Here is a 57,671-nt window from a genome sequence, read left to right as displayed (position 1 = left end):
CGTCAGAAATCTTTTAGATTGTTTCTAAATAATGGATTATGCTTTATAAAGCCGAAACCATTTATATGTTTTGGCTTTTAATAAATACTTTTGCCTAAATAAATCTGAATCAATAATGAGCGAATTCAAACAAACCTTTAACTCATCACTGGGAAAGAAGCTGATTATGGCTTTAACTGGCTTGTTTTTGTGTACTTTTTTAATTGTTCACCTTGGCGGTAACTTATTGTTATTTAAAAACGACCAGGGCTTTGCATTTAACAGCTACGCAAATTTCTTAACACATTTTCCACCGATAGAGGTTATCGCCTACATCCTGTACATCAGCATAGTAGTGCATGCCGTATATGCACTAGTGCTCACCTTAAAAAACCGTAAGGCACGCCCGGTGGGTTATGCGGTGCAGCCTAAGAGCAAAGCATCATGGTCGTCAAAAAACATGGGGCTGCTGGGTTCAATCCTGTTGCTGTTCATCGTAATACACATGAGCGATTTTTGGTACAGTTACAAATACCAGGACGTACTTAAGTTTAAAGAGTACAAAACTGATCTGGCAACAAACGTTACAACGGTTACGCCATATGATGCCCAACCAGGCTTCGAAAGGTCTATCTCTACCGAAGGCAATGTAGAAATCGTAAGGGTGAAAGATATCCACGCACGAGTAGAAACCAGCTTCAGCAACCCCATCTATGTAGCATTCTACGTAATTGCAATGGTGGCAGTAGCGTTCCACCTGTTACATGGTTTCCAAAGTGCTTTCCAAACCCTGGGGTGGGTGCATAAAAAGTACCAGCCGATAGTTTATTTCTTCGGCACCTGGTTCTTCGGCGTTATTATCCCCTTAGGGTTTGCGCTGATGCCGGTTGTGTATTATTTCCAGAGTCTATCAAAATAGTAAAAGAGAATCAAGAGGTAAGAATCAAGATTCAAGACATTAATAAACGCACAAGGCAGAGAAAAGAATCGCAGCCATTTATCCTGGTTCTTGATTCTTGTCTCTTTAATCTCAAATAAGAATATGGGTTTAGATGCTAAAATTCCGCAGGGGCCGCTGGCCGAAAAATGGAGCAAGCATAAATTTAACTTAAAGCTGGTTAACCCCGCTAACAAGCGTAAATACGATATCATTATCGTAGGTACCGGTTTGGCAGGCGCATCGGCGGCGGCATCGTTGGCCGAGCTTGGTTACAACGTTAAGTCGTTTTGTTTCCAGGATAGCCCGCGCCGTGCGCACTCTATTGCGGCACAGGGCGGTATCAACGCAGCAAAAAACTATCAGAACGACGGCGACAGCGTTTACCGTTTGTTTTACGATACCATTAAAGGTGGTGACTACCGCGCCCGCGAAGGCAACGTTTACCGCCTTGCAGAGGTATCGGTAAATATTATCGACCAGTGCGTTGCACAGGGCGTACCCTTTGCCCGCGAATACGGTGGCTTGTTGGATAACCGTTCGTTCGGTGGGTCGCAGGTATCACGTACTTTTTACGCACGCGGCCAAACAGGGCAGCAGTTGTTGTTAGGTGCTTATTCGGCCCTAAACCGCCAGATACATTTAGGCAAGGTAAAAATGTACACCCGCACCGAAATGTTGGATGTTGTTTTGGTTGATGGCCAGGCTAAAGGTATTGTTACCCGTAACCTAAAGACCGGCGAGATTGAAACACACGCAGGCCATGCGGTATTATTGGCCACCGGTGGTTACGGTAACGTATTCTACCTGTCTACAAACGCAATCGGCTCTAACGTAACAGCAGCATGGCGCGCACACAAACGCGGTGCTTTTTTTGCCAACCCTTGCTATACCCAAATCCACCCAACCTGTATCCCCGTAACCGGCGACCACCAGAGCAAGCTTACGCTGATGTCGGAGTCCTTACGTAACGATGGTCGTGTTTGGGCACCTAAAACGGTTGAGGTTGCTAAGAAACTACAAACAAAAGAAATTACAGCTTCGCAGGTAAAAGAGGATGAAAGAGATTACTTCCTCGAACGTAAATACCCATCATTCGGTAACCTGGTTCCGCGCGACGTTGCGTCGCGTAACGCGAAAGAAATGAGCGATGAGGGCCGTGGCGTTGGTACAACCGGCTTAGCCGTTTACCTTGATTTTGCGGAAGCGATACAACGCCTTGGCGAAGATACCGTGCGTGCCAAATACGGTAACCTGTTTGATATGTACTATCAAATTACCGACGAGAACCCGTACAAACAACCTATGCGCATTTATCCCGCCGTACACTATACCATGGGCGGCCTTTGGGTTGATTATAACTTAAGCACGAACGTACCGGGCCTTTACGCTATGGGCGAATGTAACTTTAGCGATCACGGTGCAAACCGCCTGGGTGCTTCGGCATTGATGCAAGGTTTATCTGATGGTTACTTTGTTATCCCGTACACTTTAGGGGATTACTTAGCCACTATCGGCCCGAAAAAGGTTGATACCAGCCACCCCGCTTTCGAAAAAACCAAACAGGACGTTATTGCCTATAACAACAAACTGCTTGCCCTTAAAGGCACCAAAACAGTTGTTGAATACCACCGCGAGCTTGGCCACATTATGTGGGAATATTGCGGAATGGCACGTACCGAAGAAGGACTGACCCATGCAAAAGGCCTGATAAAAGCTTTGAAAGCGGATTTCTGGAAAAACGCCATCGTAACCGGCGAGAATGACGAAGTAAACGCTGCTCTTGAAAGAGCCGGCCGCGTAGCTGATTTCATCGAGCTGGGCGAACTGATGGTAACCGATGCTTTAGCGCGTCGCGAATCATGCGGTGGCCACTTCCGTTTAGAGTCGCAAACGCCGGAAGGCGAAGCGCTGAGGGATGACGACAATTTCGCGTTCGTATCGGCATGGGAGTTCAAAGGCGAAAACGAGGAAGAGGTGCTTCACAAAGAAGAACTGATCTTCGAAAATGTTAAGTTATCACAACGTAGTTATAAGTAAAGAAGAAGCAGGAAGCAGGAAGCAAGACACAAGAGATTTTTCGTCTTGATTCTTGGCTCTTGATTCTATAATCTAACAACAATGAGCGGAAACATGAATCTGACGCTGAAAGTATGGCGCCAAAAAAATTCAGACACAGCAGGTAAATTCGTAACCTACAAAGCAGAAAGTATTTCTGAGGATATGTCGTTCCTGGAGATGCTGGATGTGGTGAACGAAAGCCTTACTAAAAAGAAAGAAGAGCCAATTTATTTCGACCACGATTGCCGCGAAGGTATCTGCGGGTCGTGCTCGCTATATATCAACGGCCACCCACACGGGCCAAAGCAGGCTATTACTACCTGCCAGCTGCATATGCGTACCTTCCACGATGGCGAAACCATTACCATAGAGCCATGGCGTTCGGCTGCTTTCCCCGTTATCAAGGATTTGGGTACAGACCGCTCCGCGTTCGACAGGATACAGCAGGCCGGTGGCTTCATTTCGGTAAATACCGGCGGTGCCCAGGATGCTAACGCTATCCTGATTCCTAAGGTTGTTGCCGACGAAGCTTTCAACTCGGCTACCTGCATTGGTTGCGGTGCCTGCGTTGCAGCATGTAAAAATGCATCGGCCATGCTGTTCGTATCGGCAAAGATTACCCAGTTAGGCTTATTGCCGCAGGGCCAACCAGAGCGTTACAGCCGGGTACAAGCCATGGTTGCCCAAATGGACGAAGAAGGCTTTGGCAACTGTACCAACACCGGCGCCTGCGAAGCAGAATGCCCTAAAGAAATTAAACTAACCAACATTGCCCGCATGAACAACGACTACTTCAGTGCGAAACTATTCCGCGAAGAAGGCGTGCATGATCATGTAGGCGGAGAGTAATTTATCTAAGATATCCCAGTAACAAAAATCCCCGGCTGCATTGCAGTTGGGGATTTGTTTTTTTATAAAGCTTTGTCATTTCGAACGAGCGATAGCGAGGAGAAATCTTGTTGTTGATGCAAGATCGCCACTTTGCATATCGGCTTTACTTGAGTAACAAGATTTCTCGTCGCTCCGCTTCCCTCGAAACGACAGGGTTTGTTAATGAAGCGTCTATTTCTTTACACCTTCTTCACAGCCGCAACCAACTCCGGTATTGGCGGCACTTTCTCAAATGCCTGCACCAAGTGGCCATCTTTGGCATAAATGGCTATGTATGGCGTGGTTTTTAGCTGATAGTATTTTTGCACAGCGTACGTATAGCCTTCGGTGCCCAGGGTAAAGTTTTTGTAGGCCGATAGGCCAAAATCTTCGTTAAAAACCTTCACCATCTTAATATCGGTAAAGGTTATCATCACTACCTGGACATCCTTAAAACTTTTCATCACCGGTTTCATATCGTAAATAAGTTTTTGGCAATGGCTACAATCCGGCGCGAAGTAGATCAGCATTACCGGCTTGTCCTTTTTCAGGTCGGCGGGGGTGGTCCAGGTGTTATCCAGTTTCAGCATTTTGTAAGGCGCAATTACTGGTGGCTGGGCCTTTGAGCATCCTGCCGCTATTAGCAGGGTTATAGCAAATAATAATTTCTTCATTTTTATATGTTGGGGGGCAATCAACAATTTTAATTTCTAATCTAAGCTTCCAGCAGCTCTAACTGCCAGGCAATGTGTTCTTCTGTTACAGGGAATAACGCGTTATTGCGTATTGTATGATAAACGGCATCAAATATTTGCATGTAATCGCCTTTATCTGACGCAATTTTCTCTACGATTTTCTTGTTATCGGCATCAACGGTTACCAACTTGCCTTCGCTACCTGCAGGTTCCAGGCCATAGCCCTCGTCTGTCGGCATCATGCCTTTGTCCAATTGAGCTTCCTGCACATCGGTACGCGCTTTTACGAAACTGCCCAAAGTGCCGTTGACGATAAAGCCCGGCTGCTCATCGGCTATCAGCAGGCCCGAGGTCAAGAATACGTTCAGTTGGTTGGGGTAAAGCAGGTGGAAGTGGAAATAATCGGGCACTTCAGAACCTTCGCGGTAAATACCTATGGTTTTGTTGAAAGATAACGGTTTGCCGAATAAGGCGATGGTATTATCTACCAGATGCGCGCCAAGATCGTAAACCAGGCCGTTGGCCGGGGTCTCCTTGGTTTCTTTAAATGCTTTCGCATTTATCTGCATTTTGTAGCGATCCAGGCGGAAAATCACCTCCTGCAAAGTACCCAGCCGGCCGCTTTCAATTATCTTTTTAGTAGATATAAAACCACTATCGTACCGGCGGTTTTGGTATATCATTACATGCTTGCCGGTTTCGCGGCCAACGTCAAAAAGTTCTTTTACCTGGGCTTCGGTAGCGGCGGCAGGTTTTTCTACCAGTACATGCTTGCCTGCGCGCATGGCTGCAATGGCATGCTCCAGGTGGAAGTTGTTGGGGGTGTTTACGATGATAAGCTCCACTTCCGCATCGGTAAGCAGTTCGTCCACGCTATCGTAGCTGATGATATCGGGATATACAGCAGCGGCCTTTTTCTGGCTGCGCTCTACTATGCCTTTTAGGGTAAAGCCCGGGTTGCTATGGATGAAGGGCGCGTGGAATATACGGCCCGACATGCCGTAGGCCATTAAGCCGGTTACGATTGGTGCTGCCATGTTTGTTAGTTTTAGCGTTGCAAGATAAGGGCTTTTGCGTAATTATTAATAAATAAGGTCTTCGTCTGCCCCAATCGGCGAGCCATCGGGCATACTGAGCGGTTTTGCCGGCTGGAATTTATCCGGCGTTTTCTCAAACTGGCTTATCTGCGACAGACCAAAAAGCAGGTTAGCTTTGCGGTTGCCTATTGCGGTTGGCAAAGCGCTTTGCATCCATTTCTTCAAATCATCTACTTGCAGCAAAGCTATGCCACGCACGCTTTCGGCGGCATTGGTATTGGCGGCCAGTTGCAACAGCTGTTTAAGCGTTAGGTTGTTTACCAGCCTTTGCAGCTCGCCTTTGTAGCCTGCGGCTTCGGGGGCTTTCCAGGTTTGGGCGATTAGTTTATTCAAAACAGGCAACAGGCCGGGCTGCGCGGCATCGCGCGATTGGTATTCTACCAGCCTTGCGGCGCGGTCGGGTTGCAGCATAAATGCCAGTGTGGTACCCGCGGCAGATTCCGCAGCAGCCAATGGGTCGAAAGTAAGCCCCGTGCGGGCTTTGAAGGTTTCCCTGGTGCGCGGGTAGCCGGGCGGGCGTGGCGGTATCATGGCAATCAGTTTTTCGGGCATGGCCAGGGCATCCGGTTTCAGGGTAGCCATCAGGGCGTCGAAGGCTTTCCATTGCCCGGCAGGTGGTATAAATCTGGTAATGGTTTGCCCATCATTTTTTAGTGCGTAGGTATAATATAAACCACCCAGCATTTTTGCGGCTGCTTCGGTTTGGTAGCGGTGTATCAGGTACATGGGCACCAAAACTTCTTCCAGCGTAGCCATCGGCGCGTTTTGCCTTATGGCGCGGACCGAAAAATTATCCAGCACCTGCCTGCGGAGCAACATCAGGCGGTTAAGTTCATCGGCGGCATCGTTACCGCTGTCCCAAAGGTGCGCCTGCGGGTGCGCGCTTCCTGCGGGCCGCGCATCTTCATCGGTAATAAAGAGGAAGCCTTGTTTTATGGTTTCGCCGATAATCCCCTTCAGGGCCTCGTCCTCGTTTGTACCCGGGGTAAAATCCTGGTAGCCATATAATATGGCGCGTTTATCATAATCGCCGATGCTGGTTTTATAGGCTTTGCTTACATCTATGGTGCCATCGGCTTTTAAAAGGCTTACCACCGGTGGTGGGTAATCCATTACCGATGCCCTGTCGTTTACGCTGGCCGTGAAATTATGCTGCAGGCCAAGCGTATGTCCAACTTCGTGGGCGGCTAACTGGCGTAGCCTTGCCAAAGCCAATTGCAGCATTTTGTCGCTTACGGGCTTGCCATCCTCATAGGGTTGTAAAAGGCCCTCGGCAATCAGGAAATCCTGCCTGTCGCGCAGGGAGCCTAAGGAAACCTGTCCCTTGATAATTTCGCCCGTGCGCGGGTCGTTGATGGATGCCCCGTATGACCAGCCCCTGGTTGAACGGTGCACCCATTGGATGATGTTGTAGCGGATGTCCATCGGGTCGGCATCCTCGGGCAGTAGTTTTACAATGAAGGCGTTTTTGTATCCCGCCGCTTCAAAGGCCTGGTTCCACCAACCGGCGCCCTCTATTAATGCGCTTCGTACAGGCTCGGGTGCGCCACGGTCAACATAATAAATTATGGGTTTTACCGGCTCGCTCAGGGCGGCGGTTGGGTCTTTCTTTTGCAAACGGTGCCTGCTCAGCAAGCGTTGTACTATAGGGTCGCCTATGGGCGTGGCAAAATCCATGTATTCTACGTCGAAATACCCCGAGCGCGGGTCGAACTTGCGGGGCTTGTAACCGGCATCGGGTAGTTTGATAAAGGATTGGTGCATGCGTACCGTTACCGCATTGGCATCGGGCGTAACAGAGCTTATCTCTGCCCCGGTGCCTTTGCCTGCCAGGGTAATCATCGCTTCGAACTCTGTATTATCCGGAAAGCTCTTGGTATTGGGCAGGTACACCGCCGAACGACTATCATCCGCACTGTAGCTTCCCTGGTTGTTGCCGTTGAGGCGGTCGGCCAGGCGATGGCTGTCGCGCAGCAAAAATGGTGTAAGGTCTATCAGTACTTTATCGCCTTCTTCGGCAACAACCGTGGTGCCCCATATGGCCGATTGGGCAAAGGCCTCTTCTACCGATTTACGCTCATCGGCGTTGTTGCTAACTGCCCTAAAGTTGTAGTTTGGCTGTATCAGCATTACTTTTGGGCCTATTTTGATGAATTTTACGATGCGGCTATCGCCTATCTGCCCCCGATCCAGCCCTAAATCATTGGAGCCAACCCCGGCCGGAAGCGAATTCACGTACAAAAACTCCTGGTTGAGCTTATCTATCTCTAAGTAAACCTTACCGGCTTTTTCGTCCCAATAAAAATTGAAGTAGCCGGTGTATTTAGCAAATCCTTTTGTTTTGGTCTGGATTTCCTGGGCTTTCAGGAGAGGGGCGGCAAATAAAAGGGACAAACATATCAGCAGGTATTTTTTCATGGGGCAGCGTAGTTTATCTGCCTAAATTATTCAATAAAGTACGCCTATGCAACCACCGCGCATAAAAAAAGGGAACAGCGCATGCCATTCCCTTTTCAGCAATATTTATCGCTATAATTATTTCATGCTCGCCTTTATGGCTTCTATTTTAGCTAAGTGCCCCTTTACGGTTGGCAATAATTTGGTTGCCAAAGCCATCAAATCAGAATCCTTGCAATTTTTCGATGCATCTTCCAGCAGGTCTACGGTTTTCTTGTGCCCGTCTACCATAGCATCAACATAAGCGGTATCGAAATCCTTGCCGGTTTTTGTGGATAAGTCGTTCAGCTTTTTCTGGTGCTCCTCATCCGGTGCTACAGGCAGGGTAATGTTTTTCGTTTTGGCTATTGCTATCAGTTCCTCGTTGGCTTTGCTGTGGTCCATCACCATCATGCCGGCAAACTCTTTTACTTGCGGGTTGGTGGTTTTGCTTTCGGCCAGTTTGCCCAGGGCTACTTCGGCTAAACCGCCGTTGGCCAGTTTGGTTGCAAACTCGGCATCCATTTTATCAACCGCAATGCCGGTACTGCCATCTGTGGTACTGTCTTTAACGGCGTTCAGGCTGTCGGCGGTGTCTTTACTGTCTTTTGCGGCGTTATTACATGCCTGGAATGATAATGCTGCAAGCACCATCATTGTCACTAAACTAATCTTTTTCATCTTGTAGGTTATTTTTTGTTTTTATAGTTAACAAAACGCACCCAATTTAGTTTTAGGAGACGGGGTTTATTGTTTCTGTAAAATAATACGGCGTGTTGTTATACCTTAAAGTTTTGTTATTTTTGGGGTAAATAATTTAAGCATCATGAATTTTCCGGCCGAACTGAAATACACCAAAGACCACGAATGGGTACGCGTTGAGGGCGATACCGCAACCATCGGAATTACCGAATTTGCACAAGGCGAACTGGGCGACATTGTTTACATAGATATAAACACCGTTGGGCAGGAAGTTGCCAAAGAAGCAATTTTTGGCACTGTAGAAGCTGTAAAAACCGTTTCAGATTTATTTATGCCGGTTGCGGGTACCGTTACCGAAATAAACCCATTACTGGATAGCCAACCAGAGCTGGTAAACTCTGACCCATACGGCGATGGCTGGATGGTAAAAGTTACCCTGGCCGATGCTACCGAAGTAGATGATTTATTATCTGCCGAGGAATATGCAAGCCTTATAGGCGCTTAATGAACGCGCGCTTTAAAGCATACCGGCCTGCAATTTTGTGGGCCTTATTTATTTTTGTACTTTGTAGTGTAGATATGGGCGGCGTTAGCAAAGCGCCAATGTTTTTTGCAGGCTTTGATAAGCTTACGCACTGCGGGTTGTTTTTTGTGCTGGCAGTGCTTTATTGCTACGGCAGCATACGCAAATATAAAACCCGCGGCCTGCGCATAGAGATAGCCATGAAGAACACCATAGTTTTGATAAGCTACGGAGCGCTGATAGAGGTATTGCAAATGTATGTTTTTACCTGGCGCAGCGGCGAGCCTGCCGATTTGTTTGCCGATACGGTGGGCGCATGCATGGGGATATTTGGTGTTTTGGTAACTTCTTACGCAATTGAACATGAAAGCATTTAAAGTTGGTTTGATAGCCATTATTGTCGCAGCCGTACTTTCGTCATGCGGCTTATTCAAAAAAGATTGCGGTTGCCCGCATTTTGGGATGAAGAGGCTGCCGGCAAAAGTTGACAGGGCGTAGACGCTTTCTTAAAAAAAACCGCTAATCTTATTTGGATTTAGTATAAATAGCCCTACATTTGCATTCAAACAAATGCAAAATGACACTTTCACAGCTTGAAATTGGAGAAACCGGGATAGTAAAAGAATTTACTGATCTCGAGATGTCTGTTAAGTTGATGGAAATGGGCTGCCTCCCCGGCGAAGAAGTGCGCATATCGCGTATAGCTCCTCTCGGCGATCCTATCGCAATTCATGTATCCGGCTACCAATTGAGCCTGCGCAGGTTTGAAGCATCCACCATTATTTTGCAGTAGTACGTTGTAGCCATTGAAAGCTGATATCAGAGTAGCGCTTGTAGGCAACCCCAATACCGGTAAATCCACGCTTTTTAATGCACTAACCGGGCTCAACCAAAAAATAGGGAATTTTCCTGGTGTTACCGTTGATAAAAAAATCGGCTATTCCCAATTGCCCGATGGCCGCAGCGCCGAAATCATAGACCTTCCCGGAACTTATAGTCTTTATCCTAAAAGCAGAGACGAATCTATCGTGTTCTCGGTATTGGCCGAGAAGGATACTGAACTTACGCCCGATTTAGTGGTAGTTATCCTTGATGCTACTAATCTTAAAAGGAACCTGCTGCTATATACGCAGGTTGCCGACCTGAAGATACCCGTTATCGTTGCCCTTAACATGATTGATCTGGCCAATAAGGGCGGCATCATCATCAATGCCGATTTATTAGCCCAAAAACTGGGTGTGCCCGTGGTGCAGGTATCGGCACGTAAGCTAGAGGGGATAAAAGAATTGAAGGATGCCATATCCTTTGCCAACAAACTTGCCCTGCAGCAAGACAGCATCGACGTGACGACCATTGCCCCGGAATTGATAGCCAGCATTAGCCGGGAAATAAATACCGATAACCCGTACTTTGCCCTGCAGCTGGCCCATCAGCACGAAACGCTTAAATTTTTAACGTCCGAGGAAAGCGAGCGGATAGAGGAGCTGGAAAAGGAGCATGGCTTTCATTCGCAAAAGGCACAGGCGGCCGAAACTATTGCCCGCTACAATTACATCAACGATGTTTTATACGACACTGTTAAAACGCCCGTAACCGCGCAGGACGAAAGCCACAGTAACAAAATAGATAAGATCCTCACCCATAAAATATTCGGCTTCGTTATTTTTATGGGGATACTGCTTTTTATGTTCCAGTCGATATTTGCGTGGTCGCAATACCCGCAGGGGCTTATAGAAGATGCCTTTGTTTGGGTGCAGGGAGCCTTACGCGGCGTACTGCCTGCGGGCCCTTTAACCAGCCTGCTGATAGACGGCGTAGTGGCCGGCCTAAGCGGCGTGCTGGTATTTATACCGCAGATTGCCATACTCTTCGCGTTCATATCCATACTGGAGGATACCGGCTACATGGCCCGCGTTACCTTTATGATGGACAAGATCATGCGTAAGGTAGGGTTGAACGGCAAATCGGTAGTGCCGCTCATCGGTGGTTTTGCCTGTGCGGTACCATCCATCATGAGTACCCGCACCATCGAGAACTGGAAAGACCGCATGATTACCATAATGGTAACGCCATTGGTTGCCTGCTCGGCCCGGCTGCCGGTTTATACTTTACTGATATCCCTGGTAGTACCCAGCCGCAACGTTTGGTGGATTTTTAACCTGCAGGGCCTCGCGCTCACCAGTATGTATGTGCTGAGCCTAATTTCGGCGGTAATAGTAGCCTGGGTAATGAAGTTTATTTTAAAATCCCGCGAACGCGGCTACTTTATTATGGAGCTGCCCGTGTACCGTATGCCCCGTTGGAATAACGTGGCATTCTCCATGTACGAGCGGGCCAAAACCTTCGTTTTGGAGGCCGGCAAAGTAATCATCGCCGTATCGGTTATCCTATGGGTGCTGTCATCCTACGGGCCGGGCGACAGGTTCAAGAATATCGATTCCAAATACAGCCAGCCGCAATACACCAAAAGCATGAAACCCGATAGCCTAACCAGGATTATCTCTACCGAAAAACTGGAGAACTCTTACGCCGGCGTATTGGGCCACACCATAGAGCCCGTGATAAGGCCCCTGGGCTTCGACTGGAAGATAGGCATCGCCCTCATCACGTCCTTTGCCGCACGAGAGGTATTCGTGGGCACCATGGCCACCATTTACAGCGTAAAGGATGTGGATAGGATAGAATCGGTACAGGACAAGATGCGGAACGCCAAAAGGCCCGATGGCAGCCCGGTATTTACGTTAGGTGTAGCATTCTCCTTAATGATGTTTTACGCTTTTGCCATGCAATGCGCCAGCACCATAGCCGTAGTGTACCGCGAAACCAAAGACTGGCGCTGGCCCGCTGCGCAGTTTGCTTACATGACCGTGCTTGCTTATGGGGCGGCTTTTTGGGTGTACCATCTTTTGAAATAGACGCAATGCGCTATGTCATCTCTTCCTAACCTTTTACCTTTCGCCTTTTACCTTTCAGCTCAATAAACTATCTTTGATACAGAGGTAACCATTGGATAAAGTAAAAATATTAGAAAAGTATCTTCCGCCGGATGCGGCACCCTTGATTGGCCGCTGGATAGATTACTTTAAATGCGAGTTCAAGATATCGCGCAACCGCGGCACCAAGTTTGGCGATTACCGCGCCCCGTTCGATGGCAAGGGCCACCGCATCTCCGTTAATTTCGATTTGAATCCCTACGCGTTCCTGGTAACCACGGTTCATGAATTTGCGCACCTGCACACCTGGAACGAACATAAACACAAAGTAAAACCCCATGGTGCCGAGTGGAAGGCTAATTTCAAAAAAATGATGCAGCCTTTCTTCGAAAAAGAAGTTTTTCCGCCGGATATCAAAAAAGCCATTACCGGCTATCTGAATAACCCCGCCGCATCCAGCTGTTCGGATTTAACCCTGTACCGCTCCTTACGCCAATACGATGCGCCGAAGGAATCGGTGCATACAGTAGAGAAACTGCCCATCAAATCGTTGTTCAAGCTAAAAGATGGCCGCATCTTCCGCAAGGAAGAAAAGCTGCGCAAACGTTATAAATGCGTGGAAGTGAGCAGTCGCCGGGTATATTTGTTCAGCCCGGTAGCGGAGGTGGAATTACTGGAGGGATAGATAGTCAGCCTAAACACTCTCTGCACAGGGAAATCGCGTTTAAAATCTGCAACTGTCAAATATTGGCTAAAGCCTCCTAAAGGCCTTTTTATTGACCGTTGGCTGAAGCCAAACGGCAATGAACAGGAATATTTAAAAAGAATTGCAGCCTTAATTCATTGCCGTCCCACTTTAGTGGACGGAAACGAATCAAGAAACACGCGGGCTTTAGCCAAAAACAATCTGCAAGTTTTAAATGCGATAGCCTTGACCCGCGGCATCGCCGCTCAAGTATTTTTTCACTTTCGTTTATGGAATCCAGGTCGGCCTTGCATCCTACCTGCAAAACCAGCCAATTATGAAACGATTTTCCTTACTCACCCTCGCGCTGATATTGTTTTTTACCGCCGCCAATGCGCAATCGCCGCAACTTACGGTCGATGGTAAAAGCAACAACGGCGTTAAGTTGCAAAACCTTAAGATAGATGTGGCCATTTACGGCAACATCAGCCGCACCACCTGGCAAATGACTTTTTATAACTCCACGGCTCAGGTGCTGGAGGGTACACTTACCTTTCCCCTGAAGGATGGTGTAAGCGTAAGCCGCTATGCGCTGGATATGAACGGCAAGATGCGCGAGGCCGTACCGGTAGATCGCGGCAAGGGCACGGTAGTGTTCGAATCGATTGAACGCCGCAGGGTTGACCCGGGATTGCTGGAAAAAGTAGCGGGCAACACCTTCCGCACACGTATTTACCCCATCAACCCCAACAGCACCCGCACCATTATCATCGGGTACGAAGAAGAGATACCCATGGCCGCCAACGGCAGCCTTCAATTTACCCTGCCGCTTAACTTACAGGATACCGTTAAAACATTCGCCCTAACGGCGTCGGTTGTGCAAAGCGCAACAGCGCCGATAACCGATGACACCAGTGCTTATGCGCTCAGGTTCGATAAGCATCAGAATACCTATACCTCCTCCTTCGAAAAAAGCAATTACACCCCGGGCCATACGCTATCGTTTTACATCCCCAAACCGAAAGATGTTGCCGAAGTGATGATACAGGCGCAGGGCAATAAGTATTACTGGTTTGTTAATACGGCCATCCCGGCCAACACCATCAGCAAGCCCCTACCGCATAGTATTGGCCTGTTATGGGATGCATCGCTCAGCGGCGCAGGCAGGGATATTAAAAAAGAAATTGCGCTGCTGGATGCCTACTTCAAAAAAGTCGGCAATGTGCAGGTAAGCGTCGTCACTTTCAGCAATGCCATCATCAAGAATAAAAGTTATACTATTGCCAACGGCAATTGGGACGCGCTGAAAGCCGAACTGGAACAAACCGTTTACGATGGCGCAACCAACTTCGGCAAGCTGGACCTCACCAAAATCTCCGCAGATGAATACCTGCTGATGAGCGATGGTCACCAAACCTTTGGCGAAGGGCAGATAAAACTCGTGCGCAAGCCGGTTTATTGCATCAACTCCTCTGCCGCGGCCGATTATAGCAACCTTAAACAGATAGCGCTTAAAACCGGCGGGGGATTGATAGACCTCATCCGCGACGATGTTGCCAAAGCCCTCAGCGCCCTTACCATCCAACCGCTGCGCTTCTTAGGCATAAAAGCCGGCAGCACGGTTGACGATAGTTACCCATCGCTGCCCGTTAGCGTAAACGGGGCCGTCTCTATCGCCGGCATCACCAAAAACCCCAACCAAACCATTACCCTGCAATATGGCTATGGCAATAAGGTAAGCATAGAAAAACAGGTTGCGCTTGATTTACAGGCCAACCTGGTAGACAATGTGGATGTAGCCAAACTTTGGGCACAAAAGAAAATAAGCGAGCTGGATATCAATTACGACGATAACCGCCAGGAGATAGAATCCTTAGGCAAACGTTTCGGCATCGTAACCCGCAATACTTCACTCATCGTTTTGGAGACGGTTGCCGATTATATACATTACGGCATAGAGCCGCCTGCCGAACTGCGTGCCGAATACGACGCCGTGATGAAACAGCACCGGGGCAACAATAACGACCGCGCGAACCCGGCTACCGCCAACCTGCCTGCCGCAGAAGAGATGCTGAAAAGCCTCACCCAGTGGTGGAGTACCGATTTCACACCGAAACCGCAGCCAAAACCCGTTAAACCGGTAAAACTCAAGCAAGCCGTGGCCGTACAGCCTGTTAGTCCCGGCAACGGCACGAGTGGCAGCACCCGCGTAGTAAGGGGCACGGTAAGGGGACGGATTACCGATTCGGGCACAGGCGTGCCCCTGGCTGGCGCAACAGTAACCGTGCGCCGCAATGGCGCTACAGCAACCACCCAGCAATCAGGCAATTATATTATGGATGTGAGGCCGGGCGACATCATCAAAGTATCCCGCGCAGGGTACAATGCCGAGGAAATGAACATCGGCGATAATGAAGTGCTGAATTTCGCCCTCATTAAAGCAAGCAACAATACTGCGCAAACCGCGCGGACCGACACGGCAAGAACCCAAACAACCAATACACCAACATCGAGGGCTACCGGGCCGGGCATACAAGGCAAAATAACCGACAAAGCTGATGGGCAGGTATTGCCGGGCGTAAATATCAAGATAAAAGGAACAAACACGGGCACCCAAAGCGATATTGCTGGTAATTTTAGCATCGTTGCGCCGACGGGCAGCGTTTTGCAGATATCTTTTATTGGGTATAACAGACAGGAAATAATCGTTGGCAGCAAGCTTGTTTTTGATGTGCGATTAGAGGCATCGTCCCAGGCCCTGAACGAAGTAGTTGTTGTGGGATATGGCGCACAGCGGAGAAAAGACATTACAGGTTCGGTGACTACAGTAAGCCCTATGACTTACGATAGGATGGATGCACCTGCTATAGGCAATGCCCAACCGATAAATGGCCAGTTGCAGGGCCGTGTTGCAGGCGTGGCCGTTGTGCCACAAGGAACGCCGGGTGCCGGCACCAATTTGGCTATAAGGGGCATATCATCAATAAGCGGCTCTAATTCGCCATTGTACGTAATAGATGGTATTATTATTCCACCGGTCGGTGATCCAGGAAGTGGTTCAAATCCATTAAATGCTATCAATCCTGCCGAAATAGAATCGATAAACGTACTTAAAGATGCGGGTGCAACAGCGATTTATGGCTCGCAAGCGACTAACGGCGTTATCGTGGTAACCACCAAAAACGGCGCAGCAGCAAGGCCATTGGCGCAAAGGGCAGATAGTGTTGCCGCCGAGCCGGCACTTGCGCAAGATATCAATATCACCTACAAAGCACCGGATGCCGATTACCTTAAAGCCATACGCAACGCGGGCAAAACTGGCCAATACCAAAAATACCTGGAGCTGCGCGCGGCCAATGTTGGCAACCCTGTCTACTACTTTGATGTGGCCGATTACTTCCTGAAAACCGGTAATACCGAACAGGGCCTGCGCATCCTGAGCAACCTGGCCGAAATGGGCCTCGACAATTACGAACTATACAAAATGCTGGGCTATAAATTAAAGCAGCTGGGCGATTATGAGGGCGAAGTATTTGCCTTTAAGAAAGTGATGGAGCTGCGCCCGCTGGATCCGCAAAGCTTCCGCGACTACGGGCTGGCCCTGGAAGATGCCGGCTATCATCAACAAGCTTTAGATGTGCTTTATAAAGCAATGGTGAGCAGCTATACCGAGGATGCCGAGGATTTGTACAGGGGTATAGAAGAAATCTTCCTGCCGGAGATAAACCGCATCATCGCACTGAACAAAAACAAGCTTAACCTCAAAAGCATCCCTAAAACGGTTATCAGGAACCTGCCTGCCGATATACGCATCGTGATGGACTGGAACATGAACAATACCGATATAGACCTTTGGGTAACCGACCCTAACGGCGAGAAATGCTACTACAGCCATAACCGCACCGCACTAGGCGGCCGCATATCCGATGATATGACGCAGGGCTTCGGCCCGGAGCAATTCCTACTTAAAAAAGCTATAAAGGGTACCTACAAAATAGAGATCAACTACTATGGCGACAGGCAAGCCACCATTGCCGGCCCCACCACGGTAATGGCCGAACTATATACCCACTACGGTACGCCGCAGGAGAAAAAAGAACTCATTGTACTGCAAATGAAAAAAGGCGATAACGGCGGCGTTTACATTGGCGACCTGGATTTTAAGTAAGCGGTTGATTTATCCGGGGCTGTATCATAAACCCATTTTATAAAAACCACTCAAAATAACGTTTGGCTCTGTGCTCTTTGTGTTTCCCTCTTTGTGACCTTTGCGTTTTTCTCTTTGCGGTAAAATCGACCACAATGTCAACGGTTATTTTACCGCAAAGAACTCAAAGATTTGCTGATTGGTGAGCGCAAAGGGCGCAAAGCCTTGTTAATGGCAGATTATTTTCACGCGAGGCGCTAAGATCGAAAAGTTTTAAAACATCCTTTTTTAAGTGAATTAGCTTGTTTTAACGTCGAGCGATAAATATAACCACCTGCAAAGCTTTGTGTCTCTTTGCGTTTTTTCTTTGTGCACTTTGCGGTAAAATAGGCACAACGTATACTAAACACCTACGCCATATTAATTTTACAATCTGTTGTTATTGATTTTTTTGACAGGTGCATTATTTTCGCTTATTTAGCAAGGCTAAACCACACGCATGAAAATACTTTATACAGCAACCGCATCCCTCATATTATTACTGTCTGCCTGCAAAGATACCCCTAAACTAAACCTCACCATAAAAGCCAACGGCATAAACAACGGCGTGGTGATATTAAAACAGGCTAACGAAATAACATTCAACGAACAGCTCAAAAACGGCGAGTTGATTATTAACAAAGGCCTGCAGGCGCCTGGCTATTATACCCTAACGGTTATAGATAGCGACAAGCCCATTACCTCTAAGATAGCTTACGATATATACCTGGAAAACGGCGATTACGTGGTGAATGCCAATACAGCCAAACCGGCTGATTATCCGATGGTTACTACCACATCGGCTACGCAAAAAGAATTATCCGATTATTATAAAATCGCCAATACCTACGCCGGCGATTTGGATGGCAAGATAGACCAGGCCATCCGTTACCTGCAAACCAGTGCCGCCAGGGCACTCCCGGCAGATAAACGCGCGAAAGTTTACGCAGACACCCGCGAACTGCAACGCCAGCGCCGCGACCTGGACCTTAAAATCATCAAAGAATACACAGATAAATACCCCAAGGCCACCATCGGCGCGCACGTTATAGCGCAGGCCTACTTCCCCGAGCACCCGGAAGAGTACAATGCCATTTTTCAGAAACTGCCTGCCGATGTTAAAACGAGCGACGATGGCCTCAAAATAAGCAACAAGCTTGGCCCTGTGCTACAACAAATTGCCGGTGCCGATGCGCCCGAAATTGTAGGCAGCACCCTGGCCGGGAAACCGTTCGATAAAAAGACCATCAACAAGAAAATCATCCTGGTAGAATTTTGGAAACCGGGCAACGGCACCAGCGATATGACGCACGCCAGGCTGGTGCAGGGCATTATATTAACCCCCGCAGATAATGCGAAACTGGCCATTATAAGCGTAGCCATAGCAGATAAAACGAGCGATTGGCTAGCGGCTATTAAGAAAGATAACGCGCCTTTTATCCAGTTAAGCGATGGCAAAGGCGATGCATCGCCAAACGTTACGGCATGGGAAATAAAAAGCCTGCCAACGTACTGCCTGTTAGATAAAAACTGGAAAATGATAAAAGCTAACGTTCCTTTCGGCGAGATAGATACCGAGGTGCACGATTATTTGCGTAAGAAGTGAGTTAAAAAGTCGTAAGTCTGAAGTAAAGAGATAGAATTCTATTGATGTACTTTGGACTTTAGGCTAAAGACTTTCGACTTAAACCTAACCTATAGCGATAACTTTATCCTTCAACACCCCAAATATACTGTCGTTTTTCTGGCTGCGGATGGCCACTTTCCCGGTGAATTTACCAAACGATGGGAGTATAGCCTGGTTTTTTCCGAAAGCGAAACAAGGCAGCGTAATGCTTTGCCTGCCGCGCCCTACCAGGTTTACACCGGGGTGAATATGCCCGCATAAAACGTAGCCGCCCTCGGGGCGTATGTTCGGGTCGGCGAGGGGGTGATGCAGCATCAGGAAGGGACCTACGCTCAATTCTTCTGTCAGTACGACATCCAGATCGAGGTAATGCCGGTCGTGGATAATATCGTGATTCCCTTTCACCAGTATGATCTGCAGTTTGGGGAACTGCCTGCGCCACATCACAAACCAATCCCAATCGGCGTTCAGGTCGCTGTGGAACAGGTCGCCCAGGAAGATGATTTTCTCTGGCCGATGCTCGGCAATCAGGTCTGATAGCATGGCCAGGTCGTCCTGCTCCATGTCCCTCGGTACAGCAATCCCCGCCTTACGGAAGTGCCCCACCTTACCCAAATGCACGTCGGCCGCAATCAGGGCCTTTTCCTGTTGCCAGTAAATAGCCTTTTGTGGCAGCAATAGTAAATCCTGATCCAGGAAATTAAAAGGGGTACCCGCACTCATCATCATAACGGGGCAAATATAAGGCTGGCCATGGCAAACAAGCGCAGGCTGGGGCCAAAAAATCAAATCGCTTTAACGCCGGAGGCAATGATCAACACAGGGCATTAGGATGCTTTTGTCAGCGTAAACAGGCCTGGAAAAAGCTGGAAAGTTATAGCTAAACTCTGCGCAAAAGCTGGAAAAAGCTGGAAATTTTTCTGCGCCCAAAAACGCAGCGATTAGCTATAAACCGCCTTTCCATGCAAATTTAGTCGTTTTTGCTATTTGACGGAAAAAGCCAAAAAAGGGCCAAAAAAGGCAAGCAAAACTCCGAAAAGCTCGGAAAAACTCGGATTTTTTAAGGTTTTTTGGCGAATTTAAGCCTGTGAAAGAGCGAACAAACGGCATGTACACTTGTCCGGGGCCGGCTCAATTTCATCAGATTTGTTCAACATTTCTGTAAAATAAAACTGGACAAAAACCTGCGCAAAAACCTGTGTTTTTTACGGTTGGTTTTCGATGATTTGCTTCAGGTTTTGCAGGCTTTCGTTAAGGTCCTTCCCCAACATTTCGCCCATATCCATAAAAATCAGTATAGCGTTCATGGGGTAAGGCATTTTGCTGGCGAAACCCCATTTTACCACCGTGGTGTTATCTGTGGTAGGTTCGGTTATCATATATGAATCTGAAACCGCTGCAAATGGGCGTATAAAGGTTATCTGCACATCTATCCTTTGAGCATCCTCTATTTTGGTAATTACCTGTTCGCCCTGCCCGGCCTGTTTATCGCCATCCCAGGCGTAGGCAAAGCCTACGGTGCCGTCCTCGCCGCGATAGTCTTTGCGGGCCATGGGGTCGCGCATTACCCATTTATTGTAGTTATCCATGTTTTTAAGGTACTTAACATACCCAAAAACCTGCGATACCGGCTTATTTATGGTAATCTGCCGCTCCACAGCGTAGTCGTTTTTGGTAAAGGCTGCGGCCAACAATACAATAACTATTACCGCTATGATAATAGCTAAGATGATAAGGATAATGCTCATGATTAACAGGGGGCTTTATACGGGGAAAGGTAATTATTTTTCTGAACTAAAAACACCCCAGTTCACCCCAAATTTGTCTGTGAGGTTACCCATAGTGCCTGCAAAAAACTCCATTAAAGGGTGGGTAACTTTGCCGCCTTCGCTTAACTTATCAAAGATATTTTGCATCTCGGCTTTGGTATCGCAACTGACTATCAGCCGGACGTTGCCCGAGCCTATTGCCTGGTTATTGCCGGGCAAATCGGTGCCGTTCAGCGTAAATTCCGGGCTTTCCAGGCTGGCGTGCAGTATCTTATCTTGGTGCGAGGCCGGGAACATCTCTGCCATCGGCGATTCGCCCACTACCTGTAGCGCCAGTTCGCCGCCAATAATATCTTTGTAAAAGGTCATCGCTTCGCGACAGGTATCACTAAACCCGATGTATGCATTAACTTTTGGCATGACTTATAATTTTGGTTAAATAAATATATAGGTTTTAAATAAGTATTTCGCACTGGCAGCCGTTCTGCTTCAATAGTTCGATGACACCGTTGGGGCAGAAGGTATCGCCCTCAACCCGCAGCACGCGGTCGCAGTCTTCCAGGTCGAAGTTTACCCGACAAACTGAAAAACGCGCGGCAATCAAACCCATCAGCATACGCGACCGGCTCCAATCATCCACATCCGTTTTAAAAACTTCTATCATCAGTATGAGCTAACAATACAAAGGTGCAGCGCATCTGCCTAAGCTGCAGGGTGCTATTACGACATTATAAGGGGTTGATTGCGACGATGTTTCCACTTATTTTTGATACCATGAAACACATATCAATCCTTATACCGCAAGGCAATGTAAGCTTAAGCAATATCGAATCGACGTATAAGATGTTTACCGAGGTGAACAATGCCTTCGCCAGGATGAACAAAGCGCCGTTGTTTAAGATACAACTGGTTGGGTTAAGCAAGGAAACCACGCTAAGCAATGGCCTGTTTGTGATAAAGCCCGATTACACGCTGAGCGAAGTTATCAAAACAGATATGATCGTAATCCCTGCGGTACATGGCGATATGGCTAAAGTAGTAAGCGACAACCAGGATTTTATCCCCTGGATAATTAAACAATACAAAGGCGGTGCCGAGGTGGTATCCTTATGCATCGGTGCGTTCATACTGGCCTCGACCGGTTTGCTTAAAGGGCGCAACTGCACCACGCATTGGCTGGCGGCCGCAGAGTTCAGGACCATGTTCCCTGATGTTAACCTGATGCCCTATAAGATCATCACCGATGAGGGCGGCATTTATACCAGCGGTGGTGCATACTCATCACTCAATTTACTGCTTTACCTCATCGAAAAACTCTCGGGCCGCGATATGGCCATCACCTCCTCTAAAATGTTCGAAATCGATATTGAGCGCAACAGTCAATCGTTGTTCATCATCTTCCATGGGCAAAAAAGCCATGACGATGATGCCATCAAAAGAGCCCAGGAGTTTATAGAGTTGAATTATCCCGAAAAAATAACGGTTGACCACCTGGCATCAACCCTGGCCATGAGCCGCCGCCACCTGGAACGCCGGTTCAAAAAGGCAACATCAAATACCGTTGTTGAATACCTGCAGCGTGTGCGCATCGAAGCTGCCAAGATGAGCCTGGAAACTCTGCGGGAGAACGTGAACGAGGTAATGTACAACGTGGGCTATACCGATACCAAGGCCTTCCGCGAAACCTTCAAGAAGATAACCGGTGTTTCGCCCGTGGAGTATCGAAACAAATACAGTAAAAACGCAGCGGCGACTGCGTAATAAATGTTAACCCCTTCTGCGTATTTCTATTTCATATTGAATAAATAACCTGTAATATTATCGGAAATTATATTTCCTGATAAATGCTGAAATTCTCGTTTAAAGGAGAGGCGCGGGCTGTAGTCATCGCGCTGGGATTCCTTTTTGTGCCTGTTTTTGGATATCCGCAGAATGCTGCGCAACCGAAGCCCTTGCCGCAGCTATTAGCCGAGCTGAAAAACCAGCCCGATAACCTTGCCCTTAAAATGGATGCCGCCAAGGCTTACCTAAAAAAAGGCGTTGCCGATACCGCCGAAACATTGTTGAACGAGGTTGCGCAGGCCGCCACACAAACCCACAACGACAAAGCTTACGTAAATTCGCAAATTACGCTGGGCCGCATGTATGCCGATAAGGGCGCAAACGTGCGTTCGCTGCAGATATACCAAAAGGCCCTTAAAAAAGCCGATGAAGTTGGCGACAAAAGCGCCACAGCACATATCTACAAAGGCATAGGCGCCTTATACATCAGCTGGAAAAAGTTCAACGATGCGTTGAGTTATTATAATAATGCTGAAAAAATAGCCCTGGATATTAATGAGGCCGAATTGGTGGCCGACTGCCAGAACAACAAGGGCATTGTGTATGAACAGCAACTAAAGTATAACGAAGCCATTGCTGCTTACAAAAACGCGCTCGATGTTTACACCAAACAAAACATCCCGGCAAAAATAGCCATGGCGCTAAGCAATGTGGCCATCGTTTATAAATTTCAGAAGAACTACGCCGCATCGCTCGATTATAATTTCAAGGCTATAGCCCTATCCTCAAAAACCGGCGACGAATGGATGATGGCCGCCACTTACAACAACATCGGCAGCCTTTACACCCAAATGGGCAACCAGCAAAAAGCACTGGAGTACTGCGATAAGAGCCTGCAGCTTGCCAAAAAGATAAACGCGCTCGAGATAATAGAAACCGCTTATGAAAGCATGGCCGATGCCTACGACAAAAACGGCGACTATCAAAATGCCCTGAAATACCACCGCTTATTCGCTACTGCTAAAGACCAGTTCATCAACCTGGATAATACCCGCCAGCTATCAGAGCTGAATATAAAATTCGAAACCGAACGGAAACAAAAGCTGATACAGCAGCAGCAGTTTGAAATTACACGCAAAAACTATTGGCTGTACGGCTCGGTATTGTTACTGGTGCTGGGCGCATTTGTGGCTTACCTCATCATACGCAATAACAAGCACAAGCAGGAAAAACGGTTGCAGGCAGAGGTATTTAAACAGCAGGAGATTGCCACAAAATCGCTTTTTGAGGGCGAGCAGAAGGAACGCATACGCATTGCCCGCGATTTGCACGATAGCATAGGCCAGATGTTATCGGTAGTAAAAATGAACATATCGGTGTTGCAATACCAGCATCCGGAAGAACCCGCAGCCAATAACGCGCTGGACCTGGTTGATAAAACCATAGCCGAAGTACGCCACATATCGCATAACCTGATACCCGAGGGTCTTAATTTTGGCCTGTTTGCCGCCTTGCAGGAGCTTTGCGACAAGGTAAACCTTGCCGGCGAAACCGAAGTTGCGCTTACCTTGCCCGATGAGGTACGCACCTACCAGTTTGCCCAGCCCAACCAGCTATCCATATACCGTATTGTGCAGGAGGTGCTGAATAATATGATAAAGCATGCAGGAGCGACGCTTATCGATATCGACATCGTAAAGAACCAGGACAACCTTACCCTGGCCATACGCGATAACGGGCAGGGCTTCGATACCGAAAAGATAAATCAATCAAAAGGCATCGGATGGAAGAACATTGCGGCCCGCGTAAACCTGTTAGATGGCAAGATGCAGGTGCATAGCGAACGCTTAAAAGGCACCCAAATAGAGATATTCATCCCCGGCGTGTAAAACTATGGCTATTTGTAAACATTAAACCTAAGATTAACATTAGCTTAATATCCATTTTTGTACGTTTGCTCAAATTCCACAATATATGGTTTCAGCGTTCCGTAAGTTATTCGTGCCCAAAGAAAAAGCTTTCTTCGATTTGTTCGACCAATCTTGCTCAATCAATGTGCAAATGGCAGAGTTGCTGTTCAAGATGGTAAGCAGCGAAGTTGCGGATCACCATCTGGAACTTAGTCAGATAAGCCGCCTTAAGCAAAACGGCAACGAAACCAAACATAAGGTCTACCTTGCTTCAGCAAAGGCTTTCGTATCGCCATTCGCACGCAGCGATATGTATGCGCTGGCTTCGTCCATCAATAACATTTGCGATTATATCCACATCTCATCCCGCAGGTTCAATTTGTTCCAGTCGGAATTAGCTACCCCTGCTATCAAAGAGCTATCCGGTATCATCATCGAAAGCTGCAAGGAGCTGCAAGCCGCCGTAACAGGCCTTAGCAATTTGAACAACTCGGATGAGATAAAAGAGAACTGCAATAAAATAAAACAATTGGAGCACTATGCCGACGTAGTTTCGGCGAAGGCGGTTAGCGCGGTAATGTCTACCGAAAAGAACTCCGTAGAACTTATTAAATACACCGAGATACTGGCCGCGCTGGAGCGTACTACCGACAAGTGCGAGCACGCTACCGTGGTGATAGAGAGCATCATCATCAAAAATAAATAGTTGTATATCAGGCCATAAAACCACCCAATGTTAACAACCCCGTGCGCGGTTAACATAATGATAACATGGAATTAACCTATTCTTCATCTATCTTTGCGGCATAATTTGCAGCTATGAAAAAAGATAAACTGAAATCACTGGTTAAATCAGCCAAAAAAAGCACAACCAAAACCATCCAGGCCTCTCTTACCGCTCAATTGAAAGATGCGGCCGAAAAACTGGGCGTAACATCTAAAAAAATCACCAAAGAGATAGAAAAAAGCGCTAAGACATTAGCCAAAAAACTTTCTGCCGAAATTAAGGTAGATAAAGTTGCTATTGCGGCCACCGCCGAAACCGCGACTGTTGCAGCACCGGCACCCGAGCCTGCAAAACCGGCAGCGCCGAAAGTGGCAAAAGCCGCACCAGCTAAGCCCAAAGCCGAAAAAGCAACCGTTTAAGTTTACTTACCTGATTATGGTAACCGCACCGGAGATAACTTTACCGGCCGCCAGGTTCACCAGGTAATAATATACCCCGCCGGGGCATGCCACGCCGCTATCATCTGCACCGGCCCACGCCCCGGCGTTCCCCATTGTATGGAACACCATTTGCCCGTTACGGTTGTAAATCTTTAGCCTTGCATCGGGATATGCCTGTTGCCCCGGGAAGGCCCAGGTATCGTTTACGCCATCGCCATTGGGTGTAAATACATTTGGGCTTGATGCCACCACCGGAACATTTATCTGCACCGCAACCGCTGCGGAGGTAACTGTATTTGATGCCGTGCAATCGGCATTGCTTATCAGCGTGCAGGTTGCCTGGTCGCCGTTTTTAAAGGCCGAGCTGGTGAATACCGCATTGCCCAAACCCGCTTCCGCTCCATTCACTTTCCACAGATACTGCGGGTTGGTTCCCCCATTTTTTATACTTGCTGTAAAGGTTATCGCCGTACCTATTGTGGCCACTGTAGTATTTGCTGCTATGCTTACCTCCGGCATAACCAGCGGGATGTGTTGCACCACAAAGGGCTGGCTTATGCCCACAGGCGACACCTGGCATATTTTGGCATTGCTTACCACGCTGCAGGTTACCATGTCGCCGTCTTTCAAAGTGGCGGAAGTAAACGTACTTGCCAAAGCCCCGGTAACAGCAGTATTGTTTACATACCATTGATAGGCGGGTGCATCGCCTGCGTTTACGGGTGTAGCGGTGAACCTTAGCGGCGTGCCTTCGCAGGGCTTGGCCGTGTTTAGCGCAAGGGTGACCTCGGGATTTTCTACCGGTATATCGTCTATAATAATCGGGGTGCTTTCTACTACTGGCGTGGTGATGCAGTTATCGCTGCTGGTCATTTCGCAGGTTACCCTATCCCCTTTTTTTAAGCCTGTGGGCGAAAATGGTGCGAGCGTTGTGCGGGGCGGGCCGGAGTTTAGGCCGTTCACTTTCCATTGATAACTCGGAAACTCGCCATTATAAGTTGGTGCCGCGTTAAAAACAGGGTCGGGATAGTCAGCACAAACAACATTGGAACGGGTAGAGATAACGATAAGCGGCACCTTAAGGTTAGTTATAGTTACCGAATTGGAGTTTACCACGCAACCGCCAACTGTAATTATCTTCACGTAATAGGTGCCGGCAACATCCCCGGTGTAGGTAAACGGTGCTGTTGTTTGTTTGGCCAGCGAGGTACCGTTTTCGAATATCCACTCTACCGAAGCTATGGGTTCGGTTGCCGTGGCGGTAAGCGTGCTGCCAATGCAGGTAGTGCCGGTTAAGTTGCCAATAACAGTGCAGCCGTTTATTTTTTTAGGTTTGTCTTTTTTTGTGGTATCGGTTAAGGTTAGAGCCGATGGAAATTTTGAGGCAAGAGGGCACCCCTTACCAGCGCTGCCCAACGCAGCATCGGCATAAAAAATCACTAAAAATAAAATAGCAGCAATGCCGTGCCTCACGTATCGGGTTAATTGGTATTGCTAAAAATAAGAATGTTTTTGAGATTTTAAGCCCCTTGTATCTGTGTTTTTCGGAGTTATTTCGGTGTTTTTACGCTTTTTTATGGTCTTTTCTCTATAGTCGTAAAAGGGCATCATTTACATGGAATGGCTGTTTTTGCTTAAATTCAGGTGCCCGAACTGATAAAAAATTTCCAGCTTTTTCTAATAAATGGCACCTGTTTAGCTATAAATTTCCAGAAAATTCCAGCTTTGCCAGCCGTGGTAATGGTATCCAAATGCCTTTTGTAAATCAATGCCACCGACGTTTAGCCCCAAGGGCCTTCTTGACTTTAGAGCGGCGTCACCAGCTTTCGCGGCCTTATTGCTTTGTCGTGGTTTTGTTACAATTCCATAGGGCAATATTTCGTTTCAGTAAATATTCTTTTTTTACCTTTACTTAACCGCTTACGGTTTCTTTACCAATTAGTTATAACCAAATGCCTTCAAAACCTAATCCTATGAAAAAGCTTTATTTCCCGGTTAACGCTCAAGTGCCTGCTAAATTATTATTTCGGCAGATGCTGATTTTGTTTGTGATGATTACGATAACTAACGCGCTGTTTGCACAAACGCCAAGCGTAAGTTACGGCAGCGGCGTGCATACATTTACGGTGGGCACACCTGTTACCCTTGCGCCTACCAGCAGCAACGTGTCACCGCAAGGTTACAGTACGCACAAGGATACAATAGCCACACAAGCTTATACAAATTACAGCTTTGTAATAGATGGTAAGGGTTACCTGTACCATGCAGAAGGTAAACTTGTGACAAAAACACCGATAACAGGGGGCAGCAGTATCTTATTGCGCACCAGCCCCCTCAACGTTACCAGGTTGATGCTTGACACAGCGGGGAACATATATACGGCTTCAGGGTCTGCAGAGAAAATCCCTGTAAGCGGGGGGGCTGTAAAAAACTACAACGTAGCTAGCAATGGTACGGTACCTGATTTAAAGGGGAACGTTTATTTTGAGGGTACGAGTTCTATCTACCGGCATAACGGATCTACCGTGATAAACATACTTAGCAAAGGAGTGGATTATAAACACCTGGTGCTTGATTTGGATGCAAATATGTATCTGGTTAACGCTACTGATGGTAAGCTTTACCAGGTAAAAGCGCAAAAGGCAACGCCTATCCTCATCAAATCGGGCTTTACCAGCCCTAACTGGATAGCCACAGATCCGGGTAACAATTTGTATATCGCCGGCAAAACCGTGGTAAGACAACTGGCACCCGACAGAAGTACGCTGACTACTTTAGTAAGCGGCCTTTCGCCTGGCACCAGTCTTTTACAAAGCGTTACCTTGGACCCCAAAGGAAATATGTACCTGGCCACTTCGGCAAACCCGGGCGTAAGCACTACCGTTTATTTACAGAAAATAGCGCCAACCGGCGGTTACCATATTGATAAAATATTGCCAGATGGCTTGCGTTTTGACAATAACACCGGCATCATCAGCGGTACACCGGTAAGTAGCTTCAAGGGGAATTTTACAGTATATGCTTATAATGCATCGGGCGCGGTAGATTCTGCCCTGATTACTATCAACATCCCTTCATCCAACGCAAATCTTGCAAATTTAGAAGTAAGGAATAATAAGTTGGGGCAAACATTCAATAAGGATTCGTTAAAGTATACCATTACTGTCACTAATAGCGGCGATGTTTATAGCTTTATTTATTTAGTACCAACGGTAAGCGACCCTAATGCCACCATTAAAGTAAATGGCGTACCTGTAGCATCGGGAGGCCTCGCCAGCTCAGTATTAGATGAGGCGGATAATATATTTAAAATTGAAGTAACCGCGCCAGATGGCGTTACAAAAAAAACTTATACGGTAGTTGCCCATCGCGCACAGGCAATGGCGGCAGCCCTGCATGTAACGTTTACACCAAATGTGTTTGCCGAATTTAGCCACAACGGTTCTTCTTATAGCTATACCGGGAATCCAAACTTCGACCAGGATACGATTAATATAAGGCCATCCGTTGGCGATCCGGGCGCTACCATCACCTATAACGGCACACCGATTACTCCATCAGCACCGTATTTTACAGCGCATTTAAGCATAGGCCAAAACATATATCCCATAGAAGTAACCTGGCCAAACGGCGAACACCGCACCTACAACATTTATTTACCGCGCAATCTACCGGAGGAACTCGAACTCACCAGTTTTACAGTAAGCAAGGGTGCACTAAGCCCTGCATTCCAGCAAAATACTTCCACATATGCAGATACCGTGGTGAATTCTGTAACCAATATTAATGTGAGCGCGGTGGCGGCAGATGCAGGTGCTACGCTAACCATTAACGGCACTACCGTTACTTCCGGTTCACCAACTGTTAATGTTGCTTTAGGTGTGGGCAACACATCTATTCCTGTTGTGATCACCAGTGGCTCGCTCAGCTTCACCCGCACCATTGTTGCAACCAGGCTCCCTGGACCAACCAGTAGCAGCCTGCAAAGCCTGTCATTAAACAATGTTGAAATCCCAGACTTTGACGCAGGGATACATCATTACAATGTTGACGTTAATTACAATATTGATACCGCCCGGGTAAAACCCGAATTATTTGACCCGGCAGCTACCGTCACAGTTAACGGGAATTCGGTAACGACCGGCGGTTTTATTGCCGTGCCTTTGGCGCATGGCGCAAATACCATAACCGTGGTAGTTACCACTCCCGGGGGTATCAGTACACAAACTTATGTGGTAACTGTAACCCGTGCTATATCCAGCAACAATTACCTGGAAAACCTAACGCTTAGCGAAGGCACCCCCTTAAACCCTTTGTTTACCACCGGAACGTATGTTTATAACAGCACGGTTGGCCCCAACGTTTCATCTCTGGATATAACGCCGACAGCCGAGGACCCGGAAGCAACTATAAAGGTTTACGCGGACGTGGTTGCCAGTGGCACCCCCCAAAACGTGACTTTAAATTATGGCTTAAACCAGGTGGATATAGAAGTGACCGCACCTAACGGCGATGTCCGCAATTACGCTATCAAAATCACCCGCCTTCCGGCTACTTCAAATAACAAGTTATACAACCTGGCTGTAAGCACCGGCGGCCTGTCGCCATACTTTAACCCCGTGGTGCATGATTACACTGCGCCTGTAGTAAGCAACCTCACCGCATCGTTGAACCTTACCGCTACGTTGGATGATATTGGCGCTTACCTAAAAGTGAACGGCAGCCCCGCAACATCCGGTTCGGCTGTTAGCGTACCGCTGAGCGTTGGCGATAATGCCATCGCGGTGACCGTACTGGCACCGGATAGCTCTGCCACTAATACCTACACCGTAAATGTGAAACGGGCCGCAGCAGGCGATGCAACCCTGGCAACGCAGCGTTTAGATACCAAATCGGTTATTACACCGCTATCCTCCGGCAGTTCGCTTAATACTTACAGTGCTACCGTAAGCGCAGGAACAACCAGCGTAAAATTATCGGCATTTACTACCGACCCATCGGCCACGCTCACCATAAATGGCATAGCAACCGCCAGCGGCGAAGAGTCGGCACCTATAGCCCTTAACCCAACTGGTACAACCACCATAACAACCGTGGTTACCGCGCCAAACAGCGCCACTAAAACCTACCAGGTGGCAATCAGCAAAACCGGCTCCAGCGATGCCAACCTGCTTTCGCAGGAACTGGATACCAAATCGGCGCTTACCAAAGTAGTTACTTCAACCGAGCTGAATACATATACGGCAACGGTAAGCATGGCAACCACCAGCGTTAAGCTAACTTCGGTGGCCAGCGATGCGGCAGCTACCATGACGGTTAACGGCACAACGGTAGCTTCGGGCGCGCAATCGGGCACTATCGCGCTTAACCCTACCGGCACAACGGTAATCACTACCGTGGTAACAGCACCAGATGGCACAACCACAAAAACTTACGAGATCACTATCAGCAAAACGGGCTCAGGAAACGCAAACCTCACTACTTTAAGGCTTAACACTAAGTCGTTGCTGATAAAGGGCATTACAACCGGTGCATTGAATACCTTTACGGCATCGGTAAACCCAACATTTACCAGCGTGGTACAAACGGCTATCGCCGATGATTCCACCTCCACTATTACCGTAAATGGCATGCCTGTTGTATCAGGTGCGCCATCGCCGCAAATTATGCTTAACAGCACCGGCACTACCGATATTACTACTATTGTTACCGCAGCAGGGGGTGCTACCAAAACCTATGTGATCACCATCAGCAAAGGGGGCTCTACCGATGCAAATCTGGTGTCGCAGGTATTAAGCACCAAACCAACGCTGGTTAAAGATAGTACAAGTACTGCGCTGAATACTTACACTACGTCGGTAAGCGCGGGCACTACCAACCTTACTTTAACCGTAATTGCCAGCGACCCGAATGCAAGCATCGAATTGAACGGCACATACACATTGGTTTCGGGCACGCCATCGCCGGCTATAACGCTAAACCCAACGGGCACCACTACTATAACAACCGTGGTAACGGCACCGCTTGGCAATACCAAAACCTATACCATCGTTGTCAGCAAAAACGGCAATAACAACGCCTTCCTGTCAACCATCAGCCTTGATAGGGGGCATTACACCAGCAACCCTGTCGGGACCGACTATTTCTACACGGTAAGCGCCGGCACAACCAGCGTAAGGCAAAAAGCAATTGCCGTAGATACAAACGCAGTGATTAGGGTAGATGGTGTAATAACGCCATCGGGCACTTCGGGCTTCCTGCCGTTAAACAGCAGCGGGCCAACTGTATTTACCACTGTAGTAACTGCCGAGGACGGGGTTACTACGCGCACTTACCACATCACTGTTACCAAAGCATCGTCGCTTATCGCCTCCACCAACAACACCTTTAAAACGGTGGGCATTGTTACTAAGGATGAAACTATAAACACCCACCCAGACATAGTGGTGCGCCAGGCGGTATCGCCAAACGGGGACGGTATAAACGATATGCTTACCATTGATGGCTTAGCGGCCTATCCGGATAATAAGGTAAGCATCATAGATAAAAGCGGTGCAATGGTGTACGAAATGAAGGGTTATGACGGTTCAAGGTCATTCGACGGGCATACCGGCAGTGGCAAAAAAATGCAGCCGGGCACTTATTTCTATTCGGTAGAATATCGGGACGAAAAAGGGCTGCAGCGCAAAACGGGTTATTTAGTGCTGAAGTATTAAAATCATATATCCTGTCATTAAAAACATATTTGCCTACTTTACAGCCAATTAGCAAACAATAAAAAAATACCTAAACTCTAAATCATGGATAAGCGTTACATTACAACTGCTGGTAATAAAATAAAACAGTTTGCATTGGCAATTACTATTTTGATAATGTTGCCGGCGTATTTGATGGCGCAAACGCCAAGCGTAAGCTATGGCAGTGGCGTGCATACCTTTACCGTAGGCACTGCGGCAACATTAACCCCAACCAGCAGCAATGTATCTGCCGCAGGGTATAGCACGCATATAGATACCGTAGACTTTCGCAGCTATAATAACTATAGCTTCGCGGTTGACCGTAAAGGTTATATTTACCATGCATCGCCCGGCGGGGTGTACCGGATACCACCAGGTGGTGGAACGCCCGTGTTGATAACAAGCGGCTCGTTCAGTTCGCAAGCGATAGGCATAGCGCTCGACACGGCCGGCAACATCTTTGTAAATTACAATGGTGCCGTAAAACGGTTGCCGCCTACAGGTGGCAGCACCTCTCAATTCGTTGCTGAGGGCATCGGTCTTTCAAATATGGCCCTGGATGCACAGGGCAATGCGTTTGTAGAAGATAGTTACCGCGACTATCTTGTTAAAGTGCCCTTTGGAACATCCAACTCAACCGTAGTCTTCGACATTCCGGTCACCTATTCCAAGGTAGGCGTTGATGCTGATGGCATTGCTTACATGATCCGGAACTCTGATAAAAAAATATATAAAATCACAGGTTCTTCGTCATCGATAGCAATAGCCTCTGCCTTTACCGCACCAACCTGGCTCGCTACAGACCCCGGCAACAATATTTATGTGGCTGACAAAACGAGCATCAAACAAATCGCTCCGGACAGGATTACAGTTACTACGCTGGTATCGGGGCTTTCAACGGGCACAAGCCTTGCAAAAAGCGTTACTATCGACCCCAAAGGCAACATGTACATTGCCACCGCACAAAACCCGGGCGTAAACACCAATGTTTACCTACAAAAAATTGGCCCGGCCGGAGGTTACCATCTTAACAAACCACTGCCTGCCGGATTGAAATTCGATAACAATACGGGCGTTATCAGCGGCAGCCCAACAGGTGCTTCACCTCTCAATGTTACTACCAATTACACTGTTTATGCATATAACGCATCAGGCAGCGTTGATTCTGTAGTTGTACCTATTAGAACTATCTCCACCAGTTCGAACGCAAGCCTTGCGAGTTTGGCAGTAAGTAATAATAAACTGGGGCAAAAATTTAACAAGGACACCCTTAATTATACTATTACGGTAACCAACTCATATGACGTTTATGATTACATTTATATAACTCCAACTGTTGCCGTGGCTGGTGCCACTATTAAGCTAAATGGCGTACCCGTGACATCCGGAACATTGGCCACTCATGGCGAATTGGACAAGATTGATAATGTTTTCAGGTTTGAGGTAACCGCGCCCGATGGCCTAACAAAAAAAACTTATACGGTAATCGCCCATCGCGCACAGGCTCTGCCGGCAGCCCTGCACGTAACTTTTACACCAGATGTTTATCCGAATTTCACCTACAACAGCGCAAATCACATATATACCTACACCGGCCACCAGAGTTTCAAGCAGGATACGATTAATATAAGGCCTTCAGTTGGCGATCCCGGCGCCACTATAACTTACAATGGCACGCCAATAACCCCATCAGCGCCGTATTTTACAGCGCATTTAAATCTTGGTTCAAATATATATCCTGTAGAAGTAACCTGGCCAAATGGCGAACACCGCACCTACAAAATTTATTTACCACGCAATGTGCCTGAAGATTTGGAACTTAGCAGCTTTACGGTAAACAAAGGCAAATTGAGCCCTGCTTTTAACCAAAATACTTTAATGTACACAGATACGGTGGGCAGTGCTACAACCAGTATCAATGTTACGGCCACCACAGCATCGTCATACGCCGGGTTAACGATTAATGGCACCGCCGTCACCTCTGGTTCGCCAACTGTAAATGTAGCCTTGGGCGTGGGCAACACATCTATCCCGGTTGTCAGTACCTTTGACCCTTATATTATTACCCGCACCATAGTAGTAACCAGGCTTCCGGCCCCAGGCAGTAGCAATCTAAGAAATATTTGGCTAAGCGATATTGCGATTGAGGATTTTGATCCGGATGTATATAAGTATAGTACTACTACAAGCCCGGGATTTAGTACTATCCGTGTCAGAGTAGAAAAAATTGACTCAACATCTATGGTTGCAGTTAATGGCGTCACAATAACATCGGCAGGCTTTGTTACCGTGCCGTTAGCACATGGCGCTAATACGATATCTATAGTAGTTACTGCCTCGGATAGCAGCACCAAAACTTATACCGTAACCGTATTCCGCCCCCTATCTGGCAATAATTACCTGCAAGACCTCACACTTAGTACAGGTACCCCTATCACCCCCGGCCTAAGTTCGGCTATATTTGTTTACCACAGCACAGTTGGCCCGAATGTTTCATCTGTGGATATAACGCCAACGGCAGAACAAGTGGAAGCAACCCTCCGGGTTAACACAGATACAATTGCCAGTGGCACATCAAAAAATGTATCCCTTGTGTATGGCCTAAACTACGTGGATATAAAGGTAACCGCAGCAAACGGAAATATTCGTGTTTATACCCTTGTAATTACCCGCCTTGCACCTACCTCGAACAACAAGTTGTACAACCTGGCGGTAAGCACCGGCAGGCTGTCGCCATACTTTAACCCCCTGGTGCATGATTATACCGCGCCTGCGGTAAGCAACCTTACCACATCGTTAAACCTTACCGCTACGTTAGATGATATTGGCGCTTATTTAAAAGTGAACGGCAGCCCGGCAACATCCGGCTCGGCGGTTAGCGTGCCGCTAAGCGTTGGCGATAATGCCATAGTGGTAACAATATTGGCACCCGATAACTCGGCTACTAATACCTATACAATAAACATAAAACGCGCCGCGGCGGGGGATGCAACCCTGGCAACGCAACGTTTAGATACCAAATCGGTTATTACACAGCTGTCTTCCGGCAGTTCGCTTAATACTTATAGCGCTACGGTAAGCGCAGGAACAACCAGCGTAAAGCTGGCGGCTTTCGTTACCGACCCATCTGCCACACTCACTATCAATGGCGTAGCCACTGCCAGCGGGGAAGAATCGGCACCCATAGCGCTTAATCCAACAGGTACTACTACCATAACCACCGTGGTTACCGCGCCAAACAGCGTTACCAAAACCTACCAGGTAGTTGTCAGTAAAACCGGTTCGAGCGATGCTAACCTGCTTTCGCAGGAACTGGACACCAAATCGGTACTTACCAAGGTGGTTACCTCAACCCCGCTTAATACTTATACGGCAACGGTAAGCATGGCAAGCACCAGCGTTAAGCTAACTTCGGTGGCCAGCGATGCGGCAGCTACCCTAACGGTCAACGGCACAACGGTAGCATCGGGCGCGCAATCGGGCCCTATCGCGCTTAACCCTACCGGCACAACGGTAATTACTACCGTGGTAACAGCGCCCGATGGCATCACTACAAAAACCTACGAAATAACCATCAGTAAAAACGGCTCAGGCGATGCCGATCTTACATCGCTCAGTTTAAGTACACAATCTATACTGGTAAAGGATGTAACTACCGGCGCATTAAACACCTTTACAGCAGCTGTAAGCCCAGGTACCACCACTATAAAACAAACAGCCGTTACCAGCGACCCGGATGCAACCATCACAGTGAATGGCCAACTTGTAGCCTCCGGGGTAGCGTCGCAAGCCATTGCTCTTAACGGTAGCGGCACAACAACCATAACCACCATTGCTACAGCACCGGGCGGCGTTACCAAAACGTATGTGGTAACTATCAGCAAAACCGGCTCTACCAATGCCAACCTCGCATCCATAACATTCAACACAGAATCGAGCCTATTTCCGCAGAGCACCAGCCAAACGCTTAACACTTACAGCACATCGGTAAGCACCGGTACAACCAGCATTACCCAAACGGCTATTACAAGCGATCCCTTTGCAACTATAACCATTAACGGCGCCCCGGTAGCATCTGGCGCAGCATCGGCTGCCATACCGTTAAACCCGAGCGGTACCACTACCATTACTACCGAAGTAACTGCACAGGCGGGTAATGCCAAAACTTATGTAGTAACTGTAAGTAAAAACGGTAATAACAACGCCTTCCTGTCAACCATAAGCCTTACTAAAGGAAGTTATACCAGTAGCCCAATTGGTGGCGATTACTTTTACACGGTTTCGGCGGGTACAACCAGCGTTAGGCAAAAAGCGCTTGCAGTTGATACAAATGCGGTAATAAAAGTAAATGGTGTAATAACACCATCGGGCACATCAGGGCTTTTGCCTTTAAACAGCAGCGGGCCTACCGTGTTTACTACCGTTGTAACCGCAGAAGATGGAGTTACAACCCGCACCTACCATATCACGGTCATCAAAAAAACGTCATCCTTCATCGCCTCTACTAACAGCAATGGTGTTACCCCTATAGGCATTGTTACCAGGGATGAAACTAAAAACACCCATCCTGATGTGGTGGTGCGCCAGGCGGTATCACCAAACGGCGACGGCATAAACGATATCCTTACCATCGACGGCTTAGCGGCCTACCCGGATAATAAGGTAAGCATCATAGATCGTACTGGCAATGTGGTTTACGAACAGAAAGGCTACGACGGCAGCCGCACTTTCGACGGGCATAAATCAAACGGAGCGAAGATGCAGCAGGGTACTTATTTCTACTCGGTAGAATACCGGGACGAAAAAGGGCTGCAGCGCAAAACGGGATACTTAGTGCTTAAGTATTAAACCTGGATTAAGTTACGATCATAAAAAACAAAGGGCTGTGAATTAATTCGTAGCCCTTTGTTTTTATCAACGCTTTTACGTCTATATTTGTCTACTTACCAATCAGTTATATATCAAGTAAATTTGGGCCTACCTAAACAATAACTCATGAATAAACAATACTTTACAACTGCTACCATTAAAGTACAACAGTTTGTCCTCGCAATTATCATTTTGATGATGCTGCCCACGCATTTGATGGCACAAACGCCCAACGCAGATCTAAGCAATCTGGAAGGTTATTCCGGTACACTTAGTCCTGCCTTTAACAGAGATTCGCTTAATTATACCGTAACTGTGCCAAACAATACCTTCAGTTACACGGTAAAGCCTACGGTGCTTAAATTCAGCTCAACCATCAAGGTAAATGGCAAAAGCGTAAATTCCGGGCAAACCTCGGGGTTTGTATCTTTGAACGTAGGGAATACCGTAATAAATACAGTGGTAACTTCTGCCGATGGCACCAGGACAAAGACCTATAAGCTAACAGTAACCCGCCTTCCTTCATCGAACGCCACTCTGACCTCTTTAGGGACATCCAATTTGACAACCCCTTACTTTTCGCAATCAGTTTATAATTATACTTATAAAGCCAGCTATCAAACAACGACGTTAGATATCCAGCCCGTAAAGCAAGATATTACCGCAAGCGTAACGGTTAATGGCACTTTAATTACGCCTACGCAAAAATTTGTGCGCGTAAACTTAAATATGGGTGCCACTGCTACTACTACTATCGTAATAAAATCTACCGCCCAGGATGGAGTTACCGTTAAAACCTATACCGTTGTGGTAAGCCACCTGCTCTCGGCCTTTAATCAGTTAAAAGACCTGACACTTAACCCTGGCGCACTGAACAAGAGGTTTGATTACGATACTTATGAGTACACCACCTCGGTACCTCATGCTGCTTCCACTATGGATATAATCCCGGTTGCCAAAGATACACTGGCCACCGTAACTGTAAATGGAATACTGATCACCACTGCTTCGCCATCGGTTAATGTGCCGCTTAGGGTGGGCAATAACAAGATCATTATTAAAGTGGTGGCCCAAAACGGTGATAACCATCACACGTACACGCTTATGGCCACGCGCAGGCCTGCTAATACAAATAACAAATTGGCCAGCCTGAGCACAGATTTGGGCGCATTTTCGCCTGCATTTAATTCTTTGGTTAATAATTACGATCCGTTGGTAGCCGGTAGTAATATCACCTCTTATCATATCACAGCAACAACAGAAGATGCCCTCGCATCTGTAAAAGTAAATGGCGTACCTGCATTGCGGGGCGTGCCTTTAGCGGTGCCGCTGGCGGATGGTAACAATAAAATGACGGTGGAAGTTACCGCAGAACACGGTGAGGTTAACCTGTACAAGTTTTACGTAAAAAGGGCATTTGCAAACAATGCGAATTTGAGTTCGATAAGTCTGGATACAAAATCATTCCTCACCAGGGTAATAAATAGCGATACGCTGGTAACTTATACAACATCGGTAGCGCCGGGTACAACAACTGTTAAACTGTTGGCCGTAACCAGCGACCCTAATGCAACCATACAAGTTAACGGAGTAACCGTTTCATCGGGTACATATTCCGGCAGCATTTCCCTTAACCCTACCGGTACAACCATCATCAATACAGTTGTAACAGCATATAACGCTGCAACAAAAAAATATCGTATTACTGTTAGTAAAACCGGTTCAAGCAACGCCAATCTCATATCGCTTAACTTAGGGATCCCGGCTATATTAACCAAGGATGCAAACAGCCCAACATTAAACAGGTACACAACCTCTGTTGACCCGGGTATTTCAAGTGTAACTATAGTACCTGTTGCAGATGATGCGACATCAACTGTAAAAGTAAATGGTGTTACAGTGGTATCCGGCTCCGAATCAACCCCTGTCACGTTAAACACAAGTGGTACAACTACCATAACTACTGTTGTTACCGCGCAAGACGGCACAACTACCAAAACTTATGAAATAGCAGTTGCCAAAAACGGATCAAGCGATGCTAACCTCGCTAATTGCTATGTAAGCAGCGGTTTGGCTGCAACTAATGTGCAAAAAATAATTATCAGTAATGAATTGAATACTTACTCTGTACAAGTTTTAACTCTCCGGTCTAATATTCAGTTTACGCCGACAGCCAGCGATACTAATGCGGTAATTCGGGTAAACGGCCAGGTGGTAGCGTCCGGCCACAAATCGCCGTTAATGGCTCCTAATTATGTAGGTACCACTACTTTTGAAATTACCGTGACCGCCCCGGATGGCACCTTAAAACGCTACCAGTTCAACGTTTCAGAACTCCCGTCTAAAGATGCTACCTTGAATCTGCAAAAATTAAATCCCAATTACCCGCTTACCCGTACGTATATATCCAGCATCGAAAACCGGTATTCGGCAACGGTATCAGCGGGCACTAGCAGTATTTACCTATTAGTAGGCACCACCAGTAGCAAAGCCACTGTGCGCGTAAACGGCGTTGCAATACCTTCGAGCGGATATTCCTACAATGTACCGCTTAACCCAACCGGTACCACAACGCTTACAACCATAGTAACGGCCCAGGATACCAACTATAAGAAAAAATACATTATCGTTATTTCTAAAGCTTCCTCGCTTATCGCCACCACCAACAACACCTATAAAACGGTAGGCATTGTTAACGAAGAGGGAACGACAAACACCCACCCTGACGTGATAGTCCGCCAGGCGGTATCACCAAACGAGGACGGTATAAACGATAGGCTTACCATTGATGGCTTAGCGGCCTACCCGGATAACAAGGTGAGCATTATAGACCGTACCGGCAACGTGGTGTACGAACTGAAAGGCTACGATGGCAGCCGGAGTTTCGACGGGCGTACTGCTGCGGGCAAAAGATTGCAGCAGGGCACTTATTTCTACTCGGTAGAGTACCGGACCGATAAAGGGCTGCAGCGCAAAACTGGGTACTTAGTGTTGAAATATTAAAATCATAAATCTTATCATTATAAACACTAAATGGCTGCTAATTAATTGGCAGCCATTTGGTGTTTATAAAAGCAATTACTAATATATTTGTCTACTTTACAATCTGTTAGCAAACAATAAAAAAATTACCTAAACTATAAATCATGGTTAAGCATTACATTACAACTGCTGTTACTAAAGTTAAGTGGTTTGCGCTGGCAATTATTTTAATAATAATATTGCCGGGGCAAATGCTTGCGCAAAGCCCAAGTATAAGTTATGGAAGCGGAGTAAAAAGTTTTTCTGCCGGCAAAAGCACCAGCCTTACGCCAACCAGCAGTAATGTTTCCCCCCAGGGATATAGTACCCATATTGATACCATAAATACCGGCAGTTATAATAATTACAGTTTCGCCGTTGATAAAAATGGCTATATATACCACGCCTCTCCGGGCGGTGTGTACCGTATTGCCCCAAGCGGTGGCGCACCGGTTTTAATAACGAGCGGCACATTTTCTACCGATGCAAGAGGGGTGGCGGTTGACTACGCCGGCAATATTTTTGTGAATTATGATGGCTCCATAAAAAAATTGCCGCCGGGCGGCGGCAGTACCTCTACAACAATATTTACTAAAACAACAACATATGGCGTTATCGGTATGATAGCCGATGCTAATGGAACGTTGTACATTGTTAATAAAATAGAAGAACGCAACGCCAACCCCGCTGTTTGGGACCAGCAACCGTATTGTACAATTTATAAGATCCCGGCCGATGGCAGTGCAAAAACCACGGTCAACGTACAATTGGCCAGTCAAACCGGCTTAGCTAGAGATGTAGATAGCAAATATTATACGATTAACACCACATCGAATAAAATAGATAAATTTGCCCCCCTTTCCGGTTTTTCGTCACTTGCAGCTACACTTACCAATCCCACATCGCTGGTAACAGATGCAGGTAACAACATTTACGTTCTTGAAAAAACTGCTGTAAAACAAATTGCATCAAACCGTACTACAGTTACCACTATGTTGTCGGGCCTATCTACCGGCACGAGCCTGGTAAAAAGCCTGGCAATTGACCCAAAGGGTGTATTGTATATCGCTACCGCGCAAAACCCCGGCGTTAACTCTACCGTTTACCTTCAAAAAATAAAGCCAAGCGGTGGCTATCATTTAGATAGACCCCTGCCGGATGGTTTGCACTTTAACAACGCAACAGGCGTTATCAGCGGCACCCCCTCTGTAGGCGCACCGTTGCAGGATTATAAAGTGTACGCCTACAATGCTGCGGGCACAATGGACTCTACTACGATATCTCTCCGGGTAAAATACACCAATGCCGACCTGGCTGATTTAGAGACTTATGAGCACTCGCCAGGACTACAGCCTTTGTTTAATAAGGATACCCTTAATTATAAACAAGTTACAAAAGGGCAGGATTCTTACGGAAATAACATGTATTATATTAAGCCCACGGTGAGTGACCCATCCTCTACAATTAAAATCAATGGCGTATCGGTAACCTCGGGGCAGCGTTACGGAACCGCTCCTTTGACACTTGGTGATAAAGTATTTAACATTGTTGTAACCACGGCAGATGGACTCACCAGTAAAACCTATAAACTTACAGTTACCTATCCGCCATCCTCGCAGGTTTATATGTCTAATCCAAACATTACCACATCGATACCAAATGGTAGTGTTGGGTTAAACCCGCATTTTTATCAGGAGGTGTACAATTACACGGCATCGTTGGCTTCAGATATTACGTTTGTTAAATTAACTCCAACATTTGCTGCATTGGCTACCGGAACCGTTAACGGGATTGCCATAACGCCATCTTCACCATCGGTTACGGTGCCTACGCCTTACGGTACTACTACTGTAACCGTGGTGGCCACAGCCCAGGATGGCGTGACAAAGAGAACATATACTATGGCTCTCACCCGTCCCGTTTCCGGCGAGTATCGTTTATCTGGCCTTACGCCCAGCGAAGGTGTGCTAAACCCTGGTTTTCGCACTAATGTCTTTTCATACAGAGACACGGTTGCCAATAACATTACTTCAATAAAAATAAGGCTGAAAACACAAGACAACGATGCATCGGCAACGCTAAACGGAATGGCGGTAACAAACAGCGTATTTTCATCGCCCATACCATTAACGGTAGGTAACAACACTATTACCATAGTGGCAACGGCTCCCAATGGTACACAGAAAACCACCACAATTATTGTAACCCGGTTGCCGCCGGCATCAAATGTCAATTTGTTTACGCAACGGCTCGATACAAAATCGTTGATCACCAAAGTATCATCGAGCGATACGCTTGACACCTTTAGCGCATCTGTAAGTGCCGGTACAACAACTGTTAAATTGATGGCTATTGCAGAAGATACCGCCTCAGTAATTAAAATAAATGGTACAATTGTTCCATCTGGCGATGAGTCGGCATCGATAGCGCTTAATACCAGCGGCACTACAACCATTAACACTATAATTACCGCACCAAGCGGGCTAAGTAAAACTTACCGGCTGGTAATCAGTAAAACCGGTTCGAGCAATGCAAATCTCGATAAACAAAAATTAAATACAGGTTCTGCCTTAACCAAGGATGTTACCAGCAGTACCTTTAACAGCTATACGATGGTTGTTAATACTTCCATTTTAAACATTAAATACACTGCTTTTTTAAGCGACCCTGCCGCCACTATGACAGTCAACGGAACCCCAGCGCTGTCGGGTGTACAATCAGACCCAATTCCGGTTAGTCATTCAGGCACCACCACAATTACCACAATTGTAACAGCCCCGGATGGTGTTACTACTAAAACTTATCAAATAAACATTACGAGATCGTCCTCGTTCATCGCCACCACCAACCACACCTATAAAACGGTAGGCATTGTTAACGAAGAGGGAACGACAAACACCCACCCTGACGTGATAGTCCGCCAGGCGGTATCGCCAAACGGCGACGGTATAAACGATGCGCTTACCATTGATGGCTTAGCGGCTTACCCGGATAATAAGGTGAGCATTATAGACCGTACCGGCAACGTGGTGTACGAACTGAAAGGCTACGATGGCAGCCGGAGTTTCGACGGCCATACCGACAGCGGCAAAAAAATGCAGCAGGGCACTTATTTCTACTCGGTAGAATATAAAGACGATAAAAAACTTAAACGCAAAACCGGATATTTGGTATTGAAATATTAAACATCAAGTAAGGCCATACAAGCCAAGCGGCCGCAATCCATTTTCGCGGCCGTTTTTGGTTTTACAAATTGTTTACAATCAGTTATAAATTAAATAATTAGCATTACTCACACCTAAACCAAGCGCCATGAATAAACTATGCATCGCAGCTAATAAAAAAATAAAGCACCTTGTTTTATCATTTATTTTGATGGCCGTACTCCCCGTACATTTGCTGGCGCTAACGCCGGGTGTGAGTTATGGCAGTGGAGCACCTGATTTTGCCACGGGTAACTTAAACGCATCAGCAGCACCCGCCGGCAGATACACATCGGTCGCCAGGCCATTGCCATCAGGCGGCCCATTACATAATCTTGTTCTCAGCGAGGGTGTTTTATCACCACACTTTATGCCATCCATACATGGTTATACCGCTTACGTGCGTCACGGTGCTTCCACTATAACTATTACCCCAACAACGGATGACCCTCATGCTGAAATTATGGTAAACGCAAACCCTGCAAGCAGTGGCTCTCCGATAACTTTACCTTTAAACGAGGGGTTAAACTACATTGATGTAGATGTTACGGCACCCGATGGCGGCTATACTATTGCCATAACACGCCTACCGCTAACATCCAACAATAAACTTTCTGCGCTTTCTGTTAATAATGGTGGCTTGTCGCCATACTTTAACCCGGTAGTGCATAGTTATACCGCCCCGGTAGTAAGCAATGTTACCTCATCTGTAATCCTCAGTGCAACTGCAGATGATTTTGGGGCTTTTATAAAAGTGAACGGAGTTCCTGTAATATCCGGATCTGACGCTAACGTGCCCATTAATGTTGGCGATAATAACATTGTGGTAACGGTATTGGCACCTGATAATTCTGCGCTTAATACCTACACCGTAAGCGTTAAAAGAGCGGCGGCGGGCGATGCTACTCTGGCCATGCAACGTTTAGACAACAAATCGCTTATTACCAAGGTTACTACCAGTAGCGCGCTTAATACCTACACCGCTACGGTAAGCGCAGCTACCACCAGCGTGAAGCTAACGGCTTTCGTTACCGACCCATCAGCCACGCTCACCATAAATGGCGTAGCAACTGCCAGCGGGGAAGAGTCGGCACCGATAGCGCTTAACTCAACAGGCGCAACTGTTGTAACAACCGTGGTAACCGCGCCAAACAGCGCTACCAAAACCTACCGGCTAACTGTCACCAAAACAGGATCCAGCGATGCCAGCTTGCTTTCGCAGAAATTGGACACAAAATCGGCGCTTACCAAAGTAACAACATCCTCCGCAATTAATACTTATACCGCTTCGGTAAGTATGGCTACCACGAGCGTTAGTCTAACGGCGGTTACCAGCGACACATTGGCGACTATGGAAGTGAATGGTACACCACTGGCATCAGGTACGCAATCAGAGCCTATCGCACTTAACCCAACTGGCACAACAACCATAACAACAGTTGTTACAGCGCCGGATGGCACCACTACAAAAACGTATAAAATTACCATTAGCAAAACCGGGGCAGGCAATGCCGAACTTACTTCGCTAAGCCTGGATACGCGATGCACACTGATTAAACAAAGCAGCTCCGGCACGCTCAATACTTATACAACTTCGGTAAATTATAATGCTTATCGTGTAAAATTAAAGCCCGTTGCCAGCGATGCCGGCGCAAATATTACCGTTAACGGTTTAACGGTGGCCTCTGGTTCATTGTCCCCCGCTATATTGGTTAACCCATATGGGCCTACCAAGATAACTACGATTGTAACTGCTGCCGGAGGGGCAACGAAAACATATGTTGTAATAATTAATGATGAAAACGGCTCAAATAATGCCAGCCTCACAAAGCTGACATTAAGCACAAATTCAATACTTTTTAGAGTGGGTGAAACCGACACCTTTACCTCATCTGTAAGTGCGGCTACCACAAGCGTAAGAGTGACCGCCGTTCTTGAAGGTATTATCTTTAATTTGTCCTCAGTTAAGTTTAACGGACAGAGTGGAGCATCGTATCCCGACTGGTATTCTTTGCTTTCAGAAGAAATCCCTTTAAATCCAACTGGTACCACTACCATTACAATAAAAACAACTGCTAACGATAGGATAACCACAAAAACCTACTCGATAATAATTAGCAAAAATGGTTCTAACGATGCTGCTATTACTAAGTTAGTATTGAATCCGGCTGTTTCGCTAACAAGGGTGGCTAAGAGCCAGGCGCAAATCAATTATATAGCCACAGTAAGCAACGCTACTACGAGCATTAAACAAACAGCATATACGCGCAATGCAAATGCAACAATTAAAGTTAATGGTATAACGATTGCGCCTGGTGTTGAATCAGCTCCGATAGCGTTAAATCCCACAGGAACAACCGATATTACCACCGTTGTTACCGCTGAGGATGGCACTACAAAAACTTATGTGATCACTATTACAAAAGCATCATCGTTTATTGCGCGCAATAGCCGTATTAATGATGTAGGCGTAACTGTGAACGATGATAATATTGACACCCACCCCGATGTAGTAGTGCGCCAGGCTATTTCACCAAACGGCGACGGCATAAACGATGCACTTACCATAGACGGCCTAGCGGCCTACCCGGATAATAAGGTAAGCATCATAGATCGTACCGGCAATGTGGTTTACGAACAGAAAGGCTACGATGGCAGCCGAACCTTCGACGGGCATAAATCTAACGGGGCAAAATTGCGGCAGGGTACTTACTTTTATTCGGTAGAGTATAGGGATGACAAAGAACTTAAACGCAAAACTGGATATTTGGTATTGAAATACTAAAAACAAAAGCGGGACGACTGATGGGTGCCCCGCTTTTGTTTTGTTATAGTTTCTTATCCCAATGGGTTTTGCGCCAGGTTCGCTGCGCGGCTTCGCTCAAAAATGTCCAGGCTACTATGCGGCTTGTTTTTTGGCCCTGCGCCATCGTGATGGTTTTTACCTCCTGGGCTTTTGCCTTGTTCAACGCACGGTAAACGGCGTCCAGGCTGTCCTTTTTAGATACCAGGGTAGAGAACCACAGCACCCTATCGGCAAACAGCGTGCTTTGCTCGGCCATGTTGCGGATAAATGCCACCTCGCCGCCGGGGTACCAAAGCTCTGTGTTTTGCCCACCAAAGTTAAGCGTTGGCTGTTGCGGCTTGCCGTTGTTCAGGTTATGGAGTTTCTTCAGCGTGCCTGCCAGCGCCTCCTTTTGCGAGGCATGGAAGGGTGGGTTGCAGATGGTAACGTCATAAATCTCCCCCTGGGTAATGGCACCTTTAAATATGTTGGCCTTATTGCTTTGCGGCCTTATCTTGATAGCAGAGCTGAAAGCCGGGTTAGCGGTGGCTATCTTATTGGCCGAACGGATGGCTTCTGCGTCGGTGTCGGTGCCGGTAAACTGCCAGCCGTACACGCTGTGCCCTATCAGGGGGTACACGCAATTTGCGCCGGTACCTATGTCGAGTACCTTTATCGCTTTGCCCGTTGGGCTTACGCCGTTGTTGCCCTCGGCCAGCAAATCGGCGATGTAATGGATATAATCTGCCCGGCCGGGGATGGGTGGGCAAAGGTAACCCGCGGGAATATCCCATTCCACCCCATAATAAAGTTTCAGCAGGGCCTGGTTAAGGGTTTTCACGGCATCCGGAGCGGCAAAATCTATAGATTCTATCCCATGCGGGTTAAGCGCCACAAAAGATTTGAGGGCCGGTAGTGCTTTTATCAGCTTATCAAAATCATAGCCCGCGCGGTGCAGGTTGCGGGGATGCAGGCTTTCTTTTTCGGCGGGTTTCTGTTTTTCGGGAGCGGGCATGGTGGGCGTATTAAAATGCGAATATCCGCATAATTCCTATGATTGCCATACGGGCAGGTTTATCGCCCATTATCACGCATATTAAGATTTTGCCCTGTGCAACCGTCATACTCCTTGTGGGACGAAATGACGATATTGTTTATCTTATCCCCACCGAAATCTAAGGTGTTGAGCTTTCGACTGCCATAATTTACTTCTAACAAGAATAACCCGAATAAAAACGCCTTCAGATTCCCATCTAAAGGCGTTTGGCTCAGAAGGCGAACCCGCCAGGCCCGATGGCCTGCACCTCATCGCCGATATGGATTCGAAGGTCCCGTCGAGCGCATACCAAAACTCATCTTCGTTCGTGTGAACGTGTGGCGGAGGCCCGCCGCCGAGGCTGGGCTGGCAACCAGATGCGCTCGCCTTCCCCCGCGTTTGTAGCAAAGCCGTTAAAGATGCTTGTGTTGTTGGCATTCATAATATGATCCCTTTATACTTTAATGATGATATTCATCCCGAACCAATTTATTTTTGTACTGCTAATTTTATTTCCCCATATCTCCCCGCATAAAAATCACGGTAGGCATCTGCTATTTCGGCCTGTGAGTTCATCACAAAAGGGCCTTCCGCGATCACCGGTTCTGTATATTCTTCGCCACCAAATAACAGGATATCAATAGCTATCTGAGAGGTGTTTTTTATTTCGATTTCTCCTGCGCTCCTATCAAATTCTACAAACTCCCCCTTTTGAAATTCGGTGTCGTTTAGTATCGCATTTTGTGTGGGCAGAAAAGCAGCAACTTCTATTTCGCTTTCAATTTCTATAGATAGGCTTTTGCCTGCTTTCAATTGAATATGATACAAAAACTACCTGGAATAATTCGGGATCTTCGAACTCAACTCTTCATAGTTCCCAACAATAACCTTTAACCAGCCACTTTCATTGGGCAATTCTTTTTTGGGGACTTCGCCAGCTTGCACAGCGATATGTGCAGGCTTTTCAGCTTTATTTTTGGAAGGTAAATTTATCCAAAATTGAAACCCCTGAATAAATTTGCTCCCTGTTTGGGAGTCGTAATTTAAATTTTCATCGTGGATTATTCCAGTACCTGCTTTCATCCATTGTGCACCTCCCGAACGGATTATCGCCGCATTTCCGGCACTATCAAAATGCTCTACTTCGCCCTGAAGAAGATAGGTTAATGTTGCAATACCCCTGTGTGGATGAGCTCCCATACCGTTCCGGGTAATGGTTTCTTTAATAACGGGGGCCACATAATCCAGAAATACAAAAGGGCCAACCTTGTTAGCATACCGATTAGGTAACATGCGCTGGATAGCCAAAGAGCCTACCGCAGCAATATTGCCTTTTGTTGAGAAACTCGTTTTCTTTTTCATTTTTTAACTGTTTTTACTCAGCCATTCCCGAAGGGTCACAAATTCGCCTGTGGCAATGTCTTTTGCCAATTCAATCCGTAACGCGGAGTCTGGCCCCATGTAAGTATGTTTTTCAAAATACCCAAACATTTCAGCGAGTTCTTTTGCCCCATCAAAAAAAGTGGAGAACAATTCAACCGGCACCTGTGAAAAGCTGTATGCTTTGCCATTGGCTTTATATGCCTCAATGATATCATTGAAACTATTCAACTCCGTGGCAATTGAAAGATAAGTGCCATTTCCAACTTTTTCGGGCTGCAAGAATGCACCGGCAACTACTTTTCCAAGGTCGTTGATGTCTGACATGTGGATGGCTTTTATTGTCGGGTCAATCGGTAATGTCCAACCGGTTGTGCCATCCTGTTTTAGTTGTGGACCCAACATCCCAACAAGATTTTGATAATAAAATGGTGGCTGAACAAATGTTGTGTATTTAAACCCGGCACTTTTCACCAGGTCATCCACCTTTGCTTTTAAAGTAAAATGCGGCACTTCAAATGCTGCTTCACTAATGAGCTCCACATCCGGAAGTGTTGACCAGATAAAATGCTGCACTCCCGTAGCTTTTGCCGCTTCAATGGCATTTTTACCCTGGGTAATTTCGTCTGCACCTTCCCAAAAGTTGGTTACCACAAATACACCATAAGCATTTGTAAAAGCATCTTTTAAAGATTGCAAATCTTGCAGATCTGCATAAACTGCTTCATTTGCCTTGCCTGTATATTTTTCCGGATTACGGGTTATTGCTCTTACATTAAAAGAGCCTTCATCTACAAGGGCATTTACAACACCCTTGCCTTGTGAGCCTGTTGCTCCAACTACTACTATTGTCTTTTTCATTTGCTTCGTTTTATGATGTAAAATTGCAGCAACAACACACCTTAAAACGATGAGAAATGATAAAAAAAACCGTTGATAAATGTCAACGGTTTTTGTAAAAACCAAAATTTGAAATAGAAGTTATTTCAGCGCTTGTTTTCTGATTCTGCTTAATGTTTCTTTGGTTATGCCCAAAAAAGACGCAATGAGGTGTTGGGGAAATCGTTGAATAAATTGTGGATGGTTATCGGCAAATTCTTCATAGCGCTTTTCTGCTGAATTGCTAATGGTAGAATTTAATCTTCGTTGAGAAGCGATGAAGCTTCTTTGATCCATTAATCTTGTCATTTGTCCAAATGAAGGTACGTTTTCTATCAAATCCAGCATGTCTGCTACTGTAGCAACGAGTAGTTCAGTATCTTCCCAGGCATCAATATAATATCTTGATGGAGTAAGCATGACAGCACTTTCACGATCGCTTGCCCAATAATTTTCAATGTATAACTGCACAATATGCTCCACACCTTTGTCATCTACGCTATATTGTCGCATAGCACCTTTTACAATAAAACCAACATATTTACACACATTGCCTTCTTCCAAAAAGTATTGCTTTTTCCTGAACTTTTTAGGTTGGAAAACAGCTACAATTATCGCTTCTTCTTCACTCGTAAGTGGCGAGGTTGCGCGTTGGTTGATATATGCTAATAGGTTTTCGTGCATTGACTTTAATTAATATCAAACTTAACCAAATGCAAAGATATATTTCACTTCGCTAATACCGGTACTCGCTTTAAAAGCAATTGCCGCCCGGGAAAAAAGTAAAATTCATCAAAAAATATATCAATAAGTAGATTAGCCTTTTAAACAGTATTATATGCTTATGGTTGGTAGTGTCACGGCATCATTAAGATACAATCCCGGAAGTAAATTCTCAATCTTTCGACTTGAGGCTTTTTCTTTCATATGTAATCATTGATATTATCAAACAGCTTAATCGCCTCAGGTATGATTGGCTAATATGTTTTGTGCAGACGATTGTAATAAAAATGGCTAAATAAAGCCCTCTAAATGGCCCTACAACTCTAAAAAGACGTTTTTCGTTTAGTGGTCCTTAGACTACAAAACTCGAACTCTTTTATGGCAGATTTGGATTGTACGGCGCAAGTTTAGAGGATAATATCGATTAAAAAGATATATAGCTAATGTGTCTTTAGCGAACAAAAAGCGTAGATTTATTTTGATATGAAATTAAGTAACTCTTTTAGCGGAGCACTGAGAACGTTCGCCTACTTCATGGCAAGCGGCAGTCAATATACTCTTGAGGGAGTAGATTATCTATCTTTATACGGCAATGAACCCAGTGCCATAGAACAAGTTTTCGCAATTTATGCTAATGTGATTGAATTGGATGATACCGGGAACGTATTAAATGCCAAATATGCTGAAAAAAGAGCAACTGATTATTTACGTGCCTACTGTGATTCGTCGTTCAACGTTGATCCTCCATTTGAAGATTGGGAAGTCGCTCTCCATGGACCGCCACCATTGAAAGATAACGGTTGATAAAATATTTTGTCGGCTTTTACGTGAATTGAACTAACATTTATGAGGTTTTACTCTTTCAAATTAATCCTTAGCTGTTTACTGCTATGCTTGTCCTCTTTGGCATGTAATCAATCACAATCGATTGATTCCGCAAAAAAAACAGTTTATATAAAAAATGAAGATGGTAAATATGTATTGTATCGTAACGGTGAACCATTTTTTGTAAAAGGGGCATCTGGCTTTACAAACTTGAAACAATTAAGTGCGGCCGGAGGCAATACGATAAGGGTTTGGGACACATTAAATTTAGGGAGCATTTTAGATTCGGCCCAGGCCAATGGGTTAGCCGTTATAGCCGGTTTACCATTGCCCCCAGCCGAAAGCATGGATGATTTTTACAAAACCTCCAAGGCTAATGCTTACACAGGGAAGATTACTGATATTGTCGAGCGTTTTAAAAACCATCCCGCGCTATTGGCCTGGTGCCTGGGTAATGAGCTCTCATTTCCTAACAGTCCAAAATACAGGCAGTTTTATACCACATTCAATGGTTTGATTGACATGATTCATCAGAAGGATCCGCAGCACCCGGTGACGACAACCATAATGGCCTTTCAAAAGAAAAACATTATGAACATTAAGCTGCGTACAAACGTTGATTTCATATCGTTCAATATTTTTGGCTCCATTCAAACTTTAAAAGAAGACCTCGACAAATTCAAATGGTTTTGGGACGGACCGTTTTTAATTACTGAATGGGGAGTTGAAGGGCCATGGCTTGCGGAAGATCAAAATGCATGGGGCGCTTATGTTGAAAACACAAGCACTAAAAAGGCGGAGCAATATCTTTTCAATTACAAAAAGTATATGCCGGTTAATAACCCCAGGTTTTTAGGATCGATGGTGTTTTACTGGGGACAAAAACAAGAATTAACCCCAACATGGTTCAGCCTTTTTGATGAAAGCGGCGCTGAAACTGAAGCCGTTCAGGTAATGCGATATATATGGACAGGTAAAAAGACAGTTGACAAGGCACCTTCGCTTAAATACATGCTGTTAGCAGGAAAAGGTGCAAACGATAATATTATACTTAAACCTGATATTACAGTTAACAGCAAGGTGTATTTTGAGAATGCTGACACAGTAGGTTTAACATTTAAATGGAAAATATTTGCGGAGGATTGGTTTAAACCCAGCGGTATTTTCAGCGAAAAAAAAACGAGGGAGATCAATAATTTAATTGTTACGCAAAGCGGATCGGGGTTAAGCTTTAAAGTACCTGGTAAAGAGGGCCCTTATCGCATACTGGTATATGTGTATAATAAAAAAGGGGCGTTTGCTACTTCCAATACGCCCTTTTATGTACTAAAGAATCCATGAGTAATAACTTAATTAAAGCACCCACTAAACTGCAGCTGATTTATTTGAGAATGATGATTCTCATCGGTGTGTTTTGCATGCTTTTTTTTATACATAGCCTGCTCAGGAAATCGGTTATCGGTTACCAGCCGCTTTATTGGTTATTAATATCAACCTTTGTTTATACATTTTTTAAGATATTGTATGAGTGGTATCACTACTGGGCAATATCTGTTCCTCCTGATCGGCCGTTAACTAAACAGTATACCGTCGATATTTTTACCACATTCTGCGCCGGTGAACCATACGAAATGATTGTTGAAACGCTTACGGCCATTCAGGCGATAAGTTACCCTCATCAAACCTTTTTATGTGATGAGGCCAACGATCCATACGTGAAATCAGTGTGCGAAAAACTGGGAGTTCATCACGTTACCCGGACTAACAAGATCAATGCAAAGGCAGGTAATATCAATAATGCATTAGCCCGGTCATCGGGAGAATTATGTGTGATTCTCGACCCTGATCATGTACCGGTACCTGGGTTTCTTGATCCGATAATTGCTCATTTCGACAATCCTGAAATTGGCTATGTGCAAATTGTGCAGGCATATTACAATCAGCGAATTGGGTGGATAGCCAAAGGAGCAGCGCAACAAACCTATCAGTTTTACGGCCCGATGATGATGTGCATGAATGCCTATGGAACTGTTCAGGCTATAGGGGCCAACTGCACTTTCAGACGAACGGCCCTGGAATCTATTGGAGGGCATGCCGCAGGACTGGCTGAAGACATGCATACCTCAATGCAGTTACATGCACGCAATTGGAAATCTGTTTATGTGCCTGCGGTATTAACAAGGGGCTTGGTACCGGCAACCTTATCAGCTTATTATAAACAACAATTGAAATGGTCGCGAGGTGTGTTCGAGCTTCTGGTAACTTCTTACGTTAAGCTTTTTACAAAATTCAGCTGGCGGCAAAAACTTCATTATGGCCTTTTGCCCCTGTTTTACTTATCTGGCTTTGTGTTTTTGATAAACTTTTCAATCCCGGTAATTTCCCTGTTTATGGGTGCATTTCCATTAAGAATGGATTTCTCTGAGTTTTTAATTATCAGTATCCCCTTTATAACTTCGGTTATTTTGATCAGGCATTTTGTTCAGCAATGGGTGATGGAGGATAATGAGCGGGGATTTCATTTTGTGGGAGGATTGCTGCTTATTGGTACATGGTGGGTTTTTATATTAGGTTTTATTTATACTGTTATCAGAAAGGATGTTCCTTACATCCCTACGCCCAAGGATGTTAGAGATGAAAAAAATTTAAAATATAATCTACCCAATATTTTTGTGCTGGCGGTGTCTGTTGCGGCAATTGCGTACGGCCTTTATAACGACTGGAGTCCCTTTACTCTTTTCATGGCTGGCATTATTAGCCTGAATTGTATGTTCATGATCTTTATGCTCATGGCAAGTTCTGAGCTTAAATTTCAGGGATACCTGGATAAACACTCTACATTATTTAGTATCGTTTCGCAAGTAAAAAACGTTAAAAAACATTTTTGGCTGTTGCGGAGATGGATATATGGTGGCGTAAGGAAAATAAGTCTGTTACTTACAGTATTGGTGGTTTGCGTTAGCATATATTTCTCGCAGCATTCAGATGACGATACACATTTTGATATCAAATACCATTCCCGGGCTCTTTATCCCTCTACTCAAAAACTGCCCTTATCCGACACCCTGAAAAATACCAGTGACGCAGATATAAATGATGGAAAGCAGGTATTAGTACCCTCGTCATTTTTTTCGTCGGTTAAAGGTGTAATTTATTCTAAAGGAAACTACTGGTATAAAAACATAGTTCCGCTCACAAAAAAAACCATACTCAATGATTTTGACGAAATGAGAAAAGCGGGGATAAATACCATAAAAATATACGGGCCCAATATCTACGATCACTCAACATTTGATGCTGCGGAGCAAAAGAATTTAAAGATCCATTATAGCTTTTGGTTGCCTGACGCACCAAACTTTATGAATGACACCAGTTATTTAAAGAAGCAATCCAGGATTATTCTTGAAGTTGTAAATAAAAATAAATTAAACCATAGCATCAGTGCCTGGAACTTAGGCAACAGTAGTTATCAGCAACTGGCTCAATTTTATCATGGGCAGCAATTGCAGGAGGCTCAACAGCATTATATCAATTTTTTAAAATCGCTGGTAAAAGAAATTAAACTTGCTGACCCATCGAGGCTATTAACGCTTGATTTATCCTCTTCTCCCACACTCGGCCGCACTATACGTTTATTACATGAACAAATACCGGAAATAGATGGGTTTGGACTGGTAGTTAATAACAAGCAGGAATTGAAATTCATTAAACCAGATTTTAATGCTCCCTTCTTTTTTAGTAGTGCTGATCCTTATGCGCTTAAAGACCTGCACCCCCTTGGCGGAATTTTTTATGCCAACTGGCAGGATCAGCAAAGCGGGACCGCCATCACACTCGATGGGTTGAAAGACATATGGGGCCGAAACAAGCCTTACCTTTATAAAATAAGCAAAGGCTGGCATGGTTCAATCGCCAGCCATAACCTGCCTCATATAAAAATATTAAAACCTGCTTTAACCACAACTCCGGGTGCATTGCTGCCTTACAATGCTTTGGTGTATTCATCCAACAAGTGGAACATCGCAGCTTATTCAAAAACCGGGTTGGAATTTGAATGGTATCTTGTTAAAACAGATAACTGGGGTAATGCTATCGACATGATAAAAGCAGGAAACGGGCCGAAGGTATATATCACTATTCCGCAAAACAATGAAAGATACAGGGTTTACCTTGTAGCAGTAAAAGGCAACAATGAAACCGAAGATTATACTACTTTAAATATACCGCTTCAAAATTAATTGTCAGTGAAAAAGACCTCAAGAATTTATATATCAATAGGTTTAGGCATTTTATTTTTACTTGCGTCACTGTTTGGTATTAAGCTTTTATTGAAGCGTTATTTATTGAATACCTATTACCAAACCAATGAGCAGGTGTTAGGCATCTTCGATCATGACAATTTAAGCAGGGCACTGCCTGCCAGCCCCATTGTTTGCTACACGGCAATATTTCAGAACACAGCACTATGGTCGAGCAAGGGTAACTTAGAAACAGCATTAACTAACCAGGATGTATTAATCACGGTAGAAACCTGGCTTAAGGGAATAGATTATAAAAATAACGTTTTAAAGGAGGTGATAGATGGTCGCTTTGATACACAGATCAAAGAATTAGCCGTTCTGGTTGCCAAAAGCCACCACCTGGTATTTATTCGCTGGAACCCGGATATGGAAGTGCCAACCGATGTGTATCCCTGGCAATTCAAATCGCCTAAAGATTACATTAATTCATTCCATTATTTTTCAAAAAAAATAAAACTGTACGCCCCGGGCGCTCAGGTCATCTGGGGGCCTTCAGGTTATCCTGGCGATACAGAATATTGGCCGGGAAATAACGCCGTTGATTATGTAAGCATAACGCTCGGAAGCAAGTCTGAGCGTAGTGCTAACTTTTATCTGCAAGACCACTCAATTGCTGATATGTTAAAACATAAACTCCACCGTTTGAGGTTTATTGATAAGCCCATATTGATTATGAGTGGAGATATTGGAAAAACACGACTGAAGGACAGTTGGCTTAACGGCTCAAAAATTTACTACAATCAATATCTTAATACCATTTACACTAAAAATAATTATACAGACAGCGCTAATAACAAACCGGTAAGAAGCCGGCTAAAGGTCGGAGTATTTGATCCAAACAAAAAATTGCTCAATCAGCAAAGCATTAGCGTAGAGCATCTTTTTACAGATTGGGGCGAGGTTGAGCGGGGTGATTTTGAGAAGAAATTTTGGGAAGTTATTAATCGCCGCCATGAAGTTATTGTGACGATGGAACCCTGGCGCGATACAAGCGGAAAGGCAGATACCGCTGTTTTGAAAAATATATTAAAGGGTCGCTATGATGAACAGATCAAAAAATTATTCAGCGTAATTTCTTCCACAAAAACAACTGTTTATCTCAGGTGGATGCACGAAATGGAAATCCCGATCCATAGGTATGCGTGGCAGAGTCAGGACCCTGTCACTTATATCAATGCATTCAGATATTTTATGCAGTTTGATGGAGGACCGGGGGAAAATGTTAAAAAAGTTTGGGGCCCTGCAGGCGACAGAGGTTCTGTAGATTTTTGGCCGGGAAGCGATGTGGTTGATTTTATAAGTATAGCAATTTATGGCTTGCCTGATAAAAATATTACTGATCCGGAGAAGCAGGAAGCCTTTAGCACTATATTTAATCGAAAATACTTCCGCATGCGGTTCCTTGATAAGCCCTTATTCATAACCGAGTTTGGCGTAAAAGGATCGGAGAGCTTTCAAAATAAATGGCTTGCCGATGCTGCCAAAACAATAAATACCAATCCTCATATTTTTGGCATTTGTTACTTTAATTTGTATGATAACCCTAAAGCCTGGGGTAATATCAAAGCTCCCGACTGGAGTATCACGGCAAACTCTATGGCTAAATTTAGCAGTCTTTTGAAAGAGTAAGTATAGGTTTATATTGGATCGTGCGGCGAGTTTGGAGGATAATTTGCAATGATTAATTCCGGACGATGGTTTTGTTTACTCCATTGCTTTTAAATAGCTTTAGTCGTAAAATTAATCCTAAACAGATAGTATGTATGAAATTGAAGAAACCGGAGGTGCAAACATTGGATTTGGTCGGGCTACATGGCCATTTGCTAAATTACTAGTAAATAAAAATGAATTGCGATTAAATGCATCCATCATAGGCAACCTGTATTTCAGGCCTTCTGATATTATCTCTATCGAACCATCTTCATTATTTTCTGGAGCCGGTATAAAAATCAATCACAGGGTTAACGGATATAGCGCAAAGGTTGTCTTTTTAACATCAGGTAGCCGCGACTTGATAAAACGAATAGAAAGTACAGGTTTTTTAAGTAACCCCGGACCTATACCATCTGAAGTTGAAGCCGAGATAATAAAATTTCAATCAAGCGGGAGTTTTCCAATGAAATGGCCTGCGGTGATTGTTTTTGTTGTCACTTGGAATTTACTATTCCTTGGCGATCAATTGGGTTATTTTGGCAAGACCAATAATCGTATCCCTATTGGGATGGGCGCACAATTGGCTTTAGCATTTGCTTTTTTGTTTGCCCTAACAATATTATTGTCGAAACCTTTTAGCCGACTTGTATTAAAAGACGGCCGTGAAGCGAAAGATATTAGATCATTCTTGTTTTTTTTAATGGCGATAACTGGATTTATGTTTACGGTGGTTTCACTCATACCACGTTAGCCATCGAGTAGGAAAGTAGGGATTAGTTCCCTACTTGTCCTCTCACACCACCGTACGTGCCGTTCGGCATACGGCGGTTCATTAAACAGTAACAGTCTTAAGTGGGGTTGAGATGTCTTTGAGACTTACAAAGCCCATTTTCTTTATGA

General features: G+C 45.9%; 39 protein-coding genes. 25 read left to right on the top strand and 14 right to left on the bottom strand.

Annotated elements, in window-relative coordinates; genetic code table 11:
- The first annotated feature begins 115 nt into the window (after window positions 1-115).
- The 3 genes from AC1DYT_RS25420 to AC1DYT_RS25410 all read left to right on the top strand — a co-directional run bounded on the left by AC1DYT_RS25420 (window position 116) and on the right by AC1DYT_RS25410 (window position 3,826).
- A complete protein-coding gene (locus AC1DYT_RS25420) occupies window positions 116-898 on the top strand; it encodes a succinate dehydrogenase cytochrome b subunit (RefSeq protein WP_477472299.1) in 783 nt (260 codons plus the stop codon).
- A gap of 123 nt (window positions 899-1,021) precedes the next feature.
- Window positions 1,022-2,956 (top strand): fumarate reductase/succinate dehydrogenase flavoprotein subunit, encoded by a 1,935-nt coding sequence (locus tag AC1DYT_RS25415; RefSeq protein WP_477472298.1) that lies wholly within the window; start codon window positions 1,022-1,024, stop codon window positions 2,954-2,956.
- 81 nt (window positions 2,957-3,037) lie between these two features.
- Window positions 3,038-3,826 carry a succinate dehydrogenase/fumarate reductase iron-sulfur subunit gene (locus tag AC1DYT_RS25410; protein ID WP_477457667.1) on the top strand — a complete coding sequence of 263 codons (789 nt, stop codon included), beginning with the start codon at window positions 3,038-3,040 and terminating at the stop codon, window positions 3,824-3,826.
- A 221-nt stretch (window positions 3,827-4,047) separates the two neighbouring features.
- On the opposite strand, the gene AC1DYT_RS25405 is transcribed toward AC1DYT_RS25410, so the two are convergent.
- From AC1DYT_RS25405 to AC1DYT_RS25390, 4 genes are all read right to left on the bottom strand, one after another.
- Complete coding sequence (locus AC1DYT_RS25405) at window positions 4,048-4,521, bottom strand: TlpA family protein disulfide reductase (protein ID WP_477472297.1); 474 nt, start codon at window positions 4,519-4,521, stop codon at window positions 4,048-4,050.
- 41 nt (window positions 4,522-4,562) lie between these two features.
- Window positions 4,563-5,579 carry a Gfo/Idh/MocA family oxidoreductase gene (locus AC1DYT_RS25400; protein WP_477472296.1) on the bottom strand — a complete coding sequence of 339 codons (1,017 nt, stop codon included), beginning with the start codon at window positions 5,577-5,579 and terminating at the stop codon, window positions 4,563-4,565.
- Window positions 5,580-5,624: 45 nt separating this feature from the next.
- On the bottom strand, window positions 5,625-8,057 hold the full coding sequence (locus AC1DYT_RS25395) for a zinc-dependent metalloprotease (protein WP_477472295.1): 2,433 nt from the start codon (window positions 8,055-8,057) through the stop codon (window positions 5,625-5,627).
- 117 nt (window positions 8,058-8,174) lie between these two features.
- A complete protein-coding gene (locus AC1DYT_RS25390; RefSeq protein WP_477472294.1) occupies window positions 8,175-8,756 on the bottom strand; it encodes a DUF4142 domain-containing protein in 582 nt (193 codons plus the stop codon).
- A gap of 145 nt (window positions 8,757-8,901) precedes the next feature.
- Here AC1DYT_RS25390 and gcvH point away from each other — a divergent pair, with 145 nt between their 5' ends.
- The 8 genes from gcvH to AC1DYT_RS25350 all read left to right on the top strand — a co-directional run bounded on the left by gcvH (window position 8,902) and on the right by AC1DYT_RS25350 (window position 18,710).
- Window positions 8,902-9,282: a glycine cleavage system protein GcvH gene (gcvH, locus tag AC1DYT_RS25385; protein WP_477472293.1), complete on the top strand. Its 381-nt coding sequence runs from the start codon at window positions 8,902-8,904 to the stop codon at window positions 9,280-9,282.
- Entirely contained in the window at window positions 9,282-9,677 is a 396-nt protein-coding gene (locus AC1DYT_RS25380) for a VanZ family protein (protein WP_477472292.1), read from the top strand. The genes gcvH and AC1DYT_RS25380 overlap by 1 nt, the downstream gene beginning before the upstream one ends.
- Complete coding sequence (locus tag AC1DYT_RS25375; protein WP_477472291.1) at window positions 9,664-9,798, top strand: hypothetical protein; 135 nt, start codon at window positions 9,664-9,666, stop codon at window positions 9,796-9,798. The genes AC1DYT_RS25380 and AC1DYT_RS25375 overlap by 14 nt, the downstream gene beginning before the upstream one ends.
- A 79-nt stretch (window positions 9,799-9,877) precedes the next feature.
- Entirely contained in the window at window positions 9,878-10,093 is a 216-nt protein-coding gene (locus AC1DYT_RS25370) for a FeoA family protein (RefSeq protein WP_133226705.1), read from the top strand.
- A 13-nt stretch (window positions 10,094-10,106) separates the two neighbouring features.
- The gene (feoB, locus tag AC1DYT_RS25365; RefSeq protein WP_477472290.1) at window positions 10,107-12,215 is read left to right on the top strand and encodes a ferrous iron transport protein B; all 2,109 of its coding nucleotides are present in this window, start codon (window positions 10,107-10,109) and stop codon (window positions 12,213-12,215) included.
- Window positions 12,216-12,306: 91 nt separating this feature from the next.
- Entirely contained in the window at window positions 12,307-12,918 is a 612-nt protein-coding gene (locus tag AC1DYT_RS25360; protein ID WP_477472289.1) for a SprT-like domain-containing protein, read from the top strand.
- Window positions 12,919-13,255: 337 nt separating this feature from the next.
- Window positions 13,256-17,086: a carboxypeptidase-like regulatory domain-containing protein gene (locus tag AC1DYT_RS25355; RefSeq protein WP_477472288.1), complete on the top strand. Its 3,831-nt coding sequence runs from the start codon at window positions 13,256-13,258 to the stop codon at window positions 17,084-17,086.
- Between the two features lie 478 nt (window positions 17,087-17,564).
- Entirely contained in the window at window positions 17,565-18,710 is a 1,146-nt protein-coding gene (locus AC1DYT_RS25350; RefSeq protein ID WP_477472287.1) for a TlpA family protein disulfide reductase, read from the top strand.
- An 84-nt stretch (window positions 18,711-18,794) separates the two neighbouring features.
- On the opposite strand, the gene pdeM is transcribed toward AC1DYT_RS25350, so the two are convergent.
- The 4 genes from pdeM to AC1DYT_RS25330 all read right to left on the bottom strand — a co-directional run bounded on the left by pdeM (window position 18,795) and on the right by AC1DYT_RS25330 (window position 21,164).
- Window positions 18,795-19,460 carry a ligase-associated DNA damage response endonuclease PdeM gene (gene pdeM, locus AC1DYT_RS25345; protein WP_477472286.1) on the bottom strand — a complete coding sequence of 222 codons (666 nt, stop codon included), beginning with the start codon at window positions 19,458-19,460 and terminating at the stop codon, window positions 18,795-18,797.
- Between the two features lie 476 nt (window positions 19,461-19,936).
- Entirely contained in the window at window positions 19,937-20,479 is a 543-nt protein-coding gene (locus tag AC1DYT_RS25340; protein ID WP_477472285.1) for an SRPBCC family protein, read from the bottom strand.
- Window positions 20,480-20,512: 33 nt separating this feature from the next.
- Window positions 20,513-20,920 (bottom strand): VOC family protein, encoded by a 408-nt coding sequence (locus AC1DYT_RS25335; RefSeq protein WP_477472284.1) that lies wholly within the window; start codon window positions 20,918-20,920, stop codon window positions 20,513-20,515.
- 34 nt (window positions 20,921-20,954) lie between these two features.
- Window positions 20,955-21,164, bottom strand: a complete 210-nt coding sequence (locus AC1DYT_RS25330; RefSeq protein WP_477472283.1) for a hypothetical protein — start codon at window positions 21,162-21,164, stop codon at window positions 20,955-20,957.
- A 110-nt stretch (window positions 21,165-21,274) separates the two neighbouring features.
- Here AC1DYT_RS25330 and AC1DYT_RS25325 point away from each other — a divergent pair, with 110 nt between their 5' ends.
- The 4 genes from AC1DYT_RS25325 to AC1DYT_RS25310 all read left to right on the top strand — a co-directional run bounded on the left by AC1DYT_RS25325 (window position 21,275) and on the right by AC1DYT_RS25310 (window position 25,338).
- Window positions 21,275-22,261, top strand: a complete 987-nt coding sequence (locus tag AC1DYT_RS25325) for a GlxA family transcriptional regulator (RefSeq protein ID WP_477472282.1) — start codon at window positions 21,275-21,277, stop codon at window positions 22,259-22,261.
- A gap of 83 nt (window positions 22,262-22,344) precedes the next feature.
- Complete coding sequence (locus AC1DYT_RS25320) at window positions 22,345-24,171, top strand: tetratricopeptide repeat-containing sensor histidine kinase (RefSeq protein ID WP_477472281.1); 1,827 nt, start codon at window positions 22,345-22,347, stop codon at window positions 24,169-24,171.
- A gap of 85 nt (window positions 24,172-24,256) precedes the next feature.
- On the top strand, window positions 24,257-24,898 hold the full coding sequence (locus tag AC1DYT_RS25315; RefSeq protein ID WP_477472280.1) for a DUF47 domain-containing protein: 642 nt from the start codon (window positions 24,257-24,259) through the stop codon (window positions 24,896-24,898).
- A 113-nt stretch (window positions 24,899-25,011) separates the two neighbouring features.
- Window positions 25,012-25,338, top strand: coding sequence for a hypothetical protein (locus AC1DYT_RS25310; protein ID WP_477472279.1), 327 nt, complete (start codon window positions 25,012-25,014; stop codon window positions 25,336-25,338).
- Between the two features lie 6 nt (window positions 25,339-25,344).
- Here AC1DYT_RS25310 and AC1DYT_RS25305 read toward each other — a convergent pair whose 3' ends face one another.
- Window positions 25,345-26,832 (bottom strand): gliding motility-associated C-terminal domain-containing protein, encoded by a 1,488-nt coding sequence (locus AC1DYT_RS25305; RefSeq protein ID WP_477472278.1) that lies wholly within the window; start codon window positions 26,830-26,832, stop codon window positions 25,345-25,347.
- 500 nt (window positions 26,833-27,332) lie between these two features.
- On the opposite strand from AC1DYT_RS25305, the gene AC1DYT_RS25300 reads away from it, so the two are divergent.
- The 5 genes from AC1DYT_RS25300 (at window position 27,333) to AC1DYT_RS25280 (ending at window position 45,974) form a co-directional block, all read left to right on the top strand.
- Complete coding sequence (locus AC1DYT_RS25300) at window positions 27,333-32,075, top strand: cadherin-like beta sandwich domain-containing protein (protein WP_477472277.1); 4,743 nt, start codon at window positions 27,333-27,335, stop codon at window positions 32,073-32,075.
- An 84-nt stretch (window positions 32,076-32,159) separates the two neighbouring features.
- Window positions 32,160-36,944, top strand: a complete 4,785-nt coding sequence (locus AC1DYT_RS25295) for a cadherin-like beta sandwich domain-containing protein (protein WP_477472276.1) — start codon at window positions 32,160-32,162, stop codon at window positions 36,942-36,944.
- A 147-nt stretch (window positions 36,945-37,091) separates the two neighbouring features.
- Window positions 37,092-39,968, top strand: coding sequence for a cadherin-like beta sandwich domain-containing protein (locus AC1DYT_RS25290; protein WP_477472275.1), 2,877 nt, complete (start codon window positions 37,092-37,094; stop codon window positions 39,966-39,968).
- 143 nt (window positions 39,969-40,111) lie between these two features.
- Window positions 40,112-43,171: a cadherin-like beta sandwich domain-containing protein gene (locus tag AC1DYT_RS25285; protein WP_477472274.1), complete on the top strand. Its 3,060-nt coding sequence runs from the start codon at window positions 40,112-40,114 to the stop codon at window positions 43,169-43,171.
- Between the two features lie 127 nt (window positions 43,172-43,298).
- On the top strand, window positions 43,299-45,974 hold the full coding sequence (locus AC1DYT_RS25280) for a cadherin-like beta sandwich domain-containing protein (RefSeq protein ID WP_477472273.1): 2,676 nt from the start codon (window positions 43,299-43,301) through the stop codon (window positions 45,972-45,974).
- Window positions 45,975-46,017: 43 nt separating this feature from the next.
- Here the strand turns inward: AC1DYT_RS25280 and rlmF are convergent, their stop codons facing one another.
- From rlmF to AC1DYT_RS25255, 5 genes are all read right to left on the bottom strand, one after another.
- Window positions 46,018-46,989, bottom strand: a complete 972-nt coding sequence (rlmF, locus tag AC1DYT_RS25275) for a 23S rRNA (adenine(1618)-N(6))-methyltransferase RlmF (protein WP_477472272.1) — start codon at window positions 46,987-46,989, stop codon at window positions 46,018-46,020.
- 510 nt (window positions 46,990-47,499) lie between these two features.
- Complete coding sequence (locus AC1DYT_RS25270; protein WP_477472271.1) at window positions 47,500-47,823, bottom strand: pirin-like C-terminal cupin domain-containing protein; 324 nt, start codon at window positions 47,821-47,823, stop codon at window positions 47,500-47,502.
- An 18-nt stretch (window positions 47,824-47,841) separates the two neighbouring features.
- The gene (locus AC1DYT_RS25265; protein WP_477472270.1) at window positions 47,842-48,372 is read right to left on the bottom strand and encodes a pirin family protein; all 531 of its coding nucleotides are present in this window, start codon (window positions 48,370-48,372) and stop codon (window positions 47,842-47,844) included.
- Between the two features lie 3 nt (window positions 48,373-48,375).
- Window positions 48,376-49,251 (bottom strand): NmrA/HSCARG family protein, encoded by an 876-nt coding sequence (locus tag AC1DYT_RS25260; protein WP_477472269.1) that lies wholly within the window; start codon window positions 49,249-49,251, stop codon window positions 48,376-48,378.
- A gap of 120 nt (window positions 49,252-49,371) precedes the next feature.
- Window positions 49,372-49,953: a Crp/Fnr family transcriptional regulator gene (locus AC1DYT_RS25255; protein WP_477472268.1), complete on the bottom strand. Its 582-nt coding sequence runs from the start codon at window positions 49,951-49,953 to the stop codon at window positions 49,372-49,374.
- A gap of 522 nt (window positions 49,954-50,475) precedes the next feature.
- Between AC1DYT_RS25255 and AC1DYT_RS25250 the strand changes: the two genes are divergently transcribed.
- From AC1DYT_RS25250 to AC1DYT_RS25230, 5 genes are all read left to right on the top strand, one after another.
- Window positions 50,476-50,796, top strand: a complete 321-nt coding sequence (locus tag AC1DYT_RS25250) for a DUF7677 family protein (protein WP_477472267.1) — start codon at window positions 50,476-50,478, stop codon at window positions 50,794-50,796.
- Window positions 50,797-50,886: 90 nt separating this feature from the next.
- Window positions 50,887-52,158, top strand: coding sequence for a glycoside hydrolase family 2 TIM barrel-domain containing protein (locus AC1DYT_RS25245; protein ID WP_477472266.1), 1,272 nt, complete (start codon window positions 50,887-50,889; stop codon window positions 52,156-52,158).
- Window positions 52,155-55,055, top strand: a complete 2,901-nt coding sequence (locus tag AC1DYT_RS25240) for a glycosyltransferase family 2 protein (RefSeq protein ID WP_477472265.1) — start codon at window positions 52,155-52,157, stop codon at window positions 55,053-55,055. Before AC1DYT_RS25245 ends, AC1DYT_RS25240 begins: the two co-directional genes overlap by 4 nt.
- A 6-nt stretch (window positions 55,056-55,061) precedes the next feature.
- Complete coding sequence (locus AC1DYT_RS25235) at window positions 55,062-56,747, top strand: glycoside hydrolase family 26 protein (RefSeq protein WP_477472264.1); 1,686 nt, start codon at window positions 55,062-55,064, stop codon at window positions 56,745-56,747.
- Between the two features lie 130 nt (window positions 56,748-56,877).
- Window positions 56,878-57,522, top strand: a complete 645-nt coding sequence (locus tag AC1DYT_RS25230; protein WP_477472263.1) for a hypothetical protein — start codon at window positions 56,878-56,880, stop codon at window positions 57,520-57,522.
- Window positions 57,523-57,671: the final 149 nt, after the last annotated feature.

The sequence above is a fragment of the Mucilaginibacter sp. P1_D10 genome (genome assembly GCF_056406215.1).
This window is presented reverse-complemented; position numbering and strand designations above follow the sequence as displayed.

Coding starts and splice junctions, on each gene's coding strand:
- AC1DYT_RS25420 (WP_477472299.1), top strand. CDS start 116: ATGAGCGAATTCAAACAAACCTTTAACTCATCACTGGGAAAGAAGCTG.
- AC1DYT_RS25415 (WP_477472298.1), top strand. CDS start 1,022: ATGGGTTTAGATGCTAAAATTCCGCAGGGGCCGCTGGCCGAAAAATGG.
- AC1DYT_RS25410 (WP_477457667.1), top strand. CDS start 3,038: ATGAGCGGAAACATGAATCTGACGCTGAAAGTATGGCGCCAAAAAAAT.
- AC1DYT_RS25405 (WP_477472297.1), bottom strand. CDS start 4,521: ATGAAGAAATTATTATTTGCTATAACCCTGCTAATAGCGGCAGGATGC.
- AC1DYT_RS25400 (WP_477472296.1), bottom strand. CDS start 5,579: ATGGCAGCACCAATCGTAACCGGCTTAATGGCCTACGGCATGTCGGGC.
- AC1DYT_RS25395 (WP_477472295.1), bottom strand. CDS start 8,057: ATGAAAAAATACCTGCTGATATGTTTGTCCCTTTTATTTGCCGCCCCT.
- AC1DYT_RS25390 (WP_477472294.1), bottom strand. CDS start 8,756: ATGAAAAAGATTAGTTTAGTGACAATGATGGTGCTTGCAGCATTATCA.
- gcvH (WP_477472293.1), top strand. CDS start 8,902: ATGAATTTTCCGGCCGAACTGAAATACACCAAAGACCACGAATGGGTA.
- AC1DYT_RS25380 (WP_477472292.1), top strand. CDS start 9,282: ATGAACGCGCGCTTTAAAGCATACCGGCCTGCAATTTTGTGGGCCTTA.
- AC1DYT_RS25375 (WP_477472291.1), top strand. CDS start 9,664: ATGAAAGCATTTAAAGTTGGTTTGATAGCCATTATTGTCGCAGCCGTA.
- AC1DYT_RS25370 (WP_133226705.1), top strand. CDS start 9,878: ATGACACTTTCACAGCTTGAAATTGGAGAAACCGGGATAGTAAAAGAA.
- AC1DYT_RS25355 (WP_477472288.1), top strand. CDS start 13,256: ATGAAACGATTTTCCTTACTCACCCTCGCGCTGATATTGTTTTTTACC.
- AC1DYT_RS25350 (WP_477472287.1), top strand. CDS start 17,565: ATGAAAATACTTTATACAGCAACCGCATCCCTCATATTATTACTGTCT.
- pdeM (WP_477472286.1), bottom strand. CDS start 19,460: ATGATGATGAGTGCGGGTACCCCTTTTAATTTCCTGGATCAGGATTTA.
- AC1DYT_RS25340 (WP_477472285.1), bottom strand. CDS start 20,479: ATGAGCATTATCCTTATCATCTTAGCTATTATCATAGCGGTAATAGTT.
- AC1DYT_RS25335 (WP_477472284.1), bottom strand. CDS start 20,920: ATGCCAAAAGTTAATGCATACATCGGGTTTAGTGATACCTGTCGCGAA.
- AC1DYT_RS25330 (WP_477472283.1), bottom strand. CDS start 21,164: ATGATAGAAGTTTTTAAAACGGATGTGGATGATTGGAGCCGGTCGCGT.
- AC1DYT_RS25325 (WP_477472282.1), top strand. CDS start 21,275: ATGAAACACATATCAATCCTTATACCGCAAGGCAATGTAAGCTTAAGC.
- AC1DYT_RS25320 (WP_477472281.1), top strand. CDS start 22,345: ATGCTGAAATTCTCGTTTAAAGGAGAGGCGCGGGCTGTAGTCATCGCG.
- AC1DYT_RS25315 (WP_477472280.1), top strand. CDS start 24,257: ATGGTTTCAGCGTTCCGTAAGTTATTCGTGCCCAAAGAAAAAGCTTTC.
- AC1DYT_RS25310 (WP_477472279.1), top strand. CDS start 25,012: ATGAAAAAAGATAAACTGAAATCACTGGTTAAATCAGCCAAAAAAAGC.
- AC1DYT_RS25300 (WP_477472277.1), top strand. CDS start 27,333: ATGAAAAAGCTTTATTTCCCGGTTAACGCTCAAGTGCCTGCTAAATTA.
- AC1DYT_RS25295 (WP_477472276.1), top strand. CDS start 32,160: ATGGATAAGCGTTACATTACAACTGCTGGTAATAAAATAAAACAGTTT.
- AC1DYT_RS25290 (WP_477472275.1), top strand. CDS start 37,092: ATGAATAAACAATACTTTACAACTGCTACCATTAAAGTACAACAGTTT.
- AC1DYT_RS25285 (WP_477472274.1), top strand. CDS start 40,112: ATGGTTAAGCATTACATTACAACTGCTGTTACTAAAGTTAAGTGGTTT.
- AC1DYT_RS25280 (WP_477472273.1), top strand. CDS start 43,299: ATGAATAAACTATGCATCGCAGCTAATAAAAAAATAAAGCACCTTGTT.
- rlmF (WP_477472272.1), bottom strand. CDS start 46,989: ATGCCCGCTCCCGAAAAACAGAAACCCGCCGAAAAAGAAAGCCTGCAT.
- AC1DYT_RS25265 (WP_477472270.1), bottom strand. CDS start 48,372: ATGAAAAAGAAAACGAGTTTCTCAACAAAAGGCAATATTGCTGCGGTA.
- AC1DYT_RS25260 (WP_477472269.1), bottom strand. CDS start 49,251: ATGAAAAAGACAATAGTAGTAGTTGGAGCAACAGGCTCACAAGGCAAG.
- AC1DYT_RS25255 (WP_477472268.1), bottom strand. CDS start 49,953: ATGCACGAAAACCTATTAGCATATATCAACCAACGCGCAACCTCGCCA.
- AC1DYT_RS25250 (WP_477472267.1), top strand. CDS start 50,476: ATGAAATTAAGTAACTCTTTTAGCGGAGCACTGAGAACGTTCGCCTAC.
- AC1DYT_RS25240 (WP_477472265.1), top strand. CDS start 52,155: ATGAGTAATAACTTAATTAAAGCACCCACTAAACTGCAGCTGATTTAT.
- AC1DYT_RS25230 (WP_477472263.1), top strand. CDS start 56,878: ATGTATGAAATTGAAGAAACCGGAGGTGCAAACATTGGATTTGGTCGG.